Here is a 57,037-nt window from a genome sequence, read left to right as displayed (position 1 = left end):
GAATATCCAGGCCAGCAACAACGTCAGCAGCAGCGTGACGGTCAGCTGCCTGCGCAGGTTCTTCATTCGCCCACCTCGATGCGGTAGCCCATGCCGTGCACCGTCGTGATCAGCTTGTCGCCCAGCTTGCGGCGCAACTGATGGATGTACACGGCCACCGTATTGCTTTCCAGCGAAGCGCTGTCGCCGTAGACGGCGGTCTCGAGCTGGTCGCGGTTGACGGTATGGCCGATCCGCTCCATCAGCGCCAGCAACGTGCGGTACTCATGCGCGCTCAGGCTGACCTCGACGCCGGCGCGCGTCACGCTGCGCCGGGCGGGCTCGACCACGATGTCGCGGCAGCGCAGCGCCGACACGACGGTGTTGCTGCTGCGCCGGACCACGGCGCGCAGCCGCGCGTGCAGCTCGTCGAGCTGGAATGGCTTGACGATGTAGTCGTCCGCGCCCGCGTCCAGGCCCTGGACCCGTTCGCTCAGGCGGTCCCGCGCGGTCAGGATCAGGACCGGCGTGGCGTCGTATCGCGAGCGCAACTGCTTCAGGACGGACAGGCCGCTGCCGTCGGGCAGTCCCAAATCCAGCAGCACGGCGCTGAAGCCGTGCTGCACCAGTGCCAGGCGCGCCTCGGACACGCTGCGCACCCAGTGCGCGTCGACCCCCGATTGATTCAGGCTGGTGTGCAGGGCGTCGCCCAGCATGGCGTCGTCTTCGACTAGCAAGACTCGCAAGACACAGCTCCAGAAAAACACAACGGCGCAAGCATGCCCGGCGCCGTTTAAAAAATTTTTAAAACCGGGCGCCGACAATGCGCACCGTTGGCGGCAGGCATGGCGCCTGCCCGCATCCCTTAGCAAGAAGGAATGGAATGAAGCTGGGTATGTTAACAAGGACGCCGCTGGCGGCCGCGGCGCTGCTGGCCGCGATGACGGGCGGCGCGCAGGCCGAGGAAGGCGGCACCAATTTCATCGGCCTGGGCGTCGCCGCCCTGCCCGTCTATGAAGGCTCGCGCGAATACCGCGCGCTGCCGGTGCCCCTGATCAACTATCAATCGGGCCATTTCTTCATCTCGCCGCGCGCCGGGCTGCCGGCGATGGGCCTGAAGATGGATCTGGCCCCGGATTGGACCGCCGGCGCGTTCGTCGGCATGTCGCTGGGGCGCGATGCCTCCGATTCCGATCGCACCCGCGGGCTGGACGATATCGACTTCCACGGCGCGTACGGCGCATTCGTGGAATGGTCGCCGGGCCGCTACTCGCTGATGGCCGCCTATCGCCAGGCGGCGCGCAGCGGCTACGGCGGCACGCTGGACCTGCGGGCCACCTACGCCGCCTGGCACGACTCGCGCAACCGGATCTCGGTGGGCGCCAGCACGCAGTGGGCCGACCACGACAGCATGCAGACCTGGTTCGGCGTCACGCCGTCGCAGGCCGCGCGCAGCCGGGAAGGCCTGGACACGTATTCGCCGTCGTCCGGCTTCAAGTCGGTAGCGCTGTTCGGCACCTGGGCCCACCGCTTCGACGCCAAATGGAGCGCCGTGACGACGGTGGGCGTGAATACCCTGGTGGGCGACGCCCGCGATAGCCCCCTGACCGAAAAGAAGACGAACGTCTTCGCCAACGTGGGCGTGGTCTACGCATTCTGAAGTCGCCGGCCCGGCTCCGGGCCGCGCCAGGGAGAGCCGATATGAAACGCCTGCATGGCATGGAATTGTTCGCCGAAGTGGCGAAGGCGCACAGCTTCAGCCGCGCCGCCGCCGCGCTTGGCGTGCCGCCGTCGACGGTGTCGCGCCACGTCGCCGAACTGGAGCGGTCCGTGGGCCTGCGCCTGCTCAACCGCAGCACGCGCCGGGTGGAACTGACCGAGGCCGGGCGCCTGTACTTCGAGCGTTGCCGCCGCATCGTGGCCGAGGCCGAGGTCGCGCACGAAGAACTGCGCGGCCAGCTCGAAGTGCCCAGCGGCCCGCTGCGCATCCATGTGTCCGCGGCCTACGCCATGGACGCGATGCTGCCGGCGCTGGCCGCGTTCGGCAAACGCTATCCGGACATCCGCTTTCACATGAGCCTGGCCGGGACCCTGTGCGGCGACCGCGCCCCCGAAGCCTGCGATGTATCGATCCGCTTCGGCGGCCTGCCCGACTCGTCGAACGTGGCGCGGCGGCTGGGCGCGCTGCGCGCCCGCCTGTACGCCAGTCCCGACTACCTGGCCGCCCGGGGCGCACCCGATGCGCCCGCCGATCGGGCGGGCCACGACTGCATCGGCCTGCGCACGGCAGGCAGCCAGGCGGCGCCCTGGGACCTGCAGGGGGCCGGCGAACACCAGGTGGTGAGCGCACCGCATCGTTATTGCGTGGACGACGCCGGCATGGCGGAACGGCTGGCCGTCCTGGGCGCGGGCATCGCGGCGCTGGGCGGCGACATGGGCGCGCGCATCCGCGCGGGCGAACTGGCGAGCGTCCTGCCCCGCTGGAGCCTGAGCCCCATCGAGGTCCACGCCGTCACGGAAACCCGCCTGCTGCCGGCCAAGACCCGGTGCTTCATCGACTTCCTGGCGGATTACCTGGATCCGTCGGCGGCGTCGGCCCGCGCGGACGGCCTGGCCGGAACCGGCGCGGTCTGCTCAGGCGCGGCCGGCTTGGGCGCGACCAGCAAGGGATAGGGATTGAGCGCCCCGCCCGCGGCATAAATGCCGTAGTGCAAATGCGGCGGCGTGCCGGCGGCATTGCCGGTATTGCCCACGAAACCCAGCACGTCGCCCGGCATCACAAGCTGGCCGCGGCGGATATCCGCGTAGCCGTCCAGGTGCGCGTAGTAGTGCATCTGGCGGCCCGGACCCATCACCCAGACAACTTGGCCGCCCAGCGTGTTGCCGCCGATGCGCGTGACCACGCCCTCGGTGGTCGACAGCACCGGCGTGCCGCGCGCGGCGAAGATGTCGATGCCTTCGTGCTGGCGGCCGCCCGCCCGCGCCGCGCCCCAGGTGTCGGCCAAGCGCCGGGCGGCCACGCCCTGCACGGGCACGGGCAAGTGAACCGGCGCGTCCCGCCAGGCCATCCGCGCCATGTGCCATGGCGCGCGCACGCCGTCGGGCAGGCGCGGCCAGGCCCACACCGCCAGGGCAGCCAGGGCGGCAAGCAGCAGCAGTCGTCGGGCCAGGCGTAAAGGCGTACGGGCGTCCATGCAAGGTTCGACGGGCGTGCGCCGGCCGGGTTCCCCGGCGGATCGGCCGCCACATTGTTGCGGCCCCGTCCGATTCCGCCTTGATGCGACCCCTTTTATTGCCCCGTAAGGGCTTGTCCGCCCCCTGCGCCGGCCCTCCGCGGCCCGCGCAGCGTGTAAACTCCCCCCTTTTCACCCTGGTGGTATGTTGCAAGCCTCCCAGCGCACAGGTTTAAGCGGCCCGACGCTCATTCGCTTGCTGACTCGCCTGACGGACGCCGACGTCCAGCAATCCAGGCAATCGCTTTCCGACCATCTGAGCCAATGGCTGGGCTGGACGGACGCGATCGCGCTGTCGGCGGCCTTGAATACCAGTCCGCCCGTGATTGCTCCCGGCGCCCGCCTGTTCAGCAGCGCCGAAGAGCGCGAATGCGTGCGCGTGCGCACCACCCTGGCGGACGCCATCGCCAGCGATACCGCGGCCACGGCCGCCAGGCGGCACGCGCCCGGGCAGGCGCCGGTCAAGAAGCCGGCGGCCCTGGCCGAAGCCGATGCCGATTACTCGAATTTTCGCCAGCGGTATCTGTCGTTGCAGCACACGATGGAGACCAGCATCGGCAATCTGCGCAGCCGGCTGCGCGGCATGGTGGCCGCCAGAAACGGCGAAATGACGCGCCTGGCGGTGGTCGACGCGATCATGGACCGCGCGCTGCTCCCCAAGGAGCGCGCCCTGCTGGGCGCGATCCCGAAGCTGCTGCAGCCGCACTTCGAGCGCTTGCGCAAGGCCGAGGAAGCGGCGCTGCAGGCGCAGGCCGACGCGCAGGCGGCGCAAGCCGATGGCGCGCCGGACGGGGAAGCACCGGGCGCCGGCGCGTCGGGCGCCGGTGCGTCGGGCGCCGTTGCGTCGGCCAAGGACGGGACGTCCGCCGGCGCCGACGCGGGCGCGCAGGCGGCCTCGACGGCCCCGGCGATTACGCCCGGAGCCTGGCTGGACACGTTCCGCGCCGACATGCGCAGCGTCCTGCTGGCTGAATTGAATGTTCGTTTACAACCGGTCGAAGGGCTGCTTGCCGCCCTTCGCACCAGCTAATTAGGACACTATGTCCAAGTATCTGATCAATCTCGTGGTTTTCTTGGCGGGTCTGGCCGTCGTGGGCTGGATCGGCGCGGGCTACGCGGGCAACAACCCGCTGGCGCTGGCCGTCACGCTGCTGATCGGCGTCTGTTATCTGGCGGGCGCGCTTGAACTGCTGCGCTACCAGCAGGCCACCGCGTCGCTTTCAGGGGCCGTTTCCGGCCTGACCGAGGCGCCCGGCACGCTGGGCGCCTGGCTGGACCGCCTGCCCGCCGGCCTGCGCAATCCGGTGCGCCTGCGCATCGAGGGCGAGCGCGTGGGCCTGCCCGGCCCGTCGCTGACGCCCTACCTCGTCGGCCTGCTGGTGCTGCTGGGCATGCTGGGCACGTTCCTGGGCATGGTCGTGACGCTGCGCGGCACCGGACTGGCGCTGGAAAGCTCCACCGACCTGGCCGCGATCCGCGCGTCGCTGGCGGCGCCCGTGAAGGGCCTGGGATTTGCCTTCGGCACTTCCATTGCCGGCGTCGCCGCGTCCGCCATGCTGGGCCTCTTGGCCGCCCTGTGCCGGCGCGACCGCGTGCAGGCCGCCCAATTGCTGGACAGCAAGGCCGCCACGACCCTGCGCGCCTACACGCAAAGCTACCAGCGCGAGGAATCCTTCAAGCTGCTCCAGCGCCAGGCGGAAGTCATGCAGCGCCAGGCCGAGGCCATGCCCGCGCTCGTCGGCCAGCTGCAGACCATGATGAAGAGCATGGAACAGCAGAACCAGGCGCTGAATGACCGGCAACTGGCCAGCCAGGACGCCTTCCAGGGCAAGGCCGAGGCTGCGTATGCGCGCCTGGCGTCCGTGATGGAAGCCTCGATGAAGGACAGCGTGGCGCAAAGCGCGCGTTCGGCCGGCGAGGCCCTGCAGCCCGTCGTGCAGGCCACCATGGCCAGCCTGTCGCGCGAAACGGCGTCGCTCCAGGAAACCGTGGCGCAGGCGGTGCGGCAGCAGCTCGACGGTCTCACGTCGGGCCTGCAGGCGGCCACCTCGGACGTGGCCGGCATCTGGAACCAGGCAGTGGCCGGACAGCAGCGCGCCAGCGAGGCCATGGCGCAGGACCTGCGCGCATCGCTGGACCGCTTCGCCCAGACCTTCGAACAACGCTCGGCCGATCTGCTGGAGGGCGTCTCCGCGCGCCTGGAAGCCTCGTCGGGCAACATGTCCGACGCCTGGACCCAGGCGCTCGCGCGCCAGGAACAGGCCGGCGAGAAGCTGGCCGGCGACAACCTGCAGGCCCTGACGGCCGCGGCCGCCAGCTTCGAGCAGCACTCCGCGTCGCTGCTGCGCACGCTGAACCAGTCCCACGCCGCGCTGCAATCCGAACTGGCCTCGCGCGACCAGCAGCGCCTGTCCGCCTGGACGGACACCCTGGGCGCCATGGGCGCCTCGCTGCGCCAGGAATGGGAACAATCGGGCGCGCACGCCGCCGCCCGCCAGCAGGAAATCAGCGACGCCCTGGCGCAGACCGCGCGCGACGTCGCCTCGCAGGCCGCGGCCCAGGCCGCCCTGCTGGACAGCGTGTCGGCCCGCATGGAAGCGGCCGCCAGCGGCGTGTCCGACCAATGGACCCGCGCCCTCGCCCGCCAGGAAGAAGCCAGCGAAAAGCTGGCTGCCGGCAACCAGGCCGCGCTGGAATCCGCCGCGGCCGCGTTCGAACAGCACTCGGCGTCGCTGCTGCGCACGCTAGACCAGTCGCACGCCGAACTGCAATCCGCGCTGGCGTCGCGCGACCAGGAACGCCTGGCCGCCTGGAGCGGCACGCTGGCCGCCATGGCCGCCAAGCTGAGCCAGGAATGGGAACAGGCTGGCGCGAACACCGTCGCCCGCCAGCAGCAGATCGGCGACGCGCTGGCCGAGACCGCGCGCGGCATGGCCGCCCAGACCGAGACGCAGGCCGGCCTGCTGCAGGACGTGTCGGCCCGCCTGGAAGCCGCCGCCAGCAGCGTCACGCAGGCCTGGACCGACGCGCAGACGCGCCAGCAAAGCGCCAACGAAAAGCTGGCTGGCGACAACCAGCAGGCGCTGCAGGCCGCCACGGCCGCGTTCGGACAGCACGCCGACGCGCTGCTGCGCACGCTGGACCAGTCGCATGCCGACCTGCAATCCGCGCTGGCGTCGCGCGACCAGGAACGCCTGGCCGCCTGGACCGGCACGCTGGCCGCCATGGCCGCCAAGCTGGGCGAGGAATGGGAACAGGCCGGCACGCAGGCCGCCCTGCGCCAGCTCGAGATCAGCGACACGCTGACCCAGACCGCGCGCGACATCAGCGCGCAGACCCAAACCCAGGCCAGCCTCTTGGACAACCTGTCGGCCCGCCTGGAAACGGCGGCCGCCGGAGTCACGCAGGCCTGGACCGATGCGCAGGCGCGCCAGGAACAGGTCGGCAAGCAATTGGCCAGCGACAACCAGCAGGCGCTGGAAACCGCGTCCGCCGTCTTCGGCCAGCAATCGGCCGACCTGCTGCAGACGCTGGACCAGTCGCACGCCGCGCTGCAATCGACGCTGGCCGCCAACGACGAGGCGCGCCTGGAAGCCTGGACCGGCAAGCTGGCCGCCATGGCCGACGCGCTGCGCGCCGAATGGGAACAGGCAGGCGCGCAGGCTGCCGGCCACCAGCAGCAGATCTGCGACACGCTCAGCCTGACCGCACAGGACATCACCGCCCAGACGCAGGCCCACGCCAGCGAAACCATCGCCGAGATCGGCCGCCTGGTGCAGGCCGCATCGGAAGCGCCCCGCGCCGCCGCCGAAGTCATCGGCGAACTGCGCCAGAAGCTGTCCGACAGCATGGCGCGCGACAACGACATGCTGCAGGAACGCACCCGCCTGCTGGAAACGCTGGGCACCCTGCTGGACGCCGTCAACCACACCGCCGCCGAGCAGCGCACGGCCGTGGACGCGCTGGTCGCGTCGTCCGCCGACATGCTGGACCGGGTGGGCGCGCAGTTCACCGACAAGGTCGAGGCCGAGACCGGCAAGCTGACCGAGGTGGCCTCGCTGGTGACCAGCGGCGCCGTCGAAGTGGCCAGCCTGGGCGAATCCTTCGGCGTGGCGGTGCAGTCCTTCGGCGAATCCAACGACAAGCTGATGGCCCACTTGCAGCGCATCGAAGCCGCGCTGGACAAGTCCATCGCGCGCGGCGACGAACAGCTTTCCTACTACGTGGCGCAAGCCCGTGAAGTAGTCGACCTGAGCCTGATGTCGCAGAAGCAGATCATCGAAAACCTGCAGCAGCTCGCCACCCAGCGCGCGGCGGCGGGAGCGGAAGCGGCATGAGCGAGGATATCGACGGCGGCGTGGAGCCGACGGCCCCGGCCTGGGCCGTCTTCGGCGACCTGATGTCGGTGCTGCTGGGCGCCTTCGTCCTGATCCTGGTCAGCGTGGTCGCGGTGCAGCTGCAGCTGTCGACGCAACTGGAAGAAGAGGTCAAGCAGCGCCAGGTCGAAACGCAGCGCCGCGAGACCCTGGAACAGGCGCTGGCCGGCCCGCTGGCCGCCGGCCGCGTGACGCTCGTCGACGGGCGCATCGGCATCAGCGGCAGCGTGCTGTTCGCACTGAACTCCGACCAACTGCAGCCCGAGGGCCGCGAGATCCTGAAAAGCCTGATCGAGCCGCTGTCGGCCTACCTGAAGTCCCGCAACGAGATCCTGATGGTCAGCGGCTTCACCGACGACCAGCAGGTGCGCGAAGGCAACCGACGCTTCGCCGACAACTGGGACCTGTCCGCGCAGCGCGCCCTGACCGTGACCCGCGCCCTGATCGACGAAGGCGTCGCGTCGTCGTCCGTGTTCGCGGCGGCCTTCGGGGCCGAGCAGCCCGTGGCGTCCAACGCGGACGAAGAAGGCCGGGCCAAGAACCGCCGCGTGGAAATCACGCCCATCCCCAGGCCGTCCAACGAATCGGGTAAGCCCGGTGAGCAGTGACGGCGCCCGCGGGGACCTTGTGGATGCCAGGTCGGTGCTTGACGCCTGGCGCGAGCGCGGCGCCGACCGCGTGGATCCCATCCGCTTCCATTTCATAGCCGCGCTGGACCGCCGGGCAACCGAGTACGCGGGCCCGGCGCGACAACGGCTGGACGAGCGGCTGGCGGGGCTGCTTCAAGCCTATGCCGCAGCGCTGGAAGGCGCTGGGATGCCGGCGGATGCGGGGGGTTCAAGCGACCGGGCGGATGCGGCCGATGCGATCGATATGGCTGATACGGTCGATGCGGCTCGTGCGGCCCATCCGGTCGCAACCAGTCCCCTCGCCGGCCTGATCGACTACATCGCCAACCCCGCAGCCGGCGACGAACCGGACGTCCGCGACGCAATGGGCCTGCGCGTCGCGTATCCCGAAGTCCCGATGCTCGATTATTTCCGCGCGATCTGGTCCCGCGTCAGCGCCGACCGCCAGGTTCGCCAGTCGCAGGAGCAGGTCCACAAGAACGCCGGCCCGCTCAACTCCAACCAGCTCGTGCACCGCGCCCTGTCCTTGATGCGCGAGGTCTCGCCCGGCTACCTGCAGCAGTTCCTGTCGTACACCGACGCGCTGATGTGGATGGAACAGATGACCGCGGCGGCCGCCCCGCCCGCCAAGGAAGCCCCGCGCACCGGCGCCGCGAAAAAGAGCACGCGCGGCAAGGCGCGCAAGGAAAGCAAGGAAGGCGCGTAAGGGATTGCTCGCGCAGGCTGCGCGATTTGCGTCCGCCCCCGACCTGGCAGTACCATACGTTCCATATACAAACCATATACGGAATATCCACTATGGGCATCGTCAAGATCTCCGAGCAGATGCACGAAAACCTGCGCGTCGCCAGCGGCGCGCTCAGCCGCTCGATCAATTCCCAGGCCGAACACTGGATGCGCATCGGCATGCTGTCCGAGCTCTACCCGGAACTGCGCCACGCCGACATCTGCCAACTGCTGATCCGCATCGACCAGGCCGAAGGCTTCGCCATCGCGGCGCTCTCCCAGGGCCTGCAACCGTCCCCGCAGCAGGAGGCCGCGTAAATGGCCAAGAAGGTTTCCATCAAGTCCGCCGCCGACATCGAAATGGCCCGCAAGGCCGGCGCCATGGCGGCCGAAGTGCTGCACATGATCGGCGAACACGTGCGCCCCGGCGTCACCACCGATGAAATCGACCGCATCTGCCACGATTACATCGTCAACGTGCTCAAGGCCATTCCGGCCAACGTCGGCTACCACGGCTTTCCCAAGACCATCTGTGCGTCGGTCAACCATGTCATCTGCCACGGCATCCCGTCGTCCAAGGTGCTCAAGAACGGCGACATCCTGAACATCGACGTGGCCGTCATCAAGGACGGCTGGTTCGGCGACACCAGCCGCATGTACTACGTGGGCCAGCCCAGCCCCCTGGCGCGCCGCCTGGTCAACACCACCTACGAGGCCATGCGCGCGGGCATCATGGCGGTCAAGCCCGGCGCCACGCTGGGCGACATCGGCCACGCCATCCAGACCGTGGCCCACCGCGAACACTTCAGCATCGTGCGCGAATACTGCGGCCACGGCATCGGCCAGATCTACCACGACGACCCGCAGGTGCTGCACTACGGCCGCCCGGGCGAAGGCATGGTGCTGCAGCCCGGCATGATGTTCACGATCGAACCCATGATCAACGCCGGCAAGCCGCAGACCAAGCAGCTTCCGGACGGCTGGACGGTCGTCACCAAAGACCGTTCGCTGTCGGCCCAGTGGGAGCACATGGTGGTCGTAACCGAAACCGGCTACGACGTGCTGACCACCTGGCCCGACGGCTTCGGCGACTACCCCCCGATTCCCTGATCCCGCGCGTCCTTGCGTTGCCGCAAGGACCGGAGTGCAGGTCCGCCAAGGGCACGATTATGATCGTGCCCTTGCCGTTTGCGCGGCGCTCCCCGCCCTCCCCGATGCCCGCCCTTCCCTCTGCTTTCCGGCGCCTTGCCGCGTCGAACCTTGCTGCCCAGTTCTCGGAACAGATCGCGCTGGCGGCCGCCCCCCTCGTCGCCGTGCTGGCGCTGGGCGCAAGCGCGGCGCAGACCGGCTACCTGCAGACCGCGCAGACCCTGCCCTTCCTGTTGCTGTCCCTGCCGGCGGGCGTGCTGGCCGACCGGATGTCGCGCCGCGCGCTGATGACCGCCGCCGAAGCCGTGCGCGCGGCCAGCCTGCTGGGCCTGCTGGCCCTGCTGTGGATCGGCGGAATCAGCCTGGAATGGCTGGCCGCGCTGGGTTTCCTGGGCGCGGTGGGCACGGTCGCCTACAACGTCGCGGCCCCCGCCCTGGTGCCCCGCCTGGTCCCGCCCGCCGAGCTGGCCAGCGCCAACCGCTGGCTGGAACTGGCCCGCAGCGCCGCGTTCTCGGCAGGCCCCGCGGCGGGCGGCGCGCTGGTCGGCTGGATGGGCGCCTCGACAGCCTATGTCCTGGCCACCACCCTGTCGCTGCTGGCCGCCGTCCTGCTGGCCGGCCTGCCGCAGGACGCACCCCGGCCGACGCAGCGCCGCCACCCGCTAGCCGAACTGCGCGAAGGCGCCGCCTTCGTCGCCGCGCACCCCCTGCTGCGCCCCGTGCTGCTGACCGCCGTCTTCTTCAACACCGCCTGGTTCGTGCTGCAGGCCATCTACGTCGCCTACGCCATCGAACGGCTGGGCCTGTCGGCCGCCGGCGTCGGCATCACGCTGGGGATATACGGTGGCGGCATGCTGGCCGGCGCCCTGGCCGCCCCCTGGCTCGCCCGCCGCCTGTCCTTCGGCGCAATGATCGGCGCGGGACCGCTGTCGGCCCTGCTGGCCAGCCTGATCCTGCTGTCCACCCTGGCCTTCCCGTCGGGCGCGTGGGCCGCGGTGGGCTTCTTCCTGTTCGGCGCGGGGCCGATCCTGTGGACGATCACCACCACCACGCTGCGGCAGTCGGTGACGCCCAATGCGTTGCTGGGCCGGGTATCGTCCGTGATCGTCACCGCGAATTTCGGGGCTCGCCCCATCGGCGCCCTGATCGGCGCGGCGCTGGCGGGGCGCTTCGGCGTCGAGGCCTGCCTGTGGGTGTCGACGGCGGGGTTTGCCGTTCAATTCATCGTGCTGTTCACTTCGCCCGTGCTGAGGTTGCGCACGCAGCCGCAGGCGGTGGTTTCCTGAGGCGGTTCAGTAAATCTCCACGGTCGGCGGGTTCAGGCTAAAGTGGCCCGTTCATGGTGATCGAGGATGGAATGGGTATGGCCGACGACAGCACGCTCCTGCATGACCACGCCGTGTACAGAACCTTGCTGGAATCGACCAAGGCGATTCCCTGGAAAATCGATTGGGCCACAATGAAGTTCGCCTACATCGGCCCCCAGATCGAGGCGCTGCTGGGCTGGAAGGCCGACAGCTGGGTGAGCGTGGAAGATTGGGCCATGCGCATGCATCCGGAAGATCGCGAATATGTGGTGAATTTCTGCGTCGCCCAATCCCAGGCCGGCGTCGACCACGAGGCTGACTACCGGGCGCTGACCAAAGACAACGGCTATGTATGGATACGCGACGTCGTGCACGTGGTGCGCAACGACAGCGGTGAAGTCGATGCGCTGATCGGCTTCATGTTCGACATCACCGAACGCAAGAAGACCGAGGAACAGCTGCTTAGCCTGCAAAAAGAGCTGGAGGTGCTGTCCTTCAAGGACGGCTTGACCAACATCGCCAACCGGCGGCGCTTTGACAGCAGTTTCGAATTGGAGTGGGAGCGCGCGCGCAACGAACGCCTGCCGCTGTCCGTGTTGCTGTTCGACGTCGATTTCTTCAAGCAATACAACGATCTGTACGGCCACACCCAGGGCGACAAATGCCTGGTGGATATCGCCCAGACGCTCAGCCTGGCGCTCGACGGCCCGCGCGATTTCGTCGCGCGCTACGGCGGGGAAGAGTTCGTCGTGCTGCTGCCCGAAGCCGATGCCGAGGTGGCGCGCAAAGTCGCGGAACGCTGCCAGCGATTGCTGCAGAAGAAGTCCATCGTGCACGCGCTGTCGCCGCACGGCAGGCGCGTCACCGTCAGCATCGGCGCAGGCACGGTGGTGCCGGAAGGGCAGGCAGACCGCGCCGGATTCATCAAGGCCGTGGACCAGCAGTTGTATGCGGCCAAGAAAAACGGGCGTGACCGCATTGAACATGTGCAGCTGGAGGCCTGAGCGCGCAGATTTTCAGTTGTGGGACCCGTGGACAAAGAACAGATCACACCGCGAACCACGCCTTGATCCTGGCGTCCGGCCAGGCTGGCAACCCGGATCGCTGGCTTGCGATAGACTTCCGGCCTGTTCGAAAAAGGAATTCATGCAATGCGCAGTATTTTTCCAGGCGATCTGTGGGCGGTCGGCGAAGCACGCATCAACGATCTGGCGGTCATCGTCCGTTTCCGCACCGGACTGCCGTCGGCGCCTGACCGTCAGGCCAATGAGAACCTGATCATCATCTCCTGGCCGTACACGGGCATCGAATCCGGCATGCCCAATGACGAAGACAAGCAGAGCACCAACCGCTTTGAAGAGGCCATCGAAAACGGCTTCGAGGACTCTGACATCGGGGCGCAGGTGGCCTGCCTGACCGGCAATCATCTGAAAGAGTGGCGCTACTACACCCGCGACGTCGAAGCCTTCCTGGACGCCTTCAACAAATGCCTGGCGGGGCATCCGGTCTATCCCATTCAACTGCGCATGTACAAGGATCCCGACTGGAATGCCTTGTCGGAATTGCAGCCCCAAGGGTCTGACCAGCTTCATTGAAAAGCCTCCAAAGCGCCCGCCCCGATTCCTGGACCTGCGCTTGGCCTTGAGCCAGCATGTTTGAGCGAGGTCCAGGAATCGGGGCGGGCGGCTCCTGGGTCAGTCATTGAGCGACATCGGCCGCCGCCCCCCAGGCGGCAGCCCGAACAGACGCCGGACCGCATTGAGAAACGCGCCATACGGACGCCCCAGGAACAGCATCATCGCCGCCGCCCCCAGCACGCCGCGCAGCAGGCCGCTTCCCGTCGCGCCGCTGACGGCGATGATCGCCGCGTAAATCGGCACCTGGAAACTCATCAGGGCCAGGCTGTCCCAGAGCAGCCGGGACAGGCGCGTTTCCCGGGCATGGCGCATCATCCAGTCGCGCCACATTCCATAAGGCCGTCCCACCGGGATCATCAGCGCCGCGCCGATCAGCCGCGCGTGCAGGACCTGCTCCCAGGTCATTCCCGCGATCCAGCGTTCGTTGATCGCTCCGGTCGTCGTGAAGAACAGGATCAACGCCGACGTATCGGCAAGGTACGCCCGGGTGGAAAGAGGCATTCGCGTCTTGGCTGTCACTACGTGGTTCCTGGCTTCTGTTCCGTGTCCGTGTGCCCCGATCTGTATCTGGCGAAGGCCCCGTGGGGCCGATAGACTGCTGCAACCCTCGCCCCTGAGCCCCGCCGGCCGCACGCACCATGCTGAAAATATTGGGAAAAGCCTCGTCCATCAACGTCCGCAAGGTCCTGTGGACCTGCGCCGAATTGAACCTGCCCTTCGACCGCGAGGACTGGGGCAGCGGCTTTCGGCCCACCTCCGAGCCGGGATTCCTGGCGCTCAACCCCAATGCGATGGTGCCCGTGCTGCAGGATGGCGACTTCGTGCTGTGGGAATCCAACAGCATCATCCGCTACCTGGCGGGGCAATACGACGGCCTGCGCCTGTACCCGGCAGAGCCGAAGCGGCGGGCCCGGGTGGACCAATGGATGGATTGGCAGGCGACCGACCTGAACCGCGCCTGGAGCTACGCCTTCATGGCGCTGGCGCGGCAGTCGCCCGCGCATCGCGACGCGGCCGCGGTCGAGGCGTCCTGCCACGCGTGGGCGCAGTTCATGGGCATCCTGGACCAGCGCCTGGCCGCCACCGGCGCCTACGTGGCGGGCGATGCCTTCACGCTGGCCGACATACCGGTGGGGCTGTCCGTGAACCGCTGGTTCGCGACGCCCTTCGACAAGCCGGCGCTGCCCGCCGCGGCCGCCTATTACGACCGGCTGGCCGATCGCGAAGGCTACCGGCTGTACTTCCGCAACGGGACGGCGTAGCCGCAAGGGGCGATGCGCCGGTCCCGCCGGCGCATCCGCGCCCCCTACTTCACGACGCCGCAGACCAGGCGGCCGCCTCCGCCGCCCAGGGGCTCGGGCTTGTCGCTGTAGTTGTCGCCGCCCGCGTGGATCATCAGGGCGTGGCCCTTCACGTCGGCCAGCTTCAGGTGCGGCGCCACGACGGCCTTCGTGGCGGAGCCGTCGGCGGCCACCGTGAGGAACGGCAGGTCGCCCTGGTGGCCGTCGGTGGCCATGGGGCCCTTGTGCGCCTTGGTGCCCTTGGGATCCAGGTGCCCGCCCGCGCCGCCGCCCGGCGCCATCTTGTTGTTCACCATGCCCGGCTCGCACGAGCCCTTTTCATGGACGTGGAAGCCGCGCTCGCCCGGGGGCAGCCCTTTCAGGTGGGGCGTGAGCTGCAGGCCCTCTTTCGTGTCTTTCAGGGCGATGGTGCCGGCGCTCTTGCCGACGCCCTCGGCGGTCAGGAAGGACATCGAGACGTCCTCGGCCAGCGCCGCGCCGGATGCGCCCGCCAATGCCAGAGCCGTGACAAGCATCGAGATTTTCTTCATGGATTGCCTCCTGGAATGATGCCCGCGAGTTGCGGGCGGCCGGCGGCGCAAGGCCCGCCCTGCTCCGCCGGTGGCGCAGATGACAATAGCACCGGCGCCGGGCGCACCGCCAGCAAACTTCATTCCTGATACAAGGTTGTGACAACCGATGCCCGCCTACCCGTTGACCAGCAGCACCACCGCGTGCAGCAGCACGCCGATCAGCCCGCCGACCAGCGTGCCGTTGAAGCGGATGTACTGCAGGTCGCGGCCCACGCTGAGCTCCAGTTCGTTGACCAGATGGCGCTCGTCCCAGTTCTTCACCGTGCGCGAGATATGCTCGGTCACGCCCACGCGCAGGCGTCCGGTCAGCCGGCGGGCGGCGCCCAGCACGTGGTTGTTGATGGCCTCGCGCAGGCCGGGGTCCTGCCCCAGCTTGCGGGCCAGCGCCAGCAGCGCGCTTTCCAGGTGGGCGGCCAGGGCGGAATGTTCGTCCGACAGATCGCACCGCAGCGCGGCGTGGATGTCGTCCCACAGGCCCTGCACGTACTCCTGCACCTTGGGGTGGTCGATAGCGCGCTGCTTCAGCGCTTCGACCTGGTCCGCCAGCGCCGGGTCGGTCTTCAGGCGTTCGATGTAGTTCATCACCCAGGTTTCGTAGTCGCGCCGCACGGGATGGCCGGGTTCCGACAGCACATCGCGCAGTTCTTCCACCAACGCGCGCGCCAGACGGTCGGCCAGGTTGTCGGCGATGCCGTCCACCGACTTGACCACGTCCACGGCCGCGATGATGCGCGGCCATTCCTTGCGCGCGAACTTCACCAGCAGCGACGACGCGCGTTCCTTGACGTCTTCTTCGGCCAGGTAGCCGCCCAGCCGCTCCAGCGCGGCGTCCAGCAGTTCCTGGTGGCGCCCGTCGCGGGTCAGCAGGCTCAGCACCTCGCCTGCGGTGCCCGCCGCGTCCCAGCGCCGCAGGTTGCTCACCACGAACTCCTGGATGACGCCGCGCACCGCCCGGTCGTCCAGCAGGTCCAGCGTCTGCAGCGCCACTCTGCGCGCGCCGTCGCTCAGGGCGCGCGCCTGGGCGGGCCGGGCCAGCCATCGGCTGAGCCGGGCGGCGGGATCGAACACGCGCAGCTTTTCCATCAGCGTGTCCGGATCCAGGAAATGGTCGCGCACGAACACCGCCAGGTTGTCGCCGATGCGGTCCTTGTTGCTGGGGATGATGGCAGTGTGCGGGATGGGCAGCCCCATCGGGCGGCGGAACAGCGCGACGACGGCGAACCAGTCGGCCAGCGCGCCCACGGTGGCGGCCTCGCAAAAGGCCCGAACCCATGCCCAGGCGCCCTGCCCGCCCATGACATGGCTGGTGATGAAGCCGCTGACCATGGCCGCCAGCAGGGCCAGCGCCGCGATTTTCATCCGGCGAAGCTGCGCGCGGCGCGCGTCGGAGTCCAGGGCGGAACGCGTGGCGGCGAAAGCGGAGGAACGGGATGGTTCGGTCATGAAGTGTCCGGCGTGATGAGGTTCCAGCATACCAACCCGCCATGGCGCGGCCGTTGCGCGCCGCCAAGCCGGACGGGCTCAGCGCCGGTCTGGCGGACGGCCGCGGTAATGCCATTTCAGCAGGGTCGACGCCGTGACGCCGTGCACCAGCACCGAACCGGCGATGGTCGCCAGCAGCAGCGGCGCCAGCTCGCGCGCCACGCCGTCCGGCGCCCGCTCGACGGCCAGCAGCAGGTAATAGAAGGTGCCGACGCCACGGATGCCCAGCCAGCTCGCCATCCAGCGCTGTCCCTTGTCCATCGACGATCCGGCCAGGGCCAGCATCACGCTGGCCGGGCGCACGGCGAAGAACAGCGCCGCCGCCGCCAGCAGCGGCGTCCAGGCCAGCAGTTCCCGCCAGTACGCCGACACCACGCTGCCGATGATCAGCATCAGCGCCAGTTCCACGAAGCGCTCCAGCCCGACCGAGACCGCCATCATGGATTCGGCCAGGTGGGCATGCGCCAGGCGCGGATCCTGCGCGCTTTCCTCTTGCTGCGCGGGCGCCACCTCCTGCACCGCCTGGCGCGGGCTGCGGGCGCCGCCCGTCGCGCGCAACTCCTGCTGGCGCAGCGCCACGCCGGCGCAGAACACCGCCAGGAAGCCATAGCCATGCGCCAGCAGCGTGGCGCCATAGCAAAGCGCGATCAGCCCCAGGGCCAGGAATTCATCCAGCCCCAGCGCGTTGCCGTAGCGGATGCGCAGCATGGCGATCAGGCGCTCGCTGCCTGTTCCCAACAGCCAGCCGATCGCGATCGCCACCGCCACGCCCCAGGTCATCTCCGCCGCCAGCAGCCACGGGTGGTCCAGCCCCGCGGGTCCCGCGTTGCACAGGGCGATCCCCAGCACGACAAACGGAAATGCGGCCCCGTCGTTGGCGCCCCCTTCGCCTGACAAGGCAAAGCGCAGTGGCTCTTCGTCGCCGGCCTCGACCGGACGCAACTCATTGGCCAGGACGGGATCGGTGGGCGCCATCGCCGCCGCCAGCAGCAGCGCCGGCCCCCACGCCAGCCCCAGCGCCAGATTGCCCAGCGCCGTCATCAGCCCGATCGTCAGCAGCATCGCGGGCGCCGCCAGCCGCAGCGGCAGCCGCCACAAGGGATCGCCGCAGGCAGCGCGCAGGTGCATGCCGATCGCGAACAGCGATACCGGCAACGCCGCCTCGGTGATCAGGCGCAGCGCATGGCGATCGTCGAAGAGATCCAGGTCCAGCAGCCCGAAGCCCGCCGGCCCGATCAGGAAGCCCACCGCCAGATACACCATCGCGCCCGTCATCGGCAGCACGTCGATGAAGCGCCTGGTGAGCGCCATCAGCGCCAGCAGCGCGCCTATCAGCAGGAACCAGACGGCCTCGATCTCCACGCTCACGCTCCCTGCGCCGCGGTGGGGCTACTCGCCCAGGAATTCCGACACCGCCTCCAGGCCTTCGATATGGTCGGCCACCACTTTGGCGATGAAGGCAATGGGCACGGACAGCAGCGTGCCCCAGACGCCCCACAGCCAGGTGAAGAGGAGCAGCAGGATGAACACCGCGACGGCGTTCATCTTGGCGATGCGGCCCGACATCCAGGTGGTGATCACCACGCCCATCAGCAAGGCGATCGCCACCGAGCTCAGGGACACCGCCAGCGCGGGACCGAGTTCGCCGAACTGCACCAGGCCCGCGATGCCGGTGCCCACTGCCGTCAGCAGCGGGCCGAAGTACGGAATGATGTGCAGGGCGCCCGCCACGATGCCCCAGGTGGCGGCGTTCTCCAGGCCCAGCAGGCGGAACGCCGCCCACGACAGCAGCGCCAGCGCCACGTTGGTGACCAGCATCATCGCCATGTACATGTGGATGGAGTTGTTGATCTGGTCCAGCATGTGCACGCTGATCTTCTTCTGCGACAGGGTCTTGCCCGCGACCTTCACGAATTTGCGCTTGAAGGCGTTGCCGGACAGCAGCAGAAAGAAAACCAGGAACACGCACATCGTGGCCTGCCCGACGAAGGAGGCCACGCTCTTGGAACCCCACAGCAGGATCTCGTTCAGCCCTCCGTCGGACTTGGCCACGACGACCTGCCCGGCCGGTCGCGCGGTCCCGGGATCCTGCAGGATGCTCGCCGCACCCCTGAGCTTTTCCAGGAACGAGCCGTCTCCGCTCAAAAGGCCGCCCAGCGTCCGCGACAGCTTGCCCGAGATTTCGGGCAGCGCATGCACGATGTCGGCGACCTGATCCTGCGTGACGTAGAACAAGCCAACCAGCGCGACCGCGATGGCGGACATCAGCACCACCGTGCTGAGCACCCGCGACAGACGGGCGCGTTCCAGCAGGGTCACCGCCGGATCCAGCGCGTACGCCACCACGATGGCCATGACGACGGGAACGATGAATTCCTGCGCAAGCTTCAGGCTGAACAGGACCGCCAGGACGGTCAGCGTCGTCAGGCAGACGCCGCGCGCATGCACGACAGGCGTGACGGGCGCGGCGGGTTCGATCAGGCCGGCGTCCTGCGCCGTGACTTTTTCCTCGGGCGGTTCGGCCGGTTCGGCCACGGCCGCGGCGGCCTCTGCATGTGGAGCCGGTTCCACGGGTGTCGCGCTGTCCATCTTTCCCCTCGCATTCGATTTCCGAATGCCCCCAGCAAGCGCCGTGCCCGGCGCCCGTTACCCCGTGCCGACGGCCAGCAGGCCGGCCTCGCCGTCGTGGCGGCGCTGCGCCCTGTCCAGGATGAATTCGATCATCATCGACAGCGCCCGCGGATGGTGGCGGTTGGGCATGTACAGCATGTACATGCCGCGCCCGAAGATGCTCAGACGCCAGTCGGTCAACGCGGGCACCAGGTCGCCGCGCGCGATGTCGTCGTGCACCACGTAGTCGGGCACCACCCCCACGCCCAGGCCGGCGCGTATCGCGTCGCGCAGGAAGGCGTAGTTGCGCGAGATGACGGTGGGTTCCAGCACCACGTGCTGGCGGGGTTGGCCGCCGTAGTAGGCGGACAGGCGCAGCGGCCGGCCGATGACGGCGGCGCTGATGACGGGCGCGCCGGCCAGGTCTTCCGGCCGCCGCGGCAGGCCCCGGCCCTCGGCGTAAGCCCGCGACGCACAGGCCACGTAGCGGACCTGGCCCAATTCCCGCGCCACCAGGTGCTGTGGCGGCTCGGACATGATGCGCACGGCGATGTCGACCTCGTCGCGCAGCAGGTCCTCGACGCTGTTTTCAAACAGCACGTCCAGCACGATGTCCGGATAGGCCGCCTTGAATTCCAGCAGCCAGGGCGTCATCACGAATTGGCCGTAGCCGCTGGGCACGCTGAGCCGGACCTTGCCCTGCGGCGTCTTGCCCAGCGTCTCGACCGATTCGCGCGCGGCGGCCAGTTCGTCCTGGATGCTGCGTCCGTGCTTGTACAGCTTCAGGCCGATTTCCGTCGGCTCCACCCGCCGCGTCGTGCGGCGCACCAGCTGCATGCCCACCGAGCGCTCCAGCTGGTTCAGGTGGTAGCTGACATTGGCGCGCGTCATCTTGAGACGGCGCGCCGCTTCGCTCAGGTTGCCCGCATCCAGGATTTCCACCAGCAGGGTCAGCGATTTGGTGTCCATAAGGTCGCTCCTGGCGTTAATTGTCAAAATTTATTATCCAGACTGTCAATTCTGCATGCCATTGTCAAGACATCTTTGCTGGGAAAGAATAAAGCCATAAGAGACGGGCCGCTCTGGTCCGCCCCGCTCCGTTCGCGCAGCCGCCCAGGCGCACCGGCCCGCCGGTCCCTCAGCCCGGCGCGCGGGCGGCAAGCAAACACGGAGACAACTGTCCATGACAGACAGCGCAAGCAGCGGCGCGGCGCAGACGCGCCGCTATGAAGACATCCTGGTCGTCGTGATCGACCATCCTCCCGTCAATGCCCTGAGCGCCGCGGTGCGCCGCGACCTGTCGGACGCCATCGCGCAGGCCCAGACGGACACGCGCATCCGCGCGATCCTGCTGATAGGCGCAGGCAGGAATTTCATCGCGGGCGCCGACATCCGCGAATTCGGCAAGCCGCCGCAGCCTCCCCTGCTGCCGGACCTCTGCAACCAGATCGAAGCCAGCGCCAAGCCGGTCATCGCCGCCCTGCATGGGGCGGCGCTGGGCGGCGGCCTGGAAATCGCGCTGGCCGCGCACTACCGCGTGGCGCTGGCGGACGCCAGGCTGGGCCTGCCTGAAGTGAACCTGGGACTCCTGCCCGGCGCGGGCGGCACGCAGCGCGCGCCCCGCCTGATGGGCGCGCAGGCCGCGCTGGACCTGATGCTGTCGGGCAAGCACCTCACGGCCCGGGACGCCCTGGAGGCGGGACTGGTGGACACGCTGGCCGCCGAGGACGACCCGCTGGATGCCGGCCTGGCCTACGCCCGCCAGCTGCTGGCGCTGAACGCGGGGCCGCGCCGCACCCGCGACGCGACGGCGGCGCTGGCCGACAGGCAGGCGGCCCTGGCGGCGGTGGACGCGGCGGCCGGGCGTGTGGCGACGACCGCGCGCGGCCTGTTCTCCCCTGCAAGAATCGTGGAGGCCGTGCGCGCCGCCATCGAGCAGCCCTTCGACGAAGGCCTGCGCACCGAACGCGCGCTCTTCCTGCAATGCCTGGACAGCCCGCAGCGCGCCGCGCTGGTGCACGCCTTCTTCGCCGAGCGTGAAACCGCCAAGATCCCGGAACTGAAGGAAGCCCGGTCCCGGCGGCTGGAACGCGTGGGCATCGTGGGCGGCGGCACCATGGGCGCGGGCATCGCCGTGGCGGTGCTGGACGCCGGCCTGCCCGTGGTCATGGTCGAACAGGACGATGCCGCGCTGGCCCGCGGCCGCGCCCGCGTCGAACAGGTGTACGACCTGCTGCTCAAGAAGGGCAGGATCACCGCCGAGGAACGCGCCGCCCGCCTGGCGCGCTTTACCGGGGCCACCGACTACGACGCGCTGGACGAGGCCGACCTCATCATCGAGGCCGTGTTCGAGGACATGGCCGTCAAGCAAGCCGTCTTCGCGCAGCTTGACCGCGTTGCCAAGCCGGGCGCCGTGCTGGCCACCAACACCTCGTACCTGGACGTGGACCGGATCGCCGAGGCGACGCGCGGCCCGGCCGACGTGCTGGGCCTGCACTTCTTCTCGCCCGCCAACATCATGAAGCTGCTGGAAGTGGTGGTGGGCCGGCACACCGCGCCGGACACGGTGGCCACGGGCTTCGAGCTGGCGCGCCGGCTGCGCAAGATCCCGGTGCGCGCGGGCGTCTGCGACGGCTTCATCGGCAACCGCATCCTGGCCGTGCACCGCCAGGCCGCCGACATGATGATGGAAGACGGCGCCTCGCCATACGACATCGACGCGGCCGTACGCGCCTTCGGCTACCCCATGGGCCCCTACCAGATGGCCGACCTGGCCGGCGGCGACATCGGCTGGGCCACGCGCAAGCGCCGCGCCGCCACCCGCGACCCCGCGCTGCGCTATGTGCAGATTCCCGACCGCCTGTGCGAACGCGGCTGGTTCGGCCAGAAGACGGGACGCGGCTTCTATCTGTATCCCGACGGCGCGCGCCAGGGCACGCCCGACCCCGAAGTGCTTGCCATCATCGACGACGAGCGCCGCCGCGCCGGCGTCGCGCCGCGAACGTTCACCCAGGACGACATCCTGCGCCGCTACCTGGCCGCGATGATCAACGAAGCGGCCAACGTGCTGCACCAGGGCATCGCGCTGCGTCCGTCAGACATCGACGTCGTGTTCCTGTCCGGCTACGGATTTCCGCGCCACCACGGCGGGCCGATGCACTACGCCGACAGCGTCGGCCTGCCCCGCATCCTGGCCGACATCCGCGGCTTTGCCGCCGAAGACCCCGCGTTCTGGAAGCCCTCGCCCCTGCTCATCGAACTGGCCGAGTCCGGCCGCGGCCTTGGCAGCCTGAACGCCGCCTGACCCGCCCCAATTACAGGAAACCCTCATGCGCGAAGCCGTTATCGTCTCGACCGCCCGCACCCCCATCACCAAGGCGGGCCGCGGCGAATTCAACCTGATCGCCGGCCCCACGCTGACCGCCCACGCCGTGCGCGCCGCGGTTGATCGCGCCGGCATCGACCCGGCGCTGATCGAAGACGCCTTCATCGGCTGCGGCTATCCGGAAGGCGCCACGGGCCGCAACATCGGCCGCCAGGCGGTGATCCGCGCCGGCCTGCCCGTCAGCGTCGGCGGCGCCACCATCAACCGCTATTGCGCATCCGGCCTGCAGGCCATCGCATCGGCCGCCAGCCGCATCGTCATGGACGGCGCCCCGGCCGTGATCGCGGGCGGCGTCGAACTGGTGTCGCAGATCCGCACGCGCGACGACGGCGTCAGCGGCATGGACCCGTGGATCGTCGCCAACAAGCCCGAACTCTATCTGCCCATGATCGAAACCGCCGACATCGTGGCCGCCCGCTACGGCATCAGCCGCGAGGCGCAGGACCGCTTTGCCGCGCAAAGCCAGGCCCGCACGGAAGCCGCCCAGGCCGCCGGCCGCCTGCGCGAAGAGATCATCCCCGTCACCACCACCATGTCCGTCACCGACCGGGCGACGGGCGCCGTCAGTGAACGCGAGGTGACGGTGGACAAGGACACCTGCAACCGCCCCGGCACCACGTACGACGCGCTGGCCGGACTGGCGCCGGTGCGCGGCGAAGGCCGGTTCGTCACCGCCGGCAACGCATCGCAATTGTCCGACGGCGCGGCGGCCTGCGTGCTGATGGAGGCGGCCGAGGCCCAGCGCGCCGGCATCCGTCCGCTGGGCGCGTTCCGCGGCCTGGCCGTCGCCGGCTGCGAGCCCGACGAGATGGGCATCGGCCCGGTCTACGCCGTCCCCAAGCTGCTGGCGCGCCATGGCCTGAAGGTGCAGGACATCGACCTCTGGGAACTGAACGAGGCCTTCGCCTCGCAAGCCCTGTACTGCCAGGAAAAGCTGGGCATCCCGATGGACCGCCTGAACGTGGACGGCGGCTCCATCGCGCTTGGCCACCCGTTCGGCGTCACGGGCGCCCGGCTGGCCGGGCATGTGCTGATCGAAGGCCGCCGCCGCGGCGCCCGCTACGCCGTCGTCACGATGTGCATCGGCGGCGGCATGGGCGCGGCCGGCCTGTTTGAAATCTACTAAGGACCGCCATGGATCTGGAATTCACCCCCGAAGAAACCGCCTTCCGCGACGAAGTGCGCGCCTTCCTGGACGCGAAGCTGCCGCGCCGCCTGGCCGACAAGGTCGGCGAGGGCAAGCTGCTCACGCGCGCCGACATGACAGAATGGCACGCCATCCTGAACCAGCAGGGCTGGCTGGCCAGCCACTGGCCCGAGGAATACGGCGGCACCGGCTGGAGCGCCACGCAGAAATACATCTTCGACAATGAATGCGCGCTGGCCAGCGCCCCGCGCATCGTGCCTTTCGGCCTGAGCATGCTGGGGCCGGTGCTGATCAAATACGGCAGCGAAGCGCAGCGCCGCCACTGGCTGCCGCGCATCCTGGACGGCTCGGACTGGTGGTGCCAGGGCTATTCCGAACCCGGTGCGGGCTCGGACCTGGCCTCGGTCAAGACCACGGCGGTGCGCGACGGCGACAGCTACATCGTCAACGGCCAGAAGACCTGGACCACGCTGGGCCAGTACGCCAACATGATCTTCTGCCTGGTCCGCACCTCGCAGGAAGGCCGGCGGCAGGAAGGCATCAGCTTCCTGCTGATCGACATGGGCAGCCCCGGCGTGGAAGTGCGCCCCATCATCACGCTGGACGGGGAACACGAAGTCAACGAAGTGTTCTTTTCCGATGTGCGCGTGCCGGCAGAGAACCTGGTGGGCGAAGAGAACCGCGGCTGGACCTGCGCCAAGTACCTGCTGACCTACGAGCGCACCAACATCGCGGGCGTGGGCCAATCCACGGCTGCGCTGGAACGCCTGAAGGCGGTGGCCGCGCGCCAGAAGAAGCATGGCCGCCCGCTGGCCCAGGACCCCGACTTCGCGGCCCGCCTGGCCCGCGTCGAAATCGAACTGGCCAACATGCGCACCACCAATCTGCGCGTGGTGGCGGCCGTGGCCGGCGGCGGCGCGCCGGGCGCGGAGAGCTCGATGCTGAAAATCCGCGGCACGCAGATCCGCCAGGAAATCAGCGCGCTGAACCGCCGCGCGATGGGGCCCTACGCCCGGCCCTTCGTGGCCGACGCCCTGCACGACGGCTACGACGCGCCGCCCATCGGGCCGGAGGGCGCCGCGAGCGCCGCCGCGCAGTACTTCAACAACCGCAAGCTGTCGATCTTCGGCGGCTCCAATGAAATCCAGAAGAACATCATCTCGAAGATGATCCTGGGACTGTAAGGGCTGGCCATGAATTTCGAACACACCGAAGACCGGCGCATGCTGTCCGACATGCTGCGCCGCTTTGTCGCGGAGCAATACGACTTCGCCACCCGCATGCGCCACGCGCAATCGCCGCAAGGCTACAGCGCGGAGTTCTGGCGGCGCTACGCGGAGCTGGGCGCCATCGGCGCGCTGTTCGCCGAGGCCGATGGCGGCCTGGGTGGCGCCGGCTTCGATATCGCCGTCGTCTTTGAAGCCCTGGGCCGCGGCCTGGTCGTCGAACCTTTCCTGGATGCCCTGATGGTCGGTTCCGCCATCGCCGCGGCCGGCACGCCGGCCCAGCGCGAGGCGCTGGAAGGCCTGATCGCGGGCGGCATCGTGGCCGCCCTGGCGCAGACCGAGCCCGAATCCGGCTACGACCTGAACCAGGTGCGCACGCGCGCCGAACGCGGCGCCGGCGGCTGGGTGCTCAACGGCGCCAAGGCGGTGGTGGGCGCGGGCGAACACGCGGACCTCTTCCTCGTGTCCGCGCGTACCGCCGGCGCGGAAGACGACGAGACCGGCATCAGCCTTTTCCTGGTCGGCGCCGGCACGCCCGGACTGTCGACGCGTGGCTATGGGCTGATCGACGGCGGACGCGCGGCCGAACTGACCCTGGACAACGTGCAGCTCGGCCCGGACGCCCTGCTGGGCAAGGCGGGCGCCGGCCACGCGCTGCTGGAACGCGCCACCGGGCGCGGCATCCTGGCGCTGTGCTCGGAGGCCGTGGGCGCCATGGACTGCGCGCGCGACGCCACGCTGGAATACCTGCGCACGCGGCGCCAGTTCGGCGCGCCCATCGGCAGCTTCCAGGCGCTGCAGCACCGCATGGCCGATGTGCTGCTGGAGATCGAACAGGCGCGCTCGGCCGTCATCAATGCGGCCGCGGCCCTGGACCACCCCGACCGCGCCACGCGCGAACGCGCGCTGTCCGCCGCCAAATACACCATCGGCCGCATCGGCACGCTGGTGGCCGAAGAGAGCATCCAGCTGCATGGCGGCATCGGCATGACCTGGGAGCTGCCGCTGGCGCACTATGCCAAGCGCCTGGTCATGATCGACCATCAGCTGGGCGACGAAGACCACCACCTGCGCCGCTATATCGCGCTGGGGCAGGAATGAACACGGGAGCACGGGCATGATCCAGACCCCGACCGCCCCGCGCCTGTCGCGCCCGTTCTCGGCGCCGTTTCCCGTGCGCACCGCGCAGGACGTCCAGCGCCTGCAGGCCAGGCCGCTCGAAGACACGCTGACGGTGCAGAGCACCTACGAAATCTTCCGCAACTCGGCGGACGCCTTCGGCGACAAGGCCGCCCTGACCTTCCTGCGCAGCGCCGACCCGGCCGACGACGCCATCACCTGGAGCTATCGCGAACTGCTGGCCGGCATCCACCAGACGGCCAACCTGCTGCACAGCCTGGGCATCCGCGAGGGCGATGCCGTGGCCGTGCTGCTGCCCGGCTGCCTGGAATACCACCTGGCGCTGTGGGGCGGCGAGGCGGCGGGCATCGTCCAGCCGCTCAACCCGCTGCTCACGGAAGACAAGCTGGCGTCGCTGATGACCACCGCGCGCGCCAAGGCGCTGATCGCCTACGGATCCGACGTGGAATGCGGCTCGTGGTCCAAGGCCCTGCGCCTGCTCGAACGCGTACCCACGCTGCAGACGCTGCTGCGCGTGGCGCCGTGGGATGAGCCCTTGTCGGCCCGCCCCGCGCTGCCGGACTGCGCGCTGGACTTCAACGCCAGCCGCGCGGCGCAGCCGTCCGACCGGCTGGTCAGCGAACGCGTCATCGGCGCGGGCGACGTGGCCGCGTACTTCCATACCGGCGGCACGACCGGCGCGCCCAAGCTCGCCGTCCACACCCACGCCAACCAGGTCTTCTCCGCATGGGCGGCGGTGCAGCTCCAGAATGCGGGGCCGGGCGACGTGGTCATCAACGGCTATCCGCTCTTTCACGTGGCCGGCGTGCTGCCGGCCTCGCTGGCCGCGCTGTCGGCCGGCGTGGAAACCGTCATCCCCACCACCCTGCTGCTGCGCAACCGCGACGTGCTGCGCAACTACTGGCGCCTGGTGGAAAAGCACCGCGCCACATCGCTGCAAGGCGTGCCCACCATCCTCGCGGCGCTGGCCGAGGTGCCGCTGGCGGGCGCCGACATTTCCTCGCTGCGCTACTGCCGCACCGGCGCCGCGCCGTTGCCGGCGGAACTGGCCGCGCGCTTCAAGCGCCTGTTCGGACTGCATGTCAGCGAAAGCCTGGGCATGACCGAAATGGCCGGCATCACGTCGATCTCGCCGCCCGGCTGCGAGTTCCCCGTGAACTGCGTGGGCTTTCCGCTGCCGTACGTGCAGGTGCGCATCGTGGGCCTGGACATGCCCGCCGGCCAGCCGGCGCGCGAGCTGCCGCCCGGCACGCCGGGCATGGTGCTGTTCAAGGCCCCCAATGTCATCCCCGGCTTCCTCGACCCCGAAGACACCGCGCGCGCCTTCACCGAAGACGGCTGGCTGATCAGCGGCGACGTCGGCTTCCTGGACGGCGAAGGACGCCTGCACCTGCAGGGCCGCGCCAAGGACCTGATCATCCGCGGCGGCCACAACATCGATCCCAAGACGATCGAGGACGCCCTCGCCAGGCATCCCGCCGTGCAGCTGTGCGCCGCCGTCGGCTCGCCGGACGCCTACGCCGGCGAACTGCCCATCGCCTTCGTCACGCTGGCCGAAGGCAGCGCGGTCACGGAGGCCGAACTCGTCGCCTATGCCGCCGAGCACGTCGACGAAGGACCCGCCCGCCCCAAGCGCGTCATCGTGCTGGACAGCATGCCCATGACCAACGTGGGCAAGATCTACAAACCCGATTTGCGCCGCCTGGCGACCGCCGTGGCGGTCGAGGCCGTGGTGGCGCGCACCCTGCAGGAAGCCGGCCTCGCACAGGACGATCCCGTCCTGCGCGTGCTGGCCGATGCGCAACCGGACGTCGCCGTAGAAGCCGGCGCCGGTGCGCCCGCGCCGCTGAAGGAACGGCTGCGCGAAGCGCTGTCCCGGCTGCCCGTCAAAGTCGACCTGCGCGACTGACCCGCAACCGCATAACAACACCCACCTGGAGACAAACCAAAATGGCCCATCTGCCCCTGCGCCGTGCTTGCCTGAGCGCCCTCCTGCTCACGCTGGCCGGCGCCGCCCTGCCCCTTTCCGCCAGCGCCCAAGGCGCGTTCCCCACCAAACCCATCACGCTGATCGTGCCCTTCCCGGCCGGCGGCTCCACCGACCGCCACCTGCGCATCGTGGCGCAGGACGCCTCCAAATACCTGGGCCAGCCCGTGATCGTGGAAAACCGCCCCGGCGCGGGCGGCACGCTGGGCACCGCCACCATGGCCAAGACCGCCAAGCCGGACGGCTACACGATTGCCCTGTACACGCTGGCCATGCTGCGCATGCCCTACATGCAGAAAAGCAGCTGGGATCCGATCAACGACTTCACCTTCATCCTGGGCCTGTCCGGCTACACCTTCGGCTTCACCGTGCGTTCGGACTCGCCGTACAAGACGTTCAACGAATACATCGAGGCCGCGCGCCAGGCCCCCGGCAAGATCGACTACGGCTCCACCGGCATCGGCTCGTCGCCGCACCTGCTGATCGAGGAAATCGCCATCAACGCCAAGGTCAAGCTCAACCACGTGCCGTTCAAGGGCAACGCCGACATGCAGCAGGCGCTGCTGGGCGGCCACGTCATGGCGCAGAGCGACGCCACCGGCTGGGACCAGTTCGTCGATTCCGGCAAGATGCGTCTCCTGGTCACCTTCGGCGAAAAGCGCACCACCCGCTGGCCCGACGTGCCCACCGCGCAGGAACTGGGCTACAAGGTCGTGTCCACCTCGCCCTATGGCCTTGCCGGCCCCAAGGGCATGGACCCGGCCGTGGTGAAGATCCTGCACGACGCCTTCAAGAAGGCCTTGTTCGACCAGGCCAGCATGGACGTCATGAAGCAGCTCAACCAGGAGCCCGCGTACCGCAACAGCGAGGACTACAAGGCGTGGGCGCAGGCCACCTTTGTGAAGGAAAAGGGACTGATCGAATACCTGGGTCTGATGGCGAAGTAGCCCGGCCAGGCGGGCGGCGCGCGGCAGCCGCCCGCCTGCCCGACAAAACTTGTATGCAAAAAATGTCGCCACCCCGGGCGGGCATTTGTTAGACTGGCTGCCCGATCGTTTCTCCCCCCCGGCAGCCGCTGCCGCGTCCCATGATCCAGGAAGTCCAGCCCGACCCCAGCGCCGACCACATCGCCAAAGAGGTGGCCGCCGCCATCGTCGCGCACAAGCTTCCGCCCGGCACCCGCCTGCGCGAAGAGGCCCTGGCCCGGGTCTACAAGGTCAGCCGCACCAAGATCCGCGCGGCCCTGCTGATGCTGTCCAAGGACAAGCTGATCAACATCATTCCGGACAAGGGCGCGTTCGTCAGCAAGCCCGACGCCAACGAGGCCCGCGAGGTCTACGCCGTGCGCCGCATCCTCGAAGCCGCGCTGGCGCGCGAATTCGTCGCGCGCGCCACGGCCGCCGACTACCGCCGCATCGAGGCCCATCTGGCCGAGGAACGCCGCGCCGTCGAAGGCGGCGACGTGCAGGCGCGCAACCACCTGCTGAGCCACTTCCACATCCTGCTGGCCGAAGCGGTCGGCAATTCCGTGCTGACGGGCATGCTGCGCGAACTGTCGGCCCGCAGCGCCGTGATCACCGTGCTGTTCCAGAGTTCGCACGACGCCAGCTGCTCGTCGCGCGAACACCATGCCTTCATCGAAGCCGCGCGCGCCGGCGACGCCGACAAGGCCTGCGCCCTGATGGACGAGCACCTGGAACACGTCCTGGCCGCGCTGAACTTCAGCGGCGACCAGCAGCCCGGCAGCGACCTCGTCGCCGCCTTGCTGAGCTGACTAGCCGCTTTTGCTCGGACACCTGATCCCCCGGGCGCCCGATCTTCTATCGGCAATAGTGGCGTTGCAGATCAAAATCCCGCCGGCTGGTGTCCGCCGCAAGGGGAACCCGTGTTCTTGAGATATCAAGAATGCACGAGCGCCATGCTCATGGCGCCGATTTGAAGGTCGAGCCCAATGGTAAGTCTGGACCGAATTTTCAAATAATTCTTAGGTTCAGGCGTATCGATCGAGGAAGATAATCACGGCCGATCTTTCACCACGGCCGCGTAGTGCTTAACAGGCAGTCGCAGCGTGTTCCAGACGCACCAGTCGCTCAGGATCTCGACATGCCCCGCTTATCCGATGTGCGCTTCACGTTTACCCCGTCCGCCGTGGGCCTGGATTTCGAGGTAATCCAGTTCACGCTCGACGAGGCGCTGTCCGAGACTTTCCAGCTGCATGTCGAGTTGTCGAGCTTTGACGCGGCGGTCGATTTTGGCGCGGTGCTGGATCAGCCCGCATTGTTTACGATCTGGCGGGCCGAAACACCCGTGCGGCATGTCCACGGGATCGTGACGAGTTTTGAGCAGGGAGATACCGGGTTCAGAAGGACGCGCTATCGGGCGGTGGTGGAACCGGCCCTGGCGCGTACGGACCTGTGTTCGGACTGGCGCATCTTCCAGCAGCAGTCAGTGCCGGAGATCCTTGCACAAATCATCACGTCGCACGGCATCACGGATTACGAGCAAGTCACGACCAAGGAACACCTGCCGCGCGAATACTGCGTGCAGGCCGGCGACACGGATCTTCGGTTCCTCGCCCGCCTGGCCGCCGAAGAGGGCTTTTTCTACCGCTTTGCGCACACTGAACAGGGTCATCGCCTTATCCACGGCGACAGGATCTACGTGCATGGCGAAATCGAGGGCGGACCGGTCACATACAACCCCTTGCCTGGCGGCGACCAGCCCGAACCGGCTTTGCGCAGATTTTCCTACGCCGAACAGGTGCGAACCGCCCGGGTCACTCAAAGAGAATATACCTACTCCAACCCGCAATATGACCAACAGCAGTCGGCGCTCGGCGCGGACCTGGATCATCAAGACCGCCGATACGAGCGTTACGGCTATCCGGGACGCTACAAGGTTGATGAAGCGGGAAAACCGTTCACGCAAAGCCGCCTCCTGGGCTTGCGCCGCGATGCCCGCATGGCCCGTGTCGAAGGCGATGATGCGCGCCTCGTGCCGGGCGTGGCCTTCGACCTGATCGGACACCCCCGGGAAGACTGGAACCACGGCTGGCGCCCGGTGCGCATGCAGCATCACGGCGTGCAGCACGTGAGCCAGCAAGAGGAAGGCGCAGACGCGTCGCAAGGCACTCAGTACCGCTATACCGCCGACATCGTGCCCGATCAGGTGGACTGGAAGCCGGAGCCCGCCGCCAAGCCGCGCATCGACGGCCCGCAGATCGCGACGGTGGTGGGACCCGCCAACGAAGAGATCTATTGCGACGCGTTCGGCCGAGTCAAGGTGCAGTTCCCCTGGGATCGACTGGGCAAGAATGACGAACATAGTTCCTGCTGGATACGCGTGTCGCAGAACTGGGCGGGCGAGGCGTGGGGCCATATGGCAATTCCGCGCATCGGACAGGAAGTGATCGTGCACTATCTGGACGGCGATTGTGACCAGCCGGTGATCGTCGGCCGCACGTACCGGGCGACCAATCTGCCGCCCTATGAACTGCCGCGGCACAAGACGCGGATGACGATCAAGAGCAAATCGCATAAAGGCGATGGATTCAACGAGCTGCGTTTCGAGGACGAGCTTGATCAGGAAGAGATCTACGTCCACGCCCAGAAAGACCAGAACATTCATGTCAACCACGACGAAACCACTTTCGTCGGCCGTGACCGCAAAGAAAACGTCGAACGCGACGAGGCGCTGAGCGTTGGCCGTGATCGGCATGACACCATCAGCAACGACGACCTTCAGGATATCGGCCATGACCAGGCCCTGACCGTCGGACGCGATCAGGTGGTCGCCATTGAACGAACGCAACAGACCACGATAGGCAAGGACCGCCTGGAAACCGTCGGCAACCATCGCCGCGACAGGACCGCCGCCAATCACACGGTGGAGATCGGTGGCAATGCCGAACATACCGTGCAGGGTCATCATCGCCTCGAGGCAGGCGAGGCGATCATGCACAAGACCCGGCGGCATCAAGTCGATGCGGAATCCATCAGTTTCACCACGCCTGGCGGCGTCCTTACGCTTGACGCCAAGGGACTGACGTTCAACGGCGCGGCCGTGCAGCTTCGGGCCGGCAGCATCGATCTCGCGGGCGGCAACGCAGGCCAGGCGGTCAGCCTGCCCAGCCTTCTCAATCCCGGAGAACAGGCCGATTGCGTGGAGCGCGCCAAATGAGCGCGGAGCTCCTGCATCGTTACATTGAAGAGGTACGCAGCCCCGCCGACTATCTCCACCTGCTGATCGATCCGTTGGCCGGATGTATTGACGACCATCCACTCAGTGCGTTTCGACTTAAGGAGGCCTTGGGCGAGGAAGCCCTTGCCATCGTGCCGCGTGCAGATCTTGTCCATGCGCCGCAGGAGTGCCCGTTGGTCGTGACCTTGGCCCGGCCGGGCCACCCCTTCGACGGAGAACGCTTCGCGGCGACCCACGCGTATGCCGCCGAAGCATCGCCAGGCGGCAAGCGCTATATCTGCGGCTGGATCATCGCCGGGGAAGACGCCACTTCGGTTGCCCGGCACCTGGCGAATCGCTGTCGGGTCAACGACTCCGAGCAAGTCCGGATCTGGCCCATGTTCGAGCCGCTGCGAATGGAATTACTGGCCGGGTCCCTGAACCATGACATCGGCCGCTGGCTCTGGCCCATCAAGGAATGTGTCCTTCCCTCCAGCAGTGGCAGGGTCTTTCGCTTGCGCGGCGCTCATGGCGACGGCCCGCCCGCCTGGAGCACGGAAGCCCTCGGCGCGCAGCACGACGCCCCCGCCGTGGCCGCGGTACTCGTGGCCTGGCAGCGACTATCCAGCCAACCCATGAGCCCTGGACTGTTGCAGCAGGCGCCGAGGCACTGGGCCGGCCCAGGCTTACCCGAAGGCGCGGCCGCCAAGGCCCTGCATCATCTACGTGAAGCACGCCGGCTCGGCCTGCCTCCCGGTGAGGATCGCATCGTTTTCGCCCTGCACAGCCTCACGGTCCATCCCCATTGGGACACTCACCCGCAACTGCGCCCACATATCGTCCAAGCCCTCGCCAGCAAGACCCCGCTGGCCGACGCGTTGGCGCGGATCGAAGACTGGACATGGCAACGCGCACTGCACGAACTGACTGCGGAACCCGGAGGCTGATTCAATGGCTGGCTATTCAAAACAAGTCGCGCAAGCCGTGCGCGAAACCTCGCCCGTGCCTTATGGCAGCTGCAAGACCTGCGAACGCGTGGGGATGCCCGTCCTGCCGTTGCGCTGGGCGGTAGTGCCCAAGAACAACGCCGTGCGGGCGCTTCGCAAGCTCGGCAACGCCGATACCCAGTTGTCGCTGCGCACACTGCGAGCCGGCTACCTGTACGTCCTGCTCGACCGCAGCGTATGGCAGGCCTATCAGGTCAGCCCGGAGGGCTGCCTTCGCCAGTTCAATCCCTACCAGGCGCCGCACGGAACCCCCGCGCCGCTGGCGAAGCAATGCGTGACCCAGGGGCACGATATCCGTTCCTCGTTCATCCACATCGACACCAGTGCCTATGAACAAGCGCAGATCGCATTCGCCAACGATCCCTGGCCGGTCAGCGTGCTGGACGCCTACAAGACCGGAAACGATGCGCAGGGCAAGAAGCTCGACCCAAGCTATCTCCAGCGGTTCACGACCTATACGCTCGCCAAGCTGAAGTCCGCCCCGCTGCCGGCCGAACACGCGCTGCCGCTGGAACACGGTGACGCGTTGGCGCAGATGGTTGCCGAATACGCGCATGGCTACGAAGATTTCGGTAGCGTGCACGAGTTCCATTCCCGCGCGGACCGTCTCGAAGCCATGGGCATGTATCTGCGCCAGGCGGAAAAGCTCAATGGCCTGGCCACGGGCGTCGCGGGGCTTATGCTGCCCGATCCCATCGGCCTTGCCCAGGAACTCAACGGCCTGGTGCGCGCAGTGCAGACCCAACGCCAGCTATGGGCGCAGGACGAAGCCGGCACCCTCGTCGGCGTGGGCGCGAACCGCCGGTCAGTCAAGCATCTGCGGCCCTACCAATACCTGACCTCGCAATGCCTGCTCGGCATCAAGACGCTCTACGCCAGGCAAGCGGATGCGCAGACTTCCGACAGCGCGACGCCCATGCTCGACTACATGCCGAGCGAATCCGGCACGCCGCCGGTTTTTGGCGATCCGGCCAAGGAGCGCGCCGAGGTCGTCAAGCACAAGACAGACCAGCAGGTCGATCGCCTGCAGAAGCGGTACCACGAACCCGCCCGCAAGGCTTTCCAGGATGCCTACGACACGCAGATGGCCGATTTCCAGCGCGCCATCGACGCGCATGGCAAGGACTGGGCGGCCCAGATCATGGGCTTGGCATGGAAATGCGCCGTACGCCACGACTACGCCGGAACCGACAAATACTCCGCCGTTGCCTGCCTCAAGGCCGTTGCGGCGTCCCTGGCGGGCGGCCCCAGCGAAGCGTTGCCACCGCCCCCGGCGCCAGGATCGACCCCCAAGCCGGAAGTGCTTGGCCCCACCAGCGCGGCATGGAAAGCCCTGCTCGAAGATGCCGCGAGCCCGCTCTACGCGGCGCTGCTCGCGCAGAACGCCGCGTTGCGCAATGCATTCACGCCCATCCTGGGCGCGGGCGCCATGCCCAATGACGCGGGCAAGAAATACTACGACACCATCAAAGCCATCATGGGCTCCAGCGAAATCAACACCTTTCGCGAGCACAACGTGCACGACGCCGTGGATGCGCTGCTCGGCGCGATGCAGAATGCAGCCTCTCGCCTGGACAGACAGCTCAGTGAGGGCGTCAAGGCCGCGATAAGCCATATCCATAGCGGATCCGCGCTGTTTTATGCCGGCGTGCACCTTACCCAGGTGAAGGTGCAGTTGACCGTGGGCGAGTACTACAACCTGCTTTCCGAGCAACTGCACGGCAGCGCCGATCGCGCCGCCCACGCGCTGGGCAAACAGGCGCGCGCCATGCTGTTTGCCGGACTGATCAGCATCCCCAGCCCCGCCGTGCGCAACACACTGATCGAGGTAACCCTTTGGGCCAGGGGAACCGCCGATCAGGTCAAGGCCGAAATCACCAACCTGCGCGCCGCCGCCCAGACGGGCGCCGATAACACCTGGCGCAAGCTCGTTGCCGGTGTCAAGAACCTGGAGCCCCTGGCGGCGCAGGCGCTGCATGACATCCAGATCTCCGCTGCCAGCGCGCGCCTGTTTGCAGGCAGGAGCTTTGCCGGCCTGCGCAGCCTGGCGGGGGGAAGCGCGGACGGCGGCCTGGCGATACTTTCGCTGTACTTCCAGGCGGATACGCTCAAGAACAATCTGGCGGCGATCGATAAGGCCGTGGGGGCCAACCATCCCGAAGCCGTGGCGGCGATGTATGGAGCATCGGTCGGCGTGATGGGTGCGGGATTGGAGGTGGCAGGCTTGGGATTGAAGGTGCCGGCGGAGGCGGCCAGGGCGTTTATACAGCGTGGGGGGATGGCGGAGCCACCAGTGCTGACGCGGGTTATTGGAGTTGGACGCGATTTGGTTAAGACTGCTGGCGTAATTGGGGCACTGGTGGGGATTGCGGATGGCGCACAAAGCGTCATGGCGGCAACGCGGGCCAAAAGTGCGGGCGACACTGACGCACGTAATGCTCATTATGTAGCCGCTAGTTTGTCGGTCTTCGGCGCCGCGATTGGTGCTAACGCGGTCATGCTAAACGCTACCGCCTTAATAGGCGGTAGCCTGGTGCTTGGCCCCCTAGGTTGGGCGCTGATCTTCAGCCTGACCTCGTACGCGGTGACGCAGTACGCCAAGAGCCAAGAATCTGCCCCTCTGGAGCGCTGGGCACGTCGCTGCTATTTCGGCGATCACGCGGAGAAACCACCAGTGGCGTGGCTATTGCCAACCGATATGGATACCGCCATCGCCGAACTCAATGCCGCCGTATTGGGCATGGATGTAACGCTGGGCTTCAACAGCGAACTGCGGCTCAAGGACGATGCGGCTCTCGCGCAAACCCCGGTTGAAGACCTGAAAAACGGGGGAGCGCTTGAATCGGGCATCGCCCTGAAATATCGCATCGTGTTGCCTGCCTACGATCCAGTCGTCTCAAGCTACCGTTTTGAACTGATCGTGCAGCGCTTCGGCCTAAGCAGCGGCAGCAACATGCTGCGCGATAAAAGCACCGAGGTCGCGCCGCAAACCCTGGCGTCCGGAGAGCATAACTCCGGCAACAGCGTCTCTCCGATTTCACCGTCACCGCACCGCATCCCCGATTACGTTGCCCAGGCTTCAACCACTCCCACCAAGAAGCAGCCGGTCATCAGCGGAGGCTTTTCCTTGGATGCGTTCCACAGCATCAAGTCGGCCACCCTCGTGATCAGTTACTGGCCCGACAAAAACGATATCGAGGGATTCGCCCGAGTTGAACTAAAGGAGATGGCGCCGTGACGAAGCCGTTGCTCAACCCGCCTTGTAAGGGCTGGCAGCGCGATCTGCCAGGTCCGAATGCCCCCCCTGCGGATGCTCCTGACCTCGTCTTCGAGGTGCCTCATCACTTGGACGAGGTGTTTCTGGAAATCTCACGTCGGGTGATGCGATATAGAGGGCTACCCACTCTGTTCTCCCTGCCACTTGTTTGGTGCTTGATTGTGGGCGTTTGGCTCTACTGGGACGATTGGAGCCTATCGAGCGTGGCAATCATGGCTTTTATGACATGCCTACTAGGGAGTCTGGCCTGGAGTGGAGTTCGACTCGATTTAGCATCCCCTCGCGACGAGCCTATTCGCTTTAATCGCCTACGCCGAAAAATTTACGTCTACAGTTTTCGACATACTTGGCCGAACCCATTCGCACGCTGGTACGTCACGACCGAGGCTTATGACTGGGACGATATTCGAGCCGAATCGTGGAAACTCCGCGGCGCGACGGCGAACGGTATGCTGATAATCAACGAAGGCGTATCCCTGGCTGTCGTCAAACCAGGCACAAACGTGGTGATCGATCGCTTCCATCTTTTCGGCTCGGTGCAGACCTCACTGTGGGCCTACATCTGCACCTACATGCAAAATGGCCCAGAAGCGCTCGAGCCCTGCGACGCGCCCATGCGCGACGCCAACGACACCTACAACCCGATCACCCGACTGGCCCCGAAGGTGCAGTGGCCCGAGGCAATGGATATCGAATCGCGGACGGCGCCATGAACTTCGCGCTGACTCCGCTGCAGTTGCGCCGCATCCCCAATGACATTGCGCGGTGCTCGGCCACTCCCACTGACAATCTGCCATTCATCAGTGACGGCTCTTCCTTGAATGCGTTCTGCAACGTGGAGTCGGCCATCCCGGTGATCAGCTACTGGGCGAACAAGGGGATAAAGAGGGATTTGCCCGAGTTGAATCAAAGGAAATGACCTCGTGACGAAGCCCTTGCTGAATCCGCCCTGTAAGGGCTGGCAACGTGATCTGCCCGGTCCGAATGATCCTCCAGCCGAGGCACCTGACATCGTTTTTGGTGCCCCCAATCATCTGGATGAAGTTTATTTGGAGATTGCTCGCCGTTCGATTAGCGTCCGTGGATTTCTATTTTTCCTAGGGCTCTTCTGCTGGGGCTTCGTTCTTTGGACTGTCGTTACATCAGGATTTATTAGCGACTTGGTAACCTTCGATCCCACACAGCTAATCGTGTATCTTTCATTCGCTGCCTTTTTATTAATATCACTGTCAATGCTACGCATTGATTTTTCCGTTCCCCGCAGCGAACCCATCCGCTTCAATCGGGCCCGGCTCAAGGTCTACGTTTACGGATTCCATTTCGTGTGGTGGAACCCCTTTACGCGCTGGTACGTCACCACCAAATCCTACGACTGGGACGACCTTCGCGCCGAAGCCTGGAAGCAACGCGGCGCGACGGCCAACGGCGGTTTGGTGATCAACGAAGGCGTATCCCTGGCTGTCGTCAAACCAGGCACCAACCACGTAATCGACCGCTTCCATCTTTCCGGTTCGGTGCAGACCGCGCTGTGGGCCTACATCTGCACCTACATGCAAAAAGGTCCGCAAGCGCTCACCCCCTGCGACGCGCCCATGCGCGACGCCAACGACACCTACAACCCGATCACCCGACTGGCCCCGAAGGTGCAGTGGCCCGAGGCGATGGATATCGAATCGCGGACGGCGCCATCCTCGTCTTCCGGCGCGGATGCCGCCGGCGTTTTTCTCTGTGGGCAATCGCTGGAATCCCGATGAACCAACCCCTTATTGTCCTGGGCGACACCACCACGCACGGCGGCGCCGTGCAAAGCGCCACGACCGGCTTTACCGCGAACGGCATTGCCGTGGCCGGCCATGGGGATACCGTGCTTTGCCCGGCGCACGGCATTGTCACGATTCAGGCGGCGCCAAACGGCCTGCGCGGGAATGGCAAGACGCCAGCGCATGCCGGCGACACGACCACTTGCGGCGCCACGCTCATCGCCTCCCAGCGTGGCGTCAGCGTGCAGGCATGATTCCGGGGAACTCGCGGGACAGCCCGCCAGGCCCATCCGCCCGCAGCAACTGCTCCATGCGATGCTGCAGCCACTGCTCCGTCTCGCCCAGCGTGGCCCCTTGCAGCCACAGCGTGCGCACGGACAGCATCGGCAAGGCCAGGTCCGCGCAGGGCACCGGCGTCAGCGTGGTGCGAAAGCTCTCGTACTCGGCGATGTTGAGCGGCAGGATCGCCCACCCCAGCCCGTCCGCCACCATGCCCGCAATGCTGTAGAAACTGTCGGTGCGCCACACCGACGGGCTCAGCACCAGGTCGTCCACCCCTTCCATCTGCATGACCAGTTGCCGGTGCCGCGCCAGGTCCTTGCGCGTCACCTGCGGCAGCGACGCCAGCGGATGCCCCGCCGCCACGTAAATTCCCTGCGCCACCGTGCCCAGATAGTGATGCGCGAAGTCGCCGCCCGGATCGCCCCGGTCGAAGTGGAACGCGATGCTTGCCCGGCCCTGACGCACGTAGTCGGCCACCTCGGTCGCCGTGCCGTTCAACTGCGTCAGTTCCAGCGCCGGAAACCGCGCCGCCAGTTCGACCACCAGCGCGCCCAGCACCAGGTAGGGCAGCGCCTCGTCCAGCGCGATGGACAGCCGTGCGTCTTCACCGCCCGCGAACGACAGGGCCCGCTGGGTCAGGCCGCCCGCCTGCCGCAGCAGCTCCCGGGCTTCCTGCAGCATCACCTCGCCCGCGGGTGTCAGCACCGCGTTGCGGCGCGAGCGGTCGAACAATTCCACGCCCAGGTCGGCCTCCAGCAGCGCCACCGACGAGCTGACCGCCGACTGCGCGCGGCCGATCCGCCGGGCCGCCGCGGAGAATGACCCGGCTTCGGCGGCGGCCACGAATTGCCGGAGCTGGTCCAAGGTCCATTGCATGCGATCTCTCCTTTGATCCATCGATTTTATAGATGGATTCCAACTTTTTTGGCGCAACCAGACAGATGGATAATGCCTGCCCCGAGGTCCTGCCGCACCGGACCCGGCATTCACAGGAGTAGAACCATGCAGCGGACCTTTACGAACGCTGTCGCCCCGGCCGCCCCCGGCCGCTGGCTGGTGCTGGCCATCGTGTCCAGCGCCTTGTTGCTGATCGTCGTGGACATGACGGTCCTGTACACCGCCCTGCCCCGCCTCACCCATGAACTGGGTGTCACCGCGTCGGCCAAGCTCTGGATCGTGAACGTGTACGCGCTGGTCGTGTCCGGCCTGCTGCTGGGCATGGGCACGCTGGGCGACCGGCTGGGCCACAAGCGGCTCTTCATGATGGGACTGGCGGTGTTTGGCATGGCCTCGCTCACCGCCGCCTATTCGCCGGGCGCCGCCACGCTGATCGCGGCGCGCGCGCTGCTGGCCGTGGGCGCCGCCATGATGATGCCCGCCACCTTGTCCATCCTGCGCCTCACCTTCGCCGACGAGCGCGAGCGCGCCGTCGCCATCGGCGTCTGGGCCTCGGTGGCCTCGGGCGGCGCGGCGCTCGGTCCCGTCGTGGGCGGCATCCTGCTGGAGCACTTCTGGTGGGGTTCGGTGTTCCTCATCAACGTCCCGATCGTGCTGCTCGCGCTGCCGCTGGCCTGGCGCTTCATCCCGGCCAGCCATCCCGACGCGTCGCGTCCCTGGGACCTGGCCGGATCGCTGCAGGTGATGGCGGGGCTGATCCTGTGCGCCTACGCGCTCAAGGAACTGGGCCGCGCGTCCCCGTCGTGGCTGCACGCGGGCCTGGCCTGCGCGGCGGGCGCAGCCATGCTGGCCGTCTTCGTGCGCCGCCAGCGCCGCCGGCCCTATCCGCTGATCGACTTCGCCATCTTCCGCAACGCCGCGTTCAGCTCCGCCGTGGCCGCGGCGCTGTTCGCCGCCGCCGCGCTGCTGGGCATGGAACTGGTGTTCAGCCAGCGGCTGCAACTGGTGCTGGGCATGTCGCCGATCCAGGCGGCCCTGTTCATCCTGCCGCTGCCGCTGGCGGCCTTCGTGGCCGGTCCGTTGGCCGGCCTGCTGCTGGGCCGGGTCGGCAGCAAGCGCCTGCTGTTCCTGGCGCTGCTGGTGTCGGGCGCGGGCATGGGCGGCTACCTGCTGACCTACGATGGCGCGGTCATGCCGCAGCTGGTCAGCCTGAGCGTGCTGGGGCTGGGCATCGGCGCCACCATGACGGCCGCCTCCAGCACCATCATGCAGAGCGCCACGCCCGAGCGCGCCGGCATGGCCGCCTCGATCGTGGAAGTGTCGTACGAGCTGGGCGGCGCGCTGGGCGTGACGCTGATGGGGTCCATCCTGTCCGGCGTCTATGCGCAGTCGCTGTCCGTGCCGGCCGGCGTGGGCGAAGCCACCGCCGCCCGCGACAGCCTGGATGAAGCGCTGATCGTCGCCGAAAGCCTGCCGGCGGACCTGGCGGCCACGCTCACGGCGCTGGCGCGCGGCGCCTTCGAAACCGGCTACGCGGCGGTAATCGCCACCGCCACCGTCATGCTGCTGGCCACCGCCGCCTTCGTGCTGCTGAACCGCGCCCGCCGCGCGACGCAGCCAGGCTGACGGCTCCGCCGCGAGCGGGCGCTCGGCGCCCGCCGTCCACTGCCCGCGCGGGCGAGCGCGTTCAGCCGTTGCGGAACGCGTGGTCCATGTCCGCGATCAGGTCTTCCTCGTGTTCCAGCCCGATCGAAATCCGGATCAGTCCCTCCGACACGCCGGCGGCATCGCGCTCGGCCGCCGGCACGCCCGAGTGCGTGGTCGACGCAGGATGGCACACCAGCGTCTCGGTCCCGCCCAGGCTGACCGCCGACCGGAACAGGTGCAGCGCGTTGATGAACCGGAACGCCCGCTCACGCCCGCCGTCCAGCACGAACGCGAAGGTCGATCCCGGCCCCGTGCACTGGCGCTTGTAGACCTCCTGGAAGGCGCGGTCCGCGATCAGCTCCGGATGGTAGATCTGCACCTTCTCGTGCGGATTGCCCGACAGCCACTGCGCTACCTTGGTCGCCGTGCGGGCCGCCTGCTTCATGCGCAGTACCACCGTTTCCATCGACCGCGTGATCATCCAGCAAGAATGCGGATCCAGCTGCGAACCGAACGCGCTGCGGATCGCGCGCACCTTGCGGATCAGGTCCTTGCTGCCCGTGACCGCCCCCGCCACCAGGTCGCTGTGGCCGCCCACGTACTTCGTCAGCGAATACACCGACAAGTCCACGCCGTGCTCGGCCGGCTTCTGGAAGATCGGTCCCAACAGCGTGTTGTCGCACACCGAGATCGGACGGTAGCCATGGCGCGTCTCGAACGCGTCCAGCTCGTTCTTCATGGCCTCGAAATCAAATAGCGCGTTGGTGGGATTGGCGGGCGTCTCGACGTAGAACAGCTTCACCGGCCCCTTGGCGGCGGCCTCTTCCAGCGCCGCGCGCATGCGCTTGGGCGACAGCCCGTCCGCCACCACGTGCGAACCGATGCCCCACTCCGGGAAGATCTTGCCGATCAGCGTTTCTGTTCCGCCATACAGCGGCACTGACTGCACGAGCTGGTCGCCCGGCCGCAGAAAAGCCATCAAGACCGCGCTGATCGCCGACATGCCGCTGGACGTCACCGCCGCATCCTGCGACCCGTCCAGCAGCGACAGGCGGTCTTCCACGATCTCCAGGTTCGGATGGTTGAAGCGGCTGTACACCAGCCCCGCCGTTTCCCCCTGCGGCAAGGGCTTGCGGCCCGACACCAGGTCGAAGAACGCCGCCCCGTCCTCGGCCGAGCGGAACGCGAACGTCGACGTGAGGAACACCGGCGGCTTGACCGCCCCTTCCGACAGAAAGGGGTCGTAGCCGTAGGACATCATCTGCGTTTCCGCGTGCAGGGGACGGCCGAAGATGTCCTTCTTGTGATAGCTCGAGTAAGTCATGGAGTGCCTCTTTCTGTTCGGTTCCAGCCAACCGGGCAGGCGCGTCGTGCATGCGGTAAACGATAGCGCCGAGACGGGCGGGATGCATTGCCGTGTGTGACCTGGGACGATGACCCGCGGCGCCCGCCGATACGCTCGGCCATCTCGCCGGAGACCGGCCCGCAGCGCCCCCCTGTTCGCTGTTTTGTATTTTTTATGTACTGAAAAACAAAAAAATACGAGGGTAATCACTAGCTATTCCGCCGACTTTCGTCGCTCTATAAACACACATTGTTTTTTTTATGTGTTTTTAAAATGAAAATCGCACTGATTGGATGCGGCGAGGTCGGCCACTGCTACACCCGCGCCTGGACCGCCGCCGGACACGCCATCATCGGCATCTGCGAACTGCGCGCGGACGACGAGATGGTGGAACGCGCCCGCGCCGCGGGCGCCGCCCTGCACGCCGAACCCGGCCCCTGGATGGCGGAGGCGGACGTCGTGGTGTCGGCGGTCTATGGCTACAACGCGGCCGAAGTCGCCCGGCAGGTCTTTCCGCATCTGCGCGCGGGCGCCGTCTACGCCGACTTCACCACCGCCAGCGCCGCGGACATGCAGGCCGCGGCGCAAGCCGCCGCCGGCCGGCCCATTGAATTCACCGACGTGGCGATCATGGGCGCCATCGCCCTGCTGGCCGAAAAGACGCCGCTGCTGTGCGCGGGCGGCGGACAGCAGGTGGTGACGGCGCTGGGCGAAAGCGCGGGCGCGCCCGTGCGCTTCATCGACGGCCAGCCCGGCGACGCGGTGCGCCTGAAGCTCTTGCGCAGCGTGATGACCAAGGGCATGGAAAGCCTGGCCGTGGAATGCATGGTGGCGGCCGAGCGCATGGGCCTGCGCGAATCGCTGTACGAAGTGCTGGCCGATATCGACCGCACGCCGCTGACCGCATTCATGGACTCCTTCGTCCGCTCGCACGTGCTGCACGCGCCGCGCCGGCTGGCCGAGGTGCGCGAAGCCCGCGACCAGCTCCATGAAGCGGGCCTAGAGCCGCTGGTGCTGAACGGCGTCGAACAGCTGTTTGACCGGACCACGCGCGGCATCGAGGCCGCGCGCGCCCGCGGCGAGGCCCCGGCGCCCGACTCCGTCGAGGCCCGCCTTGCCTGGCTGACCACCCTGGCCCGCCAGCACTGACTCCCCCACCGCGCCAGAGAGCGCGGTCCCGAATCTGCATAACACCGTGTGAGGAAGACAATGAAACTGTTCAAGAAACTGCTGGCCGCGACGCTGGTGCTGGGTTGCGCCGCCGCGCAGGCCGCCGACCTGGGCAAGGGTCCCATCACCCTGATCTCGCCCTTTCCCCCGGGCGGCGGCACCGATACGCTGACGCGCATGATCGGCAGCGCGATCGGCCAGGACACCGGCTGGAACATCGTCGTGGAAAACAAGCCGGGCGCGGGCGGCAACCTGGCGCTGGACGCCACGGCCCGAGCCAACCCGGACGGCCACACGCTCGTCATGGCGCAGACCGACAACATCGTGCTGAATCCGTGGCTCTACAGCAAGCTCAGCTACGACACCTTCAAGGACTTCAAGCCGGTCGGACCGGTAGCCTCGTCCCCCAGCGTCTTCGTGGTGCTGCCGGATTCGCCCTTCAAGACCGTGGGCGACGTGGTGAAGGCCGCCCAGGCGCGCCCCAACCAGGTTTCGCTCGGCATTCCGGGCATCGGCGGCACCGGCGACCTGACCGGCTACCTGTGGCGCAAGGCGGCGAACATGGAGCTGATGCACGTGCCCTACCGCGGCTGGAGCCAGGCGTTCCCCGACCTGGCCAGCGGCCGGATCGATATGTATGTGGGCTCGGTGGCGTCGCTGCTGCCGCAGATCCGCGGCGGCAAGGTCCGCGCGCTCGCCGTGGTTGCGGATCAGCGGTCCCCGGCCCTGCCCGACGTTCCGACCTTTCCCGAAAGCGGCTTCAAGACCATCAACCAGTCGATCTGGTGGGGCCTGATGGCGCCCGGAAAGACCCCCGACGACGTGATCGCCGTCCTGAACGAGAAACTGCGCCGTGTCCAGTCGAACCCCGAACTGGTCAAGAAGCTGGAAGACGCCGGCTACAGCGTCATGACGGGCTCGCCGCAAGACCTGGCCCGCCAGCACCGCGCGGACCACGACGCCTTCGGCAAGGTCGTGCAGGAAGCCGGCATTCCCAAGCAGTAGCCAGAACGTACCCATTTTGTGATCAGGAGCAATGATGATCGGCTTTGAAATCCACCCCCGCCAGCGCGCGGTCAGCAAGGAACTCGTCGACAAATTCCGCCAGGTGCCGGTCGCCAACGTCAGCGACTGCATGTCGCGCATGACGGCCGGCGGCGCGCGCCTGCGGCCCATGCACGACGGCCATCCGCTGGCCGGTCCGGCCCTTACCGTGCGCACGCGCCCCGGCGACAACCTGCTGGTGCACAAGGCCCTGAGCCTGGCGCAGCCGGGCGACGTCATCGTGGTGGACGCGGGCGGCGACCTGACCAACGCCATCATCGGCGAGATCATGACGACCTACGCCGAGTCGCGCGGCATCGCCGGCATCATCATCAACGGCGCCATCCGCGACTGCGGCACGATCCGCCGCAGCGCCTTCCCCGTCTTTGCAGCGGGCGTCACGCACCGCGGGCCGTACAAGGACGGACCGGGCGAGATCAATTGCGTCGTCGCGCTGGACGGCATGACGATCGCCCCGGGCGACCTGATCCTGGGCGACGAGGACGGACTGCTCGCGGTGCCCTACGAGCAGGCCGAGGCCATCTACCAGGCGGCCGCCGCCAAGCACGACGTGGAAACCAAGATGCTGGCGGACATCGCCGCCGGCACCCTGGACACGTCCTGGATCGACGCCCGCCTGCGGACGCTGGGCTGCTCGGGAGTCTGATCATGAGCGTCCCGGCAGACAGCAGGCCCGGCTTGCGCATCGCGCGGCTGGATCTCTGGATCGATCCGGCGTTCGACGCCGCGATCGGGCAGGATGCGGCGCTGAGCCTCCAGGTGCTGCCCGCCCAAGGTGAAGCCGTGACGGCGGCGGGCCTGGCCGGCGCGCACGCCTACCATGTCAGCGCGGCCAAGGACGAAGTGCCTGCCCGCTGGCAGGTATCGGCGGACCTCCTGGCGCAGTGCCCCCAGCTGCTGTGCGTGTCGTCGGGCGGCGCCGGCTACGACACCGTCGACGTCGCGGCCTGCACCCGGGCCGGCGTGGCGGTCGTGAACCAGGCCGGCGCAAACGCCGCGTCCGTCGCGGAAATGACGTTTGCCCTGCTGCTGTCGCTGGTCAAGCGGCTGGGCGAGTCCGAGGCCGCGCTGCGGGCCGGCACGGCCGTCAGCCGCGAGGCGCTGATGGGCCACGAGATCGAGGGCCGCGTGCTCGGCCTGGTCGGCATCGGCGAAATCGGACGCAAAGTGGCCAGGATCGCGGCGGGCTTCGGGCTGCGGGTCATCGCGTGCGACCCGCTGGTTTCGCCGGAGCAGATCCGCGAGCGCGGCGCGGAGCCCGTCTCGTTCGATGCCCTGCTCGCGCAGGCCGACATCGTCAGCCTGCACTGTCCGCTGGATGGCGTCACCCGCGGCATGTTCGACGCCGCCGCGTTCCGGCGCATGAAGCGCGGCGCGCTGTTCATTTCCACCGCGCGCGGCGGCATCCATGACGAAGACGCCCTGCTCGCCGCGCTTGAGTCCGGGCATCTGTCCGGCGCCGGGCTGGATGTGTGGAAGGTGGAACCGCCGCCTCCCCGCAGCGGGCTGCTGCAGCGCGCCGACGTGGTCGCCGCCTTCCATACGGGCGGCGTCACGCACGAAGGCCGCCGCAAGGTGGCGCAGGGCTCGGCCTCGCAGATCATGGACATGCTGGCCGGCCGCAAGCCGCCCCGCCTGCTCAATCCCGAGGTCTGGCCGCGCTTTCTGCAGCGACTGTCGCAATGCGGCGTCCCGGTGCAGAACAGCTAGCGGGCGCGCCCGCCAGGGCGGCCGGCGTACAGCCGGCGCGCCGCTGCGGGCCGGTTCCCGTTGGTATAGTCCAACGTTTGAAATCCGGAATGGCAGGCTGTCATGTCGAGCGCCAGTGATTACGTATACGGAGAATTGCGCCGCCGCTTGATGGCAGGATCCTTCCTGCCCGGCGAACCGCTGCGCGAAGAGCACATCGCCACTCAGCTCTCCGTGAGCCGCACGCCCGTGCGCAACGCCATCGAACGGCTGATCGCGGACGGCCTGGTCACGCGCGAAGGGCGGCGCGGCGCGGTCGTGCTGGGCTGGCAGGACCGCGACATCGACGAAGCCTTCGAGCTGCGCATGCTGCTCGAGCCCTACTCGGCGCAGGCGGCCGCCGAACGCGCCACGCCGGAACAGATCCAGGAACTCGAGCGCATCAACCAGTGCATGCTCGACGCGGTCAATTCCGACGCCCCCGATCACGTCGCGCAGGTCCAGCACTACAACAACCTCTTCCATCACACGCTGCTGGAGGCCGCGCAGTCGGCCCGGGTGCGTTCCATGGTCGAAAACCTGCTGGACATGCCCATCATCATCGGCTCGTTCTACTTCTACGGGCGCGACGACATGCTGCGCAGCGTGGAACACCATCGCCAGATCATCGCCGCGCTGCGGGCGCGCGATCCGGAATGCGCGCAGATCGCCATGCGTTTCCATCTGGCCGCCACCCATCTGCTCTTCCGCACGCACCGGAAGGACAAGAAGACGGGCGGGTAAACCCCAGCCATTCCGTCACGCATGACGCGCGGGCCGGCTGACATCCGGCCCGCGGCGTTTCCACGCCCCGCGTTTCTTCGGCCGGCGTTTCGACGCCCGGCGTATCGACGCCCGGCGTGTCGACGCCCGGCGCTTCCACACACCCCGTATCGCTATCACAGAATTCGCGATTCCGTATTGGACTAGCGCAAGGCGCGGCCCCAGACTTTGCGCATGGCACGTAGCGGCAAGCGCCGGCATTCCACCGGCTGTCCTACGCAACAACAAACCCCATGCCAACCGGAGACCGCGCACATGCAGCGTTATGGCTTGTTCATCAATGGGCAGAGCGTTCCGCCCGTCCAGGGCCGCATGCTGGCCGCCCACAATCCCTACACGGGCGACGCGTGGGCTGAAATCCCCGACGCCTGCCCCCAAGACGTCGACCGCGCCGTCAAGGCGGCCGAACAGGCGTTCGAGCAGACCTGGCGCCACACCGCCGGCATCAAGCGCGCGCAGTGCATGCTGCGCCTGGCCGAGCTCATCGAGCAGAATGCCGACCGGATGGCCCGCATCGAATCCACCGACAACGGCAAGATCATCCGCGAGACCCGCCCGCAGATGGTGTGGGTCGGACGCCAGCTGCGCTACTACGCCGGCTATGCCGACAAGCTCTACGGCCGGCAGATTCCGCTGGACCAGCCCGATACGCTGGACTACCTGAGCCTGGAGCCCTTTGGCGTGGTGGCACTGATCACGGCCTGGAATTCCCCGCTGGCGCTGCTGGCCAACAAGCTGGCTCCCGCCCTGGCCGCGGGCAATTGCGTAGTAGTCAAGCCCAGCGAGCACGCGTCCGCGTCGACGCTGGAATTCGCCAGCCTGGTGCAAGCGGCCGGCTTTCCGGACGGCGTGTTCAACGTGGTCACGGGCGGCGCCGATACGGGGCGCGCGCTGGTCGAGCATCCCGGCGTCGCGCTGGTCAGCTTCACGGGCAGCCCGGGCGTGGGCGCCGAGATCGCGTCCATGGCCGGCCGGCGCCTCACGCCCGTGAAGCTGGAGCTGGGCGGCAAATCCCCCAACATCATTTTCGACGACGCGGACCTGGACAAGGCCGTCGTGGGCGCGCTGGCCGGCATCTTCGGCGCAACCGGCCAGACCTGCGTGGCGGGTTCCCGGTTGCTGGTGCAACGCGGCGTGATGGACCGCGTCCTCACGCCCCTGACCGAGCGCGCCCGCCAGATCCGCATGGGCAATCCGCTGGACACCGCCACCGAGATGGGCACCGTCGCCAACAAGCCGCAGTTCGACCGCATCCTCGCCACCATCGAGCGGGCCCGGAGCGCCGGCGCAAAGCTGGTGACCGGCGGGCAGCGCGCCAAGGGCCCGGGGCTGGAGAATGGCTATTTCATCGAGCCGACCATCTTCGCCGGCGTGGACAACGGCAGCGACCTGGCGCAGGAAGAAGTGTTCGGGCCCGTGCTGGCGGTGATTCCCTTCGACACCGAGGAAGACGCCATCCGCATGGCCAACGGCACCCGCTACGGACTGGCGGCCGGTCTCTGGACCCGCGACCTGAACCGGGCCATGCGCGTGTCGCGCGCGATGCGGGCAGGCTCGGTCTGGGTCAACACCTACCGCGCCATCGCCGCCCAGGCGCCCTTCGGCGGCTTCAAGCAATCGGGCATCGGCCGCGAACGCGGCGAGGCCGGGCTGCACGAATACCTGACCACGCGCAACGTGATGATCGATTTTTCCGAAGCGGTCCGCGACCCCTTCGCCATCCGGACCTGAGCCGATCGAGCCAGGCCACCCCTGCCAAAGGAAGAGACATGATTGCAAGCAAGAAGGAGGCCCGGCCTCCGAGGCGCCGCATCCTGCGCGCCACCCTCGCCTGCGTGGCGCTGACGGCGGCCCTGCCCCTGTGGCAGACCGCACACGCGGCCGCGCCCTGGCCCAGCCAGCCCATCCGCATGGTGGTGCCGTTCCCGCCGGGCGGCTCGGTGGATACGGTCGCGCGCACGCTGGGCCAGGCCCTGCAGGAACAGCTTGGCCAGCCGGTCATCATCGAAAACAAGCCCGGCGCCAGCAGCGTGCTGGGCGCCCGCTACGTCAAGCAGGCGGAGCCCGACGGCTACACGCTGCTGCTCAACGCGTCGCTGCAGGTCGCCAATCCGCTGCTGCTGGATACCGTGAGCTACGACGCGCTCAAGGACTTTGCGCCCGTCACCGAGATCGGCGCGCAGCCGCAACTGGTGCTGGTGCGCAAGGACAGCCCCTACCAGACCCTGAAGGACCTGGTGGCGGGCGCCAAGGCCAAGCCCGGCGAGCTCACCTGGGCCATCGCCGCCTACGGCGCGGCGGGGCATCTGGCGTGCGAGCTGGTCAATGAGCAGGCCGGCGTGAAGATGGAGGTCATTCCCTACCGTGGCGGCGGCCCGGCCCTGGTCGACCTGATGGGCGGCCAGGTCACGGCAATGACCGAACCCATGGCGTCCGCCTTCCCCCACGTCAAGGACGGCAAGCTACGGGCGCTGGCGGTCACCAGCAGCCAGCGCGTCGCGGCGATTCCCGACATTCCCACGGTGGCCGAGGCCGGCTACGCCGGCTTTGACATGCCGAGCTGGTATGGCATCTGGGCGCCCGCCGGCACGCCGCAGCCCGTCATCGACAAGGTCTACGCGGCCACGCGGGAAGCGCTGAAGAACCCCGCGGTCAAGGCAAAGTTCGAGGCCCTGTCGTTCATCCCGGTCGGCTCCACCCCGCAGGAATTCGCCGCCTTCCAGGCCAATGAATACCAGACCTACGAAAAGGTCATCAAGGTCATCAAGTCGCGCGGCGCGAACGCCGCGCCGCGCACCTGAAAACATCAAGGAGACACCGCATGAAGCAGAACGAAACGGAAGTGCTGGGATTCATCGGCCTGGGCGTCATGGGCGGCCCCATGTGCGCCAACCTGCTGAAAAAGGCCGGCCGCAAGGTCGTGGCGCACGACACGGTGCAGGCCGCGGCCGGCGAGGCTGCCGCCCACGGCGCCGAACTGGCCGCCGGCGTGGCGCAAGTGGCGGAAAAGTCGGACATCGTGTTCCTGTCGCTGCCGTCGATCGACCAGGTGGAGTCGGTCTGCCAGGCCATCCTGGCATCGCCCCGCCGGCCGTCGCTGATCGTCGACATGAGCACCAGCAATGTGTCGCGCACGCGCGCCCTGGCCGAACAGCTGGCCGCCGCGGGGATCGCCTTCGTCGACGCGCCCGTGGCCCGCACCAAGCAGGCCGCCGTCGACGGCAAGCTGTTCATCAGCGTGGGCGGTTCGCAACAGGATTTCGAGCGGGTCGCGCCCTACCTGAACTGCATGGGCAGCGACGTGCTGCACTGCGGAGAAACCGGCAGCGGCCAGATCGTCAAGATCCTGAACAACTACATGGTGTTCATGACGGTCAACGCGCTGTCCGAGGCCATCACCATCGGCCGCCAGGCCGGCATGGACGCCGAAAAGCTGCTGGCGCTGCTGTCGCAAGGGTCGGCCGACAGCTTCGTGCTGCGCAACCACGGCATGAAGTCGCTGGCCAAAGACGACTTCCCCGAGAAGACATTCCCCATGACCTACGCCATCAAGGACTGCGCGCTGGCGCTGGACCTGGCCAGGGAGGGTGGCTTCAGCCCGCGCATCGGCGCCTACACCCACGACATGATGTGCCGGGCGCGCGACGCGGGCTACGCGCAAAACTACCACCCGGCCGTCATCCGGCTGATCGACGGCCGCGTCAAGGCCGACCTGCCCGGACAGGTCTGAGCCACCGCAACCCATGCCTGCCGCCCAGCCTTCCCTGCCCGCCGGCGCCACGCGGACGCTGGCCGCCTTCGCCAGCGGCCTGCGCTACGCGTCGATTCCGGAAGCGGTCATCGGCAAGATGAAGACCAGCCTGATCGACAGCATCGGTTGCTGCCTGTACGGCATCTCGCTCCCCTGGACCCGCCATGTGCTGGCCATGGCGCGCGAAGACGGCTGCCTTCCGGCGGCGGCCGTCTTCGGCGCCGGCGTCGGCACCAGCCCGGGCAACGCGGCGCTGGTCAACGCCACGGCGGGACACGCCTTCGAGCTGGACGACATCCACAAGGAATCCATCGTCCATCCCGGCTCGCTGGCGCTGCCCGCCATCGCCGCGCTGGCCGGCCAGGCCGGTCCGCGCACCGGCCGCGACTGGCTGGCGGCGCTGGCGGCGGGATATGAAATCGGCGCGCGCGTGGGCAACGCCGCGACCATGCAACTTTTCTTTCGCGGCTTTCATCCGCAGGGAACCTCGGGCTGCTTCGTGGCGGCCGCCGCCGCCGCCCGCGTGCTGGGGCTGGACGCGGACCAGACCCTCCACACCTACGGCATCGCCGGCTCGCAGGCGGCGGGCCTGATGGCCGCGCAGGAAGGCGCCATGGTCAAGCGGCTGCATGCCGGCCGCGCCGCCCAGGGCGGCGTGATGGCGGCCCTGCTGGCCCGGCGCGGCTTCACCGGCATCGGCAATGTGCTCGAGGCCGACTATGGCGGCTTTCTGAGCACGTATTCGGGCGCCCCCGACGCCGCCCGCCTGACCGACGGTTTGGGCGAGGACTGGGAGGCCGGCAAGATCGGCTACAAGCCCTACGCCTCGGTGACCAGCATCCATGCCGCCCAGGACGCGCTGCGCGCCCTGTGCCGCGACAACGCGCTGGCCGCCGACGACATTGCCCGTATCCGCGTGGGCATCAGCACCATGACGCACGTGCACTGTGCGTGGCCTTACCGCGCCCAGGGCGTGACCGCCGCGCAGATGAACCTGTTCTATGGCCTGGCGGCCATCGCCGTGGATGGGGAAGCCTTCGTGGCCCAGTACCGCGAAGACCGGCTGGACGATCCGCGCCTGCTCGCGCTGATCGGCCGCATCCAGGCCCATGCCGATCCGGAGATCGACGCCATGGGACCGGCCCTGCGCCACGCCGCCCGCGTCGAAGTGCGCACACGCGGCGGCGCGGTCTTGCGGCGCGACATCCTGCACCGGCGCGGCAGCCCGGAAAATCCGCTGTCTCATCGCGACGTGGTCGACAAATTCCGCCTCGTCGCGGCCGCCGTCATCCCCGAGGCCCGCGCCCGCGCCATCGTCGCGATGGTCGAGGACCTGGACGGCCTGCGCGACGCGGCGCCGCTGCTCGCGCTGCTGGCCGAGCCGATCAGTCCGGCCTGATCCGCCGGTTTCAGGCGTCCAGCGCCATGCGCTTTGCCAGATGGCCGACGACGCGCCGGGTCAGGTCGCTGGCGTGCTTATCGCTCCAGATCATTTCCATGCACACCTGCCCCGCGCTTTGCGGCAGCTCGCGGAACACCACGCCCGCAAAGCCCGTGGTCGCGTAGGACGCCGGCGCGACCGACACGCCCAGACCCAGCCGCACCATCTGGAAGATCGTGAGCGGGCTGCGCGCCATGTGGCGGATGTCCGGGCTGAACCCGGCTTCATGGCAGCAGGCGACGATGGCGTCGTAGATGGCCGGGCCGTGTTCGCGGTGCAGGGCCACCATGGGTTCTTCCGACAGCATGGAGAGCTGGAACCCTTCTTTCTGCGCCAGCGGATGCCGGCTGGGCAGCACCGCCACCAGCGGCTCGCGGTGGATGAGCTGGCGCCGCACCTCGGTGCGCTCGGGCCGGGCATGGACGATGCCCACGTCCAGCAGGCCCAGCGACACCGCCCTTACCTGCTCGGCCGACACCATGTCGACCAGCGACAGCGTCACGCCGGGAAATTCCGCATCCACCAGCCGCTGGATGACCGAGACCAGATGGAACAGCGCGGACGTCGCCACACCGATGCGCAGCACGCCCGAGTCGTCATTGCCCGCGCGCACGGCGGCGTTGACCGCGGTGCGCATCTGGTCCAGCAGGATGCGCGTCTCCCGCAGGAACGCCTGGCCGGCCGGGGTGAGCCTGACCTCGCGGCGGGTGCGCTGGAACAGCTGCACCCCCATTTCTTCTTCCAGCGACTTGACGTGCTGCGACAGCGGCGGCTGGGAGATGTTGAGTCTTTCGGCGGCGCGCCGGAAACTGAGCTCTTCCGCGACCGTCACAAAGTAGCGCAATTGGCGCATGTCCATGGCATGACATCTTCTTGTGGGGACCAGGTTACGATCCGCCCTGCGGCGCAGGGCCCCGGGCGGACGGCTGGCTAGCATACTGCGGCCCGCCGTCCTTGCCCATCCCGCCGATGGCCCCCCGTCGCGCCGCGCTCAGCCCAGCAGCTTGGTCAGGTCGCGCACAGGCGTGGACGGCTCCGCCGACAGGAAGGCGTCCAGGATCAGCGTGGTGCGCACTTCAGGCAGCGTCAGGCCGGCATTGGCCTTGAACTTCTCGACGATATCGGCCTGGCCCAGTGCGCGTTCGCCGCTGCCCAGGTTGACGGGCACCTCTTCGCGCACCTGCGTGCCGTCGTGCAGCGTCACCGTCACGGCGCCCGAGAAGAACTTCGGAAACGCCGTCGTTTCCTGGGCGCGGCAGGTGGTGCGCCCGGCCAGCGACAGCAGCGCCGGATCGGCCAGCCGGGCGGGCGCCAGCTCCTGCAGCGTGAAGCGGCCCAGCGCCAGGCAGGCCGCCACCACGAACTGCACGCTGAACTTGGCGTCGTAGTCGCTGCGCGGACGGGTCTTGATGTGCGCCGGCTCGGCCACGATGGGCAGCGTGGCGGCGGGAAGCTCGCATTCGATCGAGCGGATGCGCCCCGCGTCCTGAATGCGGGCCTGGATGCGCAGCGCCGCTTCGGCGCAGCCGTGGATGAAGTGGCATACCGGATAGGGCTTGATGGAGGTTTCCATCAACGTCCATTCATGGCCCAGCGCGCTGATGACCGAATCGGCATCCACCTGGTCGGCGCGCGCCTGCATGTGGGTCTCGTACAGGCCGAACTGGCCCTCGTACGGACGGCGCGGCCCGAAGAACCCTGCCTGGGCCATCTGCGCGGCGGTGATGCCGGCAAAGGCGCCCCAGCCGGGATGCAGGCGCTTCGTCCAGGCGCCGTCCTCCAGGAACACCTGCACGCCCGAGGCGGTGCTGGCCGCGATGCCCTGCGCCGCCACCATCTGCTCTTCGCTCAGCCCCAGCAGCTTGCCGGCCACCAGCGCCGAACTGAAGTGCGACACCACGCCCGTGGCATGGTAGCCCCCCTGGTGAAAGCCGCCCTTGACGGACCGGCCCAGGCGGATGGCGGTCTCCATGCCGATCGCGTACGCGGCCAGCAGGTCGCCCCAGCGCAGGTCTCGGGTCTCGCCCAGGGCCAGCGCCGCGGGCAGGCAGGCCACCGACGGGTGCACGATGGCGCCGGGGTGCGTGTCGTCGAAATCCAGGCCGTGCATCAGGTAGCCGTTGGCCATGGCGGCGTCGCGCGCCTGCAGCGCCGGGCCGCCGCCGATGACCGTGGCGTCGCCGGGCGCGCCGGCCGCGCGGATGCCGGCCAGACCCGGCCCGGAGAAGTCGAACTGGTGCGCGGCGATGCCCAGGCCGATGGCGTCGATGATGTGGAGCAGCGATTTTTCGCGCACGGCGTCCGGCATCGATTCCAGCGTGAGGCCGCGCGCAAAGCGCGCCAGGCCCAGCGCAAGGCTGGAAGACGGGGCGCGCAGGTTGGAAGTTGCATGCATGGTGACCAGGGTTCCAAAGGAGTGGCCGCCGCGCCCGGCGGGCGCGGCGTATGAATGTTCAGGCGGCGGGGTTCTCGTGCAGCACCGCCACCGGCACCGGCAGGTCGCCCGCCAGCCGGGGATAGCGCTTGAGCACCAGCGGGTCGTGCCCCGGCACGAAATGGCTCACCGAGCCGGCCAGCTTGAGCAGCCGCTTGTGCCCGGCCAGCATCTGCTCCACGTCCACCACCACGGGAAACGGAAGCTTCAGCGTCGCGTTGTCGTAATAATGCGCGGCATCGGACGCCAGCACCACCCAGCCGCGCGCGGTATGCACCCGCACCGCCTGCAGCCCCTTGGTATGGCCGCCGATCCGCAGCAGCTCGATGCCGGGCTGCAGCACGGCGTCGCCGTCGTGGAACTCCACGCGGTCCTCGTACAGCCGTCGCACGAACTCGCACACATCGTCCACCGCGAAGGCCCGGCGCAACACCGGCTGGCACATGCAGGGGCCGGTGGCGAACGCCGCTTCGGCCTCCTGCAGGTGAAAGCGCGCGTTGGGCAGCTTGTCCAGGTTGCCGGCATGGTCCCAATGCAGGTGCGTCAGGATCACATCCCGGACCTGGTCGGGATGCACGCCCAGGTAGCGCAGCGCGTCGATGGGGCAATGGTCCAGCGGCCGCCCGCGCTGCGACGCGCCGCGTTCGCCAAAGCCGGTGTCCACCAGGATGGCGGTATCGCCCAGCTTGATCAGCCACACGTAGAAGTCCATGTCCACGGTGCCGTCGTGCGCATCGTGCAGGATGAAATTGTGCGAGGCCGGACGCGTCATGCGCGCATAGCGCAGCGCGTAGACCTCATGGCAGGGTAAGTTGTCGGTCATGGGCGGGCGCCTCCTACGCCCTTATACGCCAAGATAAGCTTGCCTGACGAAATCGTCCTCGAGCAGTTCCTGCCCCGTGCCGGTGCGCACCACCTCGCCGCGCTCCAGCACATATGCCCGGTGCGACAGGCGCATCGCCAGCCGCGCGTTCTGTTCCACCAGCACGATGGAAAGCCCCGTTTCACGGTTCAGCCGTTCGACCGCATGGGCAATTTCCGCGACCACCTTGGGCGCCAGCCCCAGCGACGGCTCGTCCAGCAGCAGCAGCCTGGGTTGGGCCATGAGCGCCCGGCCGATCGCCACCATCTGCTGCTCGCCGCCCGAGAGCGACCCCGCCATCTGGGCGCGCCGCTCCTGCACCCGCGGAAACAGCCCGTAGATGAGATCCAGCGTGCGCCTGCGCGTCGCGGCGCAGCGCGAGGTGTAGGCGCCCAGCTCCAGGTTGTCCAGCACCGTCATGCGGGGGAACAGCCGCCTGCCTTCGGGCGACAGCGCAATGCCGCGGGCGACGCGCCCGGCGGCGGACATGGCGGAGATCGACTGGCCGTCCCAGCGCAGGTCGCCGCGCGCCAGCGTCTTCAGTCCCATCATCGCCTTGAGCGTGGTGGACTTGCCGGCGCCGTTCGATCCCACCAGGGCCACGATCTCGCCCTCGTCGACCCGCAGCGTCACATCGTGCACGGCTTCCAGCTGGCCATAGCAGACCGCGATGGACTGCGCTTCAAGCGTGGGCATAGTCGGGCGCTCCCAGATAGGCTTCGATGACGGCGGGGTTGGCCTGGATCTCCTGCGGCGTGCCTTCGGCGATCTTGCGGCCCTGGACCAGCACGTAGATGCGATGGCACAGTTCCATGACCACGGCCATGTGGTGCTCCACGAACAGCACGGAGATGCCGCGATGCGTGCGCAGCCGCTGCAGCAGCCGGCCAAGCTCGGCGCATTCCTCGCCGTTCAGTCCGGCGGCCGGCTCGTCCAGCAGCAGGATCTTCGGCTTGGTCGCGAAACCGATGGCCACCCCCAGCAGCTTCTGGTGACCATAAGCCAGCCCGCCCGCGGCCACGTGGCGGTACGGGCCCAGGCCCGACAGTTCAAGGATTTCGTCCACCTCGCGCGCCACGCACACCAGCGCCGCGCGGCGTTCACGCGTCGTCACGGCGTGGGTCCACACCGATCCGGGCAGGGTCGAGAGCGCGCCGCGCAACAGGTTCTGCTCCACCGTGGCGCTCTGGTAGACCGACGTGGACTGGAAGGTGCGCGCCAGGCCGCGCCGGACCACCGCGCTGGGCGCCTTGCCCGTGATGTCTTCGCCCGCCAGCACGACCCGGCCGGCGGAGGGAATCAGCGTGCCGCTGATCAGGTTGAAGGCGGTGCTCTTGCCGGCGCCGTTGGGACCGATCAGGCCGACCACCTCGTCGCGCGCCACGTGCAGGTCCAGTTCGCTGACCGCCTGCAGGCCGCCGAACCGCTTGGACAGGCCGCGCACTTCGAGCAGCGGCTGGGATGGGGTTGCGTTCGTCATGCCGATTTCCTTTGCTTGCCCGGCAGCCGCATGCCGGCCAGTC

The 57,037-nt window shown here is 68.0% G+C and carries 53 protein-coding genes (2 of these 53 running past the window's edge); 36 read left to right on the top strand and 17 right to left on the bottom strand.

The genetic code is table 11. The features are described 5' to 3' along the window. Both ABE485_RS05115 and ABE485_RS05110 read right to left on the bottom strand, forming a co-directional pair. Positions 1–66, bottom strand: the start of a protein-coding gene (locus tag ABE485_RS05115) for an ATP-binding protein (RefSeq protein WP_346513927.1). The gene continues 1,287 nt to the left of window position 1, outside the view; 66 of the gene's 1,353 nt are visible here — the first part of the coding sequence; its start codon is at positions 64–66; the stop codon falls past the left edge of the window. Continuing rightward, positions 63–725: a response regulator transcription factor gene (locus ABE485_RS05110; protein WP_346513926.1), complete on the bottom strand. Its 663-nt coding sequence runs from the start codon at positions 723–725 to the stop codon at positions 63–65. Before ABE485_RS05110 ends, ABE485_RS05115 begins: the two co-directional genes overlap by 4 nt. 137 nt (positions 726–862) lie before the next feature. Between ABE485_RS05110 and ABE485_RS05105 the strand changes: the two genes are divergently transcribed. After that, positions 863–1,639 (top strand): MipA/OmpV family protein, encoded by a 777-nt coding sequence (locus tag ABE485_RS05105; RefSeq protein WP_346513924.1) that lies wholly within the window; start codon positions 863–865, stop codon positions 1,637–1,639. A 41-nt stretch (positions 1,640–1,680) separates the two neighbouring features. Further along, positions 1,681–2,652, top strand: a complete 972-nt coding sequence (locus ABE485_RS05100; protein WP_346513923.1) for a LysR family transcriptional regulator — start codon at positions 1,681–1,683, stop codon at positions 2,650–2,652. Here the strand turns inward: ABE485_RS05100 and ABE485_RS05095 are convergent. Then, complete coding sequence (locus tag ABE485_RS05095; protein ID WP_346513921.1) at positions 2,550–3,173, bottom strand: M23 family metallopeptidase; 624 nt, start codon at positions 3,171–3,173, stop codon at positions 2,550–2,552. The genes ABE485_RS05100 and ABE485_RS05095 overlap by 103 nt on opposite strands. 184 nt (positions 3,174–3,357) lie before the next feature. On the opposite strand from ABE485_RS05095, the gene ABE485_RS05090 reads away from it, so the two are divergent. The 9 genes from ABE485_RS05090 to ABE485_RS05050 all read left to right on the top strand — a co-directional run bounded on the left by ABE485_RS05090 (position 3,358) and on the right by ABE485_RS05050 (position 12,994). Further along, positions 3,358–4,242: a DUF3348 domain-containing protein gene (locus ABE485_RS05090; protein ID WP_346513920.1), complete on the top strand. Its 885-nt coding sequence runs from the start codon at positions 3,358–3,360 to the stop codon at positions 4,240–4,242. A gap of 10 nt (positions 4,243–4,252) precedes the next feature. Further along, positions 4,253–7,549: a DUF802 domain-containing protein gene (locus tag ABE485_RS05085; protein ID WP_346513919.1), complete on the top strand. Its 3,297-nt coding sequence runs from the start codon at positions 4,253–4,255 to the stop codon at positions 7,547–7,549. Next, positions 7,546–8,196 carry an OmpA family protein gene (locus ABE485_RS05080; protein WP_346513917.1) on the top strand — a complete coding sequence of 217 codons (651 nt, stop codon included), beginning with the start codon at positions 7,546–7,548 and terminating at the stop codon, positions 8,194–8,196. The genes ABE485_RS05085 and ABE485_RS05080 overlap by 4 nt, the downstream gene beginning before the upstream one ends. Further along, the gene (locus ABE485_RS05075; protein WP_430795390.1) at positions 8,186–8,923 is read left to right on the top strand and encodes a DUF2894 domain-containing protein; all 738 of its coding nucleotides are present in this window, start codon (positions 8,186–8,188) and stop codon (positions 8,921–8,923) included. The genes ABE485_RS05080 and ABE485_RS05075 overlap by 11 nt, the downstream gene beginning before the upstream one ends. A gap of 92 nt (positions 8,924–9,015) precedes the next feature. Next, a complete protein-coding gene (locus tag ABE485_RS05070) occupies positions 9,016–9,261 on the top strand; it encodes a ParD-like family protein (protein ID WP_346513914.1) in 246 nt (81 codons plus the stop codon). Beyond that, a complete protein-coding gene (map, locus tag ABE485_RS05065) occupies positions 9,262–10,053 on the top strand; it encodes a type I methionyl aminopeptidase (RefSeq protein WP_008158531.1) in 792 nt (263 codons plus the stop codon). A gap of 104 nt (positions 10,054–10,157) precedes the next feature. Beyond that, the gene (locus ABE485_RS05060) at positions 10,158–11,378 is read left to right on the top strand and encodes an MFS transporter (protein WP_346513912.1); all 1,221 of its coding nucleotides are present in this window, start codon (positions 10,158–10,160) and stop codon (positions 11,376–11,378) included. 77 nt (positions 11,379–11,455) lie between these two features. Beyond that, positions 11,456–12,403, top strand: coding sequence for a sensor domain-containing diguanylate cyclase (locus ABE485_RS05055; RefSeq protein WP_346513910.1), 948 nt, complete (start codon positions 11,456–11,458; stop codon positions 12,401–12,403). Positions 12,404–12,550: 147 nt separating this feature from the next. Further along, positions 12,551–12,994 carry a DUF695 domain-containing protein gene (locus tag ABE485_RS05050; RefSeq protein ID WP_346513909.1) on the top strand — a complete coding sequence of 148 codons (444 nt, stop codon included), beginning with the start codon at positions 12,551–12,553 and terminating at the stop codon, positions 12,992–12,994. Positions 12,995–13,093: 99 nt separating this feature from the next. On the opposite strand, the gene alaE is transcribed toward ABE485_RS05050, so the two are convergent. After that, positions 13,094–13,555, bottom strand: coding sequence for an L-alanine exporter AlaE (gene alaE / locus ABE485_RS05045; protein WP_346513908.1), 462 nt, complete (start codon positions 13,553–13,555; stop codon positions 13,094–13,096). A gap of 119 nt (positions 13,556–13,674) precedes the next feature. Between alaE and ABE485_RS05040 the strand changes: the two genes are divergently transcribed. Then, positions 13,675–14,298, top strand: a complete 624-nt coding sequence (locus ABE485_RS05040) for a glutathione S-transferase family protein (RefSeq protein WP_346513907.1) — start codon at positions 13,675–13,677, stop codon at positions 14,296–14,298. Between the two features lie 44 nt (positions 14,299–14,342). On the opposite strand, the gene sodC is transcribed toward ABE485_RS05040, so the two are convergent. From sodC to ABE485_RS05015, 5 genes are all read right to left on the bottom strand, one after another. Then, positions 14,343–14,867 (bottom strand): superoxide dismutase [Cu-Zn] SodC, encoded by a 525-nt coding sequence (sodC, locus tag ABE485_RS05035; RefSeq protein WP_346513906.1) that lies wholly within the window; start codon positions 14,865–14,867, stop codon positions 14,343–14,345. A gap of 156 nt (positions 14,868–15,023) precedes the next feature. Then, positions 15,024–16,352 (bottom strand): DUF445 domain-containing protein, encoded by a 1,329-nt coding sequence (locus tag ABE485_RS05030; protein ID WP_346513905.1) that lies wholly within the window; start codon positions 16,350–16,352, stop codon positions 15,024–15,026. A gap of 78 nt (positions 16,353–16,430) precedes the next feature. Next, a complete protein-coding gene (locus tag ABE485_RS05025) occupies positions 16,431–17,759 on the bottom strand; it encodes a cation:proton antiporter (protein WP_430795389.1) in 1,329 nt (442 codons plus the stop codon). A 21-nt stretch (positions 17,760–17,780) separates the two neighbouring features. Continuing rightward, the gene (locus ABE485_RS05020; protein ID WP_346513903.1) at positions 17,781–18,980 is read right to left on the bottom strand and encodes an AI-2E family transporter; all 1,200 of its coding nucleotides are present in this window, start codon (positions 18,978–18,980) and stop codon (positions 17,781–17,783) included. A gap of 57 nt (positions 18,981–19,037) precedes the next feature. After that, positions 19,038–19,970, bottom strand: a complete 933-nt coding sequence (locus ABE485_RS05015; protein WP_346513902.1) for a LysR family transcriptional regulator — start codon at positions 19,968–19,970, stop codon at positions 19,038–19,040. A 214-nt stretch (positions 19,971–20,184) separates the two neighbouring features. Between ABE485_RS05015 and ABE485_RS05010 the strand changes: the two genes are divergently transcribed. From ABE485_RS05010 to ABE485_RS04945, 14 genes are all read left to right on the top strand, one after another. Beyond that, a complete protein-coding gene (locus ABE485_RS05010; RefSeq protein WP_346513901.1) occupies positions 20,185–22,305 on the top strand; it encodes a 3-hydroxyacyl-CoA dehydrogenase NAD-binding domain-containing protein in 2,121 nt (706 codons plus the stop codon). A 25-nt stretch (positions 22,306–22,330) separates the two neighbouring features. After that, positions 22,331–23,512, top strand: coding sequence for an acetyl-CoA C-acyltransferase (locus ABE485_RS05005; protein WP_346513900.1), 1,182 nt, complete (start codon positions 22,331–22,333; stop codon positions 23,510–23,512). An 8-nt stretch (positions 23,513–23,520) separates the two neighbouring features. Further along, on the top strand, positions 23,521–24,717 hold the full coding sequence (locus ABE485_RS05000; protein WP_346513899.1) for an acyl-CoA dehydrogenase family protein: 1,197 nt from the start codon (positions 23,521–23,523) through the stop codon (positions 24,715–24,717). A gap of 9 nt (positions 24,718–24,726) precedes the next feature. Further along, entirely contained in the window at positions 24,727–25,860 is a 1,134-nt protein-coding gene (locus ABE485_RS04995; protein WP_346513898.1) for an acyl-CoA dehydrogenase family protein, read from the top strand. Positions 25,861–25,876: 16 nt separating this feature from the next. Next, a complete protein-coding gene (locus ABE485_RS04990) occupies positions 25,877–27,808 on the top strand; it encodes an acyl-CoA synthetase (RefSeq protein ID WP_346513897.1) in 1,932 nt (643 codons plus the stop codon). Between the two features lie 41 nt (positions 27,809–27,849). Beyond that, positions 27,850–28,833: a tripartite tricarboxylate transporter substrate binding protein gene (locus ABE485_RS04985; RefSeq protein ID WP_346513896.1), complete on the top strand. Its 984-nt coding sequence runs from the start codon at positions 27,850–27,852 to the stop codon at positions 28,831–28,833. A gap of 140 nt (positions 28,834–28,973) precedes the next feature. Then, positions 28,974–29,660, top strand: coding sequence for a GntR family transcriptional regulator (locus tag ABE485_RS04980; RefSeq protein ID WP_346513894.1), 687 nt, complete (start codon positions 28,974–28,976; stop codon positions 29,658–29,660). Positions 29,661–29,989: 329 nt separating this feature from the next. Next, positions 29,990–32,065: a type VI secretion system Vgr family protein gene (locus ABE485_RS04975; protein WP_346513893.1), complete on the top strand. Its 2,076-nt coding sequence runs from the start codon at positions 29,990–29,992 to the stop codon at positions 32,063–32,065. Beyond that, positions 32,062–33,012, top strand: coding sequence for a hypothetical protein (locus tag ABE485_RS04970; RefSeq protein ID WP_346513892.1), 951 nt, complete (start codon positions 32,062–32,064; stop codon positions 33,010–33,012). The genes ABE485_RS04975 and ABE485_RS04970 overlap by 4 nt, the downstream gene beginning before the upstream one ends. 4 nt (positions 33,013–33,016) lie before the next feature. Further along, positions 33,017–36,310, top strand: a complete 3,294-nt coding sequence (locus ABE485_RS04965) for a T6SS effector BTH_I2691 family protein (protein WP_346513890.1) — start codon at positions 33,017–33,019, stop codon at positions 36,308–36,310. Continuing rightward, positions 36,307–37,062, top strand: coding sequence for a DUF6708 domain-containing protein (locus tag ABE485_RS04960; RefSeq protein ID WP_346513889.1), 756 nt, complete (start codon positions 36,307–36,309; stop codon positions 37,060–37,062). Before ABE485_RS04965 ends, ABE485_RS04960 begins: the two co-directional genes overlap by 4 nt. Further along, positions 37,059–37,268 carry a hypothetical protein gene (locus tag ABE485_RS04955; RefSeq protein ID WP_346513888.1) on the top strand — a complete coding sequence of 70 codons (210 nt, stop codon included), beginning with the start codon at positions 37,059–37,061 and terminating at the stop codon, positions 37,266–37,268. The genes ABE485_RS04960 and ABE485_RS04955 overlap by 4 nt, the downstream gene beginning before the upstream one ends. Before the next feature lie 4 nt (positions 37,269–37,272). Further along, complete coding sequence (locus ABE485_RS04950) at positions 37,273–38,103, top strand: DUF6708 domain-containing protein (RefSeq protein ID WP_346513886.1); 831 nt, start codon at positions 37,273–37,275, stop codon at positions 38,101–38,103. Further along, complete coding sequence (locus ABE485_RS04945) at positions 38,100–38,363, top strand: PAAR domain-containing protein (protein ID WP_346513885.1); 264 nt, start codon at positions 38,100–38,102, stop codon at positions 38,361–38,363. Before ABE485_RS04950 ends, ABE485_RS04945 begins: the two co-directional genes overlap by 4 nt. Here the strand turns inward: ABE485_RS04945 and ABE485_RS04940 are convergent. Continuing rightward, on the bottom strand, positions 38,347–39,267 hold the full coding sequence (locus ABE485_RS04940; RefSeq protein ID WP_346513884.1) for a LysR family transcriptional regulator: 921 nt from the start codon (positions 39,265–39,267) through the stop codon (positions 38,347–38,349). The genes ABE485_RS04945 and ABE485_RS04940 overlap by 17 nt on opposite strands. Positions 39,268–39,393: 126 nt before the next feature. Between ABE485_RS04940 and ABE485_RS04935 the strand changes: the two genes are divergently transcribed. Continuing rightward, positions 39,394–40,914, top strand: a complete 1,521-nt coding sequence (locus ABE485_RS04935) for an MFS transporter (RefSeq protein WP_346513883.1) — start codon at positions 39,394–39,396, stop codon at positions 40,912–40,914. A 61-nt stretch (positions 40,915–40,975) separates the two neighbouring features. Here the strand turns inward: ABE485_RS04935 and ABE485_RS04930 are convergent, their stop codons facing one another. Then, positions 40,976–42,259: a cystathionine gamma-synthase family protein gene (locus tag ABE485_RS04930; protein WP_346513881.1), complete on the bottom strand. Its 1,284-nt coding sequence runs from the start codon at positions 42,257–42,259 to the stop codon at positions 40,976–40,978. Positions 42,260–42,553: 294 nt separating this feature from the next. Between ABE485_RS04930 and ABE485_RS04925 the strand changes: the two genes are divergently transcribed. From ABE485_RS04925 to ABE485_RS04885, 9 genes are all read left to right on the top strand, one after another. Beyond that, positions 42,554–43,429, top strand: coding sequence for an NAD(P)-dependent oxidoreductase (locus ABE485_RS04925; protein ID WP_346513880.1), 876 nt, complete (start codon positions 42,554–42,556; stop codon positions 43,427–43,429). A gap of 60 nt (positions 43,430–43,489) precedes the next feature. Then, positions 43,490–44,455, top strand: coding sequence for a Bug family tripartite tricarboxylate transporter substrate binding protein (locus ABE485_RS04920; protein WP_346513879.1), 966 nt, complete (start codon positions 43,490–43,492; stop codon positions 44,453–44,455). 34 nt (positions 44,456–44,489) lie between these two features. Continuing rightward, positions 44,490–45,161, top strand: a complete 672-nt coding sequence (locus ABE485_RS04915) for an RraA family protein (RefSeq protein ID WP_346513878.1) — start codon at positions 44,490–44,492, stop codon at positions 45,159–45,161. Positions 45,162–45,163: 2 nt separating this feature from the next. Next, positions 45,164–46,225: a hydroxyacid dehydrogenase gene (locus tag ABE485_RS04910; protein ID WP_346513876.1), complete on the top strand. Its 1,062-nt coding sequence runs from the start codon at positions 45,164–45,166 to the stop codon at positions 46,223–46,225. A 102-nt stretch (positions 46,226–46,327) separates the two neighbouring features. After that, complete coding sequence (locus tag ABE485_RS04905; RefSeq protein WP_346513874.1) at positions 46,328–46,987, top strand: GntR family transcriptional regulator; 660 nt, start codon at positions 46,328–46,330, stop codon at positions 46,985–46,987. Positions 46,988–47,281: 294 nt separating this feature from the next. Then, positions 47,282–48,757: an aldehyde dehydrogenase gene (locus ABE485_RS04900; protein WP_346513873.1), complete on the top strand. Its 1,476-nt coding sequence runs from the start codon at positions 47,282–47,284 to the stop codon at positions 48,755–48,757. A 38-nt stretch (positions 48,758–48,795) separates the two neighbouring features. Further along, positions 48,796–49,827, top strand: a complete 1,032-nt coding sequence (locus tag ABE485_RS04895; RefSeq protein WP_346513872.1) for a Bug family tripartite tricarboxylate transporter substrate binding protein — start codon at positions 48,796–48,798, stop codon at positions 49,825–49,827. Next, complete coding sequence (locus tag ABE485_RS04890; protein WP_346513988.1) at positions 49,758–50,756, top strand: NAD(P)-dependent oxidoreductase; 999 nt, start codon at positions 49,758–49,760, stop codon at positions 50,754–50,756. The genes ABE485_RS04895 and ABE485_RS04890 overlap by 70 nt, the downstream gene beginning before the upstream one ends. A gap of 13 nt (positions 50,757–50,769) precedes the next feature. Beyond that, complete coding sequence (locus ABE485_RS04885; protein ID WP_346513871.1) at positions 50,770–52,176, top strand: MmgE/PrpD family protein; 1,407 nt, start codon at positions 50,770–50,772, stop codon at positions 52,174–52,176. 10 nt (positions 52,177–52,186) lie between these two features. Here ABE485_RS04885 and ABE485_RS04880 read toward each other — a convergent pair whose 3' ends face one another. From ABE485_RS04880 to ABE485_RS04855, 6 genes are all read right to left on the bottom strand, one after another. Further along, entirely contained in the window at positions 52,187–53,077 is an 891-nt protein-coding gene (locus ABE485_RS04880) for a LysR family transcriptional regulator (protein WP_346513870.1), read from the bottom strand. A 132-nt stretch (positions 53,078–53,209) separates the two neighbouring features. Beyond that, complete coding sequence (locus ABE485_RS04875; protein WP_346513868.1) at positions 53,210–54,613, bottom strand: MmgE/PrpD family protein; 1,404 nt, start codon at positions 54,611–54,613, stop codon at positions 53,210–53,212. 58 nt (positions 54,614–54,671) lie between these two features. After that, on the bottom strand, positions 54,672–55,475 hold the full coding sequence (locus tag ABE485_RS04870) for an N-acyl homoserine lactonase family protein (protein WP_346513867.1): 804 nt from the start codon (positions 55,473–55,475) through the stop codon (positions 54,672–54,674). Positions 55,476–55,496: 21 nt separating this feature from the next. Then, complete coding sequence (locus tag ABE485_RS04865; protein WP_346513865.1) at positions 55,497–56,210, bottom strand: ABC transporter ATP-binding protein; 714 nt, start codon at positions 56,208–56,210, stop codon at positions 55,497–55,499. Beyond that, positions 56,197–56,994, bottom strand: coding sequence for an ABC transporter ATP-binding protein (locus ABE485_RS04860; RefSeq protein ID WP_346513864.1), 798 nt, complete (start codon positions 56,992–56,994; stop codon positions 56,197–56,199). Before ABE485_RS04860 ends, ABE485_RS04865 begins: the two co-directional genes overlap by 14 nt. After that, a protein-coding gene (locus ABE485_RS04855) for a branched-chain amino acid ABC transporter permease (protein WP_346513863.1) crosses the window boundary here: on the bottom strand, positions 56,991–57,037 show its final stretch. The gene runs 955 nt beyond the window's last position; 47 of the gene's 1,002 nt are visible here — the last part of the coding sequence; its start codon lies beyond the right edge, outside the window; the stop codon is at positions 56,991–56,993. Before ABE485_RS04855 ends, ABE485_RS04860 begins: the two co-directional genes overlap by 4 nt.

This window comes from Achromobacter spanius (genome assembly GCF_039673305.1).
Taxonomy (GTDB): domain Bacteria; phylum Pseudomonadota; class Gammaproteobacteria; order Burkholderiales; family Burkholderiaceae_B; genus Achromobacter; species Achromobacter spanius_F.
Note: the sequence above shows the minus strand (reverse complement) of the source record. Positions and strands in the feature narration are given on the sequence as shown.

What these genes read in the sequence shown, in the direction of transcription:
- ABE485_RS05050 (WP_346513909.1), top strand. Translation starts at nt 12,551, where the DNA reads ATGCGCAGTATTTTTCCAGGCGATCTGTGGGCGGTCGGCGAAGCACGC.
- ABE485_RS04965 (WP_346513890.1), top strand. Translation starts at nt 33,017, where the DNA reads ATGGCTGGCTATTCAAAACAAGTCGCGCAAGCCGTGCGCGAAACCTCG.
- ABE485_RS05100 (WP_346513923.1), top strand. Translation starts at nt 1,681, where the DNA reads ATGAAACGCCTGCATGGCATGGAATTGTTCGCCGAAGTGGCGAAGGCG.
- ABE485_RS04990 (WP_346513897.1), top strand. Translation starts at nt 25,877, where the DNA reads ATGATCCAGACCCCGACCGCCCCGCGCCTGTCGCGCCCGTTCTCGGCG.
- ABE485_RS04985 (WP_346513896.1), top strand. Translation starts at nt 27,850, where the DNA reads ATGGCCCATCTGCCCCTGCGCCGTGCTTGCCTGAGCGCCCTCCTGCTC.
- ABE485_RS04905 (WP_346513874.1), top strand. Translation starts at nt 46,328, where the DNA reads ATGTCGAGCGCCAGTGATTACGTATACGGAGAATTGCGCCGCCGCTTG.
- ABE485_RS04885 (WP_346513871.1), top strand. Translation starts at nt 50,770, where the DNA reads ATGCCTGCCGCCCAGCCTTCCCTGCCCGCCGGCGCCACGCGGACGCTG.
- ABE485_RS04915 (WP_346513878.1), top strand. Translation starts at nt 44,490, where the DNA reads ATGATCGGCTTTGAAATCCACCCCCGCCAGCGCGCGGTCAGCAAGGAA.
- ABE485_RS05090 (WP_346513920.1), top strand. Translation starts at nt 3,358, where the DNA reads ATGTTGCAAGCCTCCCAGCGCACAGGTTTAAGCGGCCCGACGCTCATT.
- ABE485_RS04865 (WP_346513865.1), bottom strand. Translation starts at nt 56,210, where the DNA reads ATGCCCACGCTTGAAGCGCAGTCCATCGCGGTCTGCTATGGCCAGCTG.
- ABE485_RS04970 (WP_346513892.1), top strand. Translation starts at nt 32,062, where the DNA reads ATGAGCGCGGAGCTCCTGCATCGTTACATTGAAGAGGTACGCAGCCCC.
- sodC (WP_346513906.1), bottom strand. Translation starts at nt 14,867, where the DNA reads ATGAAGAAAATCTCGATGCTTGTCACGGCTCTGGCATTGGCGGGCGCA.
- ABE485_RS05005 (WP_346513900.1), top strand. Translation starts at nt 22,331, where the DNA reads ATGCGCGAAGCCGTTATCGTCTCGACCGCCCGCACCCCCATCACCAAG.
- ABE485_RS05105 (WP_346513924.1), top strand. Translation starts at nt 863, where the DNA reads ATGAAGCTGGGTATGTTAACAAGGACGCCGCTGGCGGCCGCGGCGCTG.
- ABE485_RS04980 (WP_346513894.1), top strand. Translation starts at nt 28,974, where the DNA reads ATGATCCAGGAAGTCCAGCCCGACCCCAGCGCCGACCACATCGCCAAA.
- ABE485_RS05095 (WP_346513921.1), bottom strand. Translation starts at nt 3,173, where the DNA reads ATGGACGCCCGTACGCCTTTACGCCTGGCCCGACGACTGCTGCTGCTT.
- ABE485_RS05055 (WP_346513910.1), top strand. Translation starts at nt 11,456, where the DNA reads ATGGCCGACGACAGCACGCTCCTGCATGACCACGCCGTGTACAGAACC.
- map (WP_008158531.1), top strand. Translation starts at nt 9,262, where the DNA reads ATGGCCAAGAAGGTTTCCATCAAGTCCGCCGCCGACATCGAAATGGCC.
- ABE485_RS05040 (WP_346513907.1), top strand. Translation starts at nt 13,675, where the DNA reads ATGCTGAAAATATTGGGAAAAGCCTCGTCCATCAACGTCCGCAAGGTC.
- ABE485_RS04925 (WP_346513880.1), top strand. Translation starts at nt 42,554, where the DNA reads ATGAAAATCGCACTGATTGGATGCGGCGAGGTCGGCCACTGCTACACC.
- ABE485_RS04930 (WP_346513881.1), bottom strand. Translation starts at nt 42,259, where the DNA reads ATGACTTACTCGAGCTATCACAAGAAGGACATCTTCGGCCGTCCCCTG.
- ABE485_RS04920 (WP_346513879.1), top strand. Translation starts at nt 43,490, where the DNA reads ATGAAACTGTTCAAGAAACTGCTGGCCGCGACGCTGGTGCTGGGTTGC.
- ABE485_RS04975 (WP_346513893.1), top strand. Translation starts at nt 29,990, where the DNA reads ATGCCCCGCTTATCCGATGTGCGCTTCACGTTTACCCCGTCCGCCGTG.
- ABE485_RS04900 (WP_346513873.1), top strand. Translation starts at nt 47,282, where the DNA reads ATGCAGCGTTATGGCTTGTTCATCAATGGGCAGAGCGTTCCGCCCGTC.
- ABE485_RS05030 (WP_346513905.1), bottom strand. Translation starts at nt 16,352, where the DNA reads ATGACCGAACCATCCCGTTCCTCCGCTTTCGCCGCCACGCGTTCCGCC.
- ABE485_RS05060 (WP_346513912.1), top strand. Translation starts at nt 10,158, where the DNA reads ATGCCCGCCCTTCCCTCTGCTTTCCGGCGCCTTGCCGCGTCGAACCTT.
- ABE485_RS05010 (WP_346513901.1), top strand. Translation starts at nt 20,185, where the DNA reads ATGACAGACAGCGCAAGCAGCGGCGCGGCGCAGACGCGCCGCTATGAA.
- ABE485_RS05000 (WP_346513899.1), top strand. Translation starts at nt 23,521, where the DNA reads ATGGATCTGGAATTCACCCCCGAAGAAACCGCCTTCCGCGACGAAGTG.
- ABE485_RS05015 (WP_346513902.1), bottom strand. Translation starts at nt 19,970, where the DNA reads ATGGACACCAAATCGCTGACCCTGCTGGTGGAAATCCTGGATGCGGGC.
- ABE485_RS05020 (WP_346513903.1), bottom strand. Translation starts at nt 18,980, where the DNA reads ATGGACAGCGCGACACCCGTGGAACCGGCTCCACATGCAGAGGCCGCC.
- ABE485_RS04945 (WP_346513885.1), top strand. Translation starts at nt 38,100, where the DNA reads ATGAACCAACCCCTTATTGTCCTGGGCGACACCACCACGCACGGCGGC.
- ABE485_RS04875 (WP_346513868.1), bottom strand. Translation starts at nt 54,613, where the DNA reads ATGCATGCAACTTCCAACCTGCGCGCCCCGTCTTCCAGCCTTGCGCTG.
- ABE485_RS04895 (WP_346513872.1), top strand. Translation starts at nt 48,796, where the DNA reads ATGATTGCAAGCAAGAAGGAGGCCCGGCCTCCGAGGCGCCGCATCCTG.
- ABE485_RS04935 (WP_346513883.1), top strand. Translation starts at nt 39,394, where the DNA reads ATGCAGCGGACCTTTACGAACGCTGTCGCCCCGGCCGCCCCCGGCCGC.
- ABE485_RS04910 (WP_346513876.1), top strand. Translation starts at nt 45,164, where the DNA reads ATGAGCGTCCCGGCAGACAGCAGGCCCGGCTTGCGCATCGCGCGGCTG.
- ABE485_RS05085 (WP_346513919.1), top strand. Translation starts at nt 4,253, where the DNA reads ATGTCCAAGTATCTGATCAATCTCGTGGTTTTCTTGGCGGGTCTGGCC.
- ABE485_RS05070 (WP_346513914.1), top strand. Translation starts at nt 9,016, where the DNA reads ATGGGCATCGTCAAGATCTCCGAGCAGATGCACGAAAACCTGCGCGTC.
- ABE485_RS04995 (WP_346513898.1), top strand. Translation starts at nt 24,727, where the DNA reads ATGAATTTCGAACACACCGAAGACCGGCGCATGCTGTCCGACATGCTG.
- ABE485_RS04860 (WP_346513864.1), bottom strand. Translation starts at nt 56,994, where the DNA reads ATGACGAACGCAACCCCATCCCAGCCGCTGCTCGAAGTGCGCGGCCTG.
- ABE485_RS04955 (WP_346513888.1), top strand. Translation starts at nt 37,059, where the DNA reads ATGAACTTCGCGCTGACTCCGCTGCAGTTGCGCCGCATCCCCAATGAC.
- ABE485_RS04870 (WP_346513867.1), bottom strand. Translation starts at nt 55,475, where the DNA reads ATGACCGACAACTTACCCTGCCATGAGGTCTACGCGCTGCGCTATGCG.
- ABE485_RS04940 (WP_346513884.1), bottom strand. Translation starts at nt 39,267, where the DNA reads ATGCAATGGACCTTGGACCAGCTCCGGCAATTCGTGGCCGCCGCCGAA.
- ABE485_RS05080 (WP_346513917.1), top strand. Translation starts at nt 7,546, where the DNA reads ATGAGCGAGGATATCGACGGCGGCGTGGAGCCGACGGCCCCGGCCTGG.
- ABE485_RS04880 (WP_346513870.1), bottom strand. Translation starts at nt 53,077, where the DNA reads ATGGACATGCGCCAATTGCGCTACTTTGTGACGGTCGCGGAAGAGCTC.